This window comes from Mesorhizobium sp. BHbdii, from assembly GCF_053848045.1.
Genome location: NZ_JBSPKX010000001.1, coordinates 1,179,272 through 1,234,212 on the forward strand (window position 1 = coordinate 1,179,272; position 54,941 = coordinate 1,234,212).

Annotated in this window: 57 protein-coding genes, 1 tRNA gene and 1 riboswitch (1 of these 59 cut by a window edge); of the genes, 33 read left to right on the forward strand and 25 right to left on the reverse strand. The window is 63.2% G+C overall.

From position 1 onward, the window contains the following. The first annotated feature begins 79 nt into the window (after positions 1-79). Together ACWTU8_RS05755 and ilvC are read left to right on the forward strand one after the other, a co-directional pair. A complete protein-coding gene (locus ACWTU8_RS05755) occupies positions 80-745 on the forward strand; it encodes a TetR/AcrR family transcriptional regulator (RefSeq protein WP_455848395.1) in 666 nt (221 codons plus the stop codon). Positions 746-769: 24 nt separating this feature from the next. After that, positions 770-1,789, forward strand: a complete 1,020-nt coding sequence (gene ilvC, locus ACWTU8_RS05760; protein ID WP_065012330.1) for a ketol-acid reductoisomerase — start codon at positions 770-772, stop codon at positions 1,787-1,789. 186 nt (positions 1,790-1,975) lie between these two features. Here ilvC and ACWTU8_RS05765 read toward each other — a convergent pair whose 3' ends face one another. Together ACWTU8_RS05765 and ACWTU8_RS05770 are read right to left on the reverse strand one after the other, a co-directional pair. Further along, complete coding sequence (locus tag ACWTU8_RS05765; protein ID WP_029352109.1) at positions 1,976-2,260, reverse strand: PilZ domain-containing protein; 285 nt, start codon at positions 2,258-2,260, stop codon at positions 1,976-1,978. Between the two features lie 179 nt (positions 2,261-2,439). After that, positions 2,440-3,018, reverse strand: a complete 579-nt coding sequence (locus ACWTU8_RS05770) for a BA14K family protein (protein ID WP_455847366.1) — start codon at positions 3,016-3,018, stop codon at positions 2,440-2,442. 165 nt (positions 3,019-3,183) lie between these two features. Here ACWTU8_RS05770 and ACWTU8_RS05775 point away from each other — a divergent pair, with 165 nt between their 5' ends. Then, positions 3,184-4,296, forward strand: coding sequence for an endonuclease/exonuclease/phosphatase family protein (locus ACWTU8_RS05775; RefSeq protein WP_455847367.1), 1,113 nt, complete (start codon positions 3,184-3,186; stop codon positions 4,294-4,296). Between the two features lie 11 nt (positions 4,297-4,307). Next, a complete protein-coding gene (locus ACWTU8_RS05780; protein ID WP_455847368.1) occupies positions 4,308-5,024 on the forward strand; it encodes a hypothetical protein in 717 nt (238 codons plus the stop codon). Positions 5,025-5,109: 85 nt separating this feature from the next. On the opposite strand, the gene ACWTU8_RS05785 is transcribed toward ACWTU8_RS05780, so the two are convergent. The 4 genes from ACWTU8_RS05785 to ACWTU8_RS05800 form a co-directional block, all read right to left on the reverse strand. Then, complete coding sequence (locus ACWTU8_RS05785; RefSeq protein ID WP_455847369.1) at positions 5,110-5,352, reverse strand: hypothetical protein; 243 nt, start codon at positions 5,350-5,352, stop codon at positions 5,110-5,112. 123 nt (positions 5,353-5,475) lie between these two features. Continuing rightward, positions 5,476-6,693, reverse strand: coding sequence for an ABC transporter permease (locus tag ACWTU8_RS05790; RefSeq protein WP_455847370.1), 1,218 nt, complete (start codon positions 6,691-6,693; stop codon positions 5,476-5,478). Between the two features lie 2 nt (positions 6,694-6,695). Continuing rightward, positions 6,696-7,400, reverse strand: coding sequence for an ABC transporter ATP-binding protein (locus ACWTU8_RS05795; RefSeq protein ID WP_455847371.1), 705 nt, complete (start codon positions 7,398-7,400; stop codon positions 6,696-6,698). Between the two features lie 4 nt (positions 7,401-7,404). Further along, positions 7,405-8,697, reverse strand: coding sequence for an efflux RND transporter periplasmic adaptor subunit (locus tag ACWTU8_RS05800; RefSeq protein ID WP_455847372.1), 1,293 nt, complete (start codon positions 8,695-8,697; stop codon positions 7,405-7,407). A 112-nt stretch (positions 8,698-8,809) separates the two neighbouring features. On the opposite strand from ACWTU8_RS05800, the gene ACWTU8_RS05805 reads away from it, so the two are divergent. Together ACWTU8_RS05805 and ACWTU8_RS05810 are read left to right on the forward strand one after the other, a co-directional pair. Continuing rightward, a complete protein-coding gene (locus ACWTU8_RS05805; RefSeq protein ID WP_455847373.1) occupies positions 8,810-9,721 on the forward strand; it encodes a PhzF family phenazine biosynthesis protein in 912 nt (303 codons plus the stop codon). A 104-nt stretch (positions 9,722-9,825) separates the two neighbouring features. Next, positions 9,826-9,901 (forward strand) — tRNA-Lys (locus ACWTU8_RS05810). Position 9,902: 1 nt separating this feature from the next. Here the strand turns inward: ACWTU8_RS05810 and ACWTU8_RS05815 are convergent. Continuing rightward, complete coding sequence (locus tag ACWTU8_RS05815) at positions 9,903-11,369, reverse strand: hypothetical protein (RefSeq protein WP_455847374.1); 1,467 nt, start codon at positions 11,367-11,369, stop codon at positions 9,903-9,905. A gap of 129 nt (positions 11,370-11,498) precedes the next feature. Further along, positions 11,499-11,912, reverse strand: coding sequence for a hypothetical protein (locus ACWTU8_RS05820; protein WP_455847375.1), 414 nt, complete (start codon positions 11,910-11,912; stop codon positions 11,499-11,501). Positions 11,913-12,021: 109 nt separating this feature from the next. On the opposite strand from ACWTU8_RS05820, the gene ACWTU8_RS05825 reads away from it, so the two are divergent. Then, on the forward strand, positions 12,022-12,339 hold the full coding sequence (locus ACWTU8_RS05825) for a hypothetical protein (protein ID WP_455847376.1): 318 nt from the start codon (positions 12,022-12,024) through the stop codon (positions 12,337-12,339). A 33-nt stretch (positions 12,340-12,372) separates the two neighbouring features. Here the strand turns inward: ACWTU8_RS05825 and ACWTU8_RS05830 are convergent, their stop codons facing one another. Then, positions 12,373-12,516, reverse strand: a complete 144-nt coding sequence (locus ACWTU8_RS05830; RefSeq protein WP_455847377.1) for a hypothetical protein — start codon at positions 12,514-12,516, stop codon at positions 12,373-12,375. A gap of 157 nt (positions 12,517-12,673) precedes the next feature. After that, entirely contained in the window at positions 12,674-13,129 is a 456-nt protein-coding gene (locus tag ACWTU8_RS05835; protein WP_455847378.1) for a hypothetical protein, read from the reverse strand. A gap of 233 nt (positions 13,130-13,362) precedes the next feature. Between ACWTU8_RS05835 and ACWTU8_RS05840 the strand changes: the two genes are divergently transcribed. Genes ACWTU8_RS05840 through ACWTU8_RS05850 form a run of 3 tightly spaced genes read left to right on the forward strand, consistent with a single transcriptional unit; the run spans position 13,363 to position 14,720 of the window. Next, positions 13,363-13,941 (forward strand): hypothetical protein, encoded by a 579-nt coding sequence (locus tag ACWTU8_RS05840; protein ID WP_455847379.1) that lies wholly within the window; start codon positions 13,363-13,365, stop codon positions 13,939-13,941. A 36-nt stretch (positions 13,942-13,977) separates the two neighbouring features. Then, a complete protein-coding gene (locus ACWTU8_RS05845) occupies positions 13,978-14,403 on the forward strand; it encodes a DUF768 domain-containing protein (RefSeq protein WP_455847380.1) in 426 nt (141 codons plus the stop codon). Further along, a complete protein-coding gene (locus ACWTU8_RS05850) occupies positions 14,361-14,720 on the forward strand; it encodes a hypothetical protein (RefSeq protein WP_455847381.1) in 360 nt (119 codons plus the stop codon). Before ACWTU8_RS05845 ends, ACWTU8_RS05850 begins: the two co-directional genes overlap by 43 nt. Before the next feature lie 266 nt (positions 14,721-14,986). Here ACWTU8_RS05850 and cobT read toward each other — a convergent pair whose 3' ends face one another. The 7 genes from cobT to cbiE all read right to left on the reverse strand — a co-directional run bounded on the left by cobT (position 14,987) and on the right by cbiE (position 21,371). Further along, a complete protein-coding gene (gene cobT / locus ACWTU8_RS05855) occupies positions 14,987-15,997 on the reverse strand; it encodes a nicotinate-nucleotide--dimethylbenzimidazole phosphoribosyltransferase (RefSeq protein ID WP_455847382.1) in 1,011 nt (336 codons plus the stop codon). Positions 15,998-16,020: 23 nt separating this feature from the next. Beyond that, positions 16,021-16,800, reverse strand: coding sequence for an adenosylcobinamide-GDP ribazoletransferase (locus ACWTU8_RS05860; protein WP_455847383.1), 780 nt, complete (start codon positions 16,798-16,800; stop codon positions 16,021-16,023). Positions 16,801-16,863: 63 nt separating this feature from the next. Then, entirely contained in the window at positions 16,864-18,174 is a 1,311-nt protein-coding gene (locus ACWTU8_RS05865) for a cobyrinate a,c-diamide synthase (RefSeq protein WP_455847384.1), read from the reverse strand. Next, positions 18,171-18,989 (reverse strand): uroporphyrinogen-III C-methyltransferase, encoded by an 819-nt coding sequence (gene cobA, locus ACWTU8_RS05870; protein WP_455847385.1) that lies wholly within the window; start codon positions 18,987-18,989, stop codon positions 18,171-18,173. Before cobA ends, ACWTU8_RS05865 begins: the two co-directional genes overlap by 4 nt. After that, complete coding sequence (cobM, locus tag ACWTU8_RS05875) at positions 18,986-19,750, reverse strand: precorrin-4 C(11)-methyltransferase (RefSeq protein WP_455847386.1); 765 nt, start codon at positions 19,748-19,750, stop codon at positions 18,986-18,988. The genes cobA and cobM overlap by 4 nt, the downstream gene beginning before the upstream one ends. Continuing rightward, positions 19,747-20,133, reverse strand: a complete 387-nt coding sequence (locus tag ACWTU8_RS05880; protein ID WP_455847387.1) for a cobalamin biosynthesis protein — start codon at positions 20,131-20,133, stop codon at positions 19,747-19,749. Before ACWTU8_RS05880 ends, cobM begins: the two co-directional genes overlap by 4 nt. Continuing rightward, positions 20,130-21,371, reverse strand: a complete 1,242-nt coding sequence (cbiE, locus tag ACWTU8_RS05885; RefSeq protein WP_455847388.1) for a precorrin-6y C5,15-methyltransferase (decarboxylating) subunit CbiE — start codon at positions 21,369-21,371, stop codon at positions 20,130-20,132. The genes ACWTU8_RS05880 and cbiE overlap by 4 nt, the downstream gene beginning before the upstream one ends. A gap of 1 nt (position 21,372) precedes the next feature. Here cbiE and ACWTU8_RS05890 point away from each other — a divergent pair, with 1 nt between their 5' ends. Next, positions 21,373-22,155 (forward strand): cobalt-precorrin-6A reductase, encoded by a 783-nt coding sequence (locus tag ACWTU8_RS05890; RefSeq protein WP_455848396.1) that lies wholly within the window; start codon positions 21,373-21,375, stop codon positions 22,153-22,155. Here the strand turns inward: ACWTU8_RS05890 and ACWTU8_RS05895 are convergent. From ACWTU8_RS05895 to ACWTU8_RS05930, 8 genes are all read right to left on the reverse strand, one after another. Next, a complete protein-coding gene (locus ACWTU8_RS05895; RefSeq protein WP_029352074.1) occupies positions 22,119-22,883 on the reverse strand; it encodes a precorrin-3B C(17)-methyltransferase in 765 nt (254 codons plus the stop codon). The two genes, ACWTU8_RS05890 and ACWTU8_RS05895, sit on opposite strands and share 37 nt — an antisense overlap. After that, positions 22,880-23,638, reverse strand: a complete 759-nt coding sequence (locus ACWTU8_RS05900) for a precorrin-2 C(20)-methyltransferase (protein WP_455847389.1) — start codon at positions 23,636-23,638, stop codon at positions 22,880-22,882. The genes ACWTU8_RS05895 and ACWTU8_RS05900 overlap by 4 nt, the downstream gene beginning before the upstream one ends. Continuing rightward, positions 23,635-24,267 (reverse strand): precorrin-8X methylmutase, encoded by a 633-nt coding sequence (locus ACWTU8_RS05905; protein ID WP_029352070.1) that lies wholly within the window; start codon positions 24,265-24,267, stop codon positions 23,635-23,637. The genes ACWTU8_RS05900 and ACWTU8_RS05905 overlap by 4 nt, the downstream gene beginning before the upstream one ends. A gap of 2 nt (positions 24,268-24,269) precedes the next feature. Continuing rightward, positions 24,270-25,613, reverse strand: a complete 1,344-nt coding sequence (gene cobG / locus ACWTU8_RS05910) for a precorrin-3B synthase (protein ID WP_455847390.1) — start codon at positions 25,611-25,613, stop codon at positions 24,270-24,272. Next, on the reverse strand, positions 25,610-29,164 hold the full coding sequence (gene cobN, locus ACWTU8_RS05915) for a cobaltochelatase subunit CobN (RefSeq protein WP_455847391.1): 3,555 nt from the start codon (positions 29,162-29,164) through the stop codon (positions 25,610-25,612). Before cobN ends, cobG begins: the two co-directional genes overlap by 4 nt. 18 nt (positions 29,165-29,182) lie before the next feature. Beyond that, a complete protein-coding gene (cobW, locus tag ACWTU8_RS05920) occupies positions 29,183-30,220 on the reverse strand; it encodes a cobalamin biosynthesis protein CobW (RefSeq protein WP_455847392.1) in 1,038 nt (345 codons plus the stop codon). Next, positions 30,217-30,648: a DUF1636 family protein gene (locus ACWTU8_RS05925; protein WP_455847393.1), complete on the reverse strand. Its 432-nt coding sequence runs from the start codon at positions 30,646-30,648 to the stop codon at positions 30,217-30,219. Before ACWTU8_RS05925 ends, cobW begins: the two co-directional genes overlap by 4 nt. A gap of 38 nt (positions 30,649-30,686) precedes the next feature. Further along, a riboswitch (cobalamin riboswitch) is annotated at positions 30,687-30,890 on the reverse strand. Between the two features lie 29 nt (positions 30,891-30,919). Further along, a complete protein-coding gene (locus ACWTU8_RS05930; protein ID WP_455847394.1) occupies positions 30,920-32,119 on the reverse strand; it encodes a winged helix-turn-helix domain-containing protein in 1,200 nt (399 codons plus the stop codon). Positions 32,120-32,455: 336 nt separating this feature from the next. On the opposite strand from ACWTU8_RS05930, the gene ACWTU8_RS05935 reads away from it, so the two are divergent. From ACWTU8_RS05935 to ACWTU8_RS06040, 22 genes are all read left to right on the forward strand, one after another. Next, on the forward strand, positions 32,456-32,821 hold the full coding sequence (locus ACWTU8_RS05935; protein WP_029352062.1) for an NADH-quinone oxidoreductase subunit A: 366 nt from the start codon (positions 32,456-32,458) through the stop codon (positions 32,819-32,821). Further along, positions 32,812-33,393: a NuoB/complex I 20 kDa subunit family protein gene (locus ACWTU8_RS05940; RefSeq protein WP_027156092.1), complete on the forward strand. Its 582-nt coding sequence runs from the start codon at positions 32,812-32,814 to the stop codon at positions 33,391-33,393. Before ACWTU8_RS05935 ends, ACWTU8_RS05940 begins: the two co-directional genes overlap by 10 nt. Positions 33,394-33,398: 5 nt before the next feature. Next, the gene (locus ACWTU8_RS05945) at positions 33,399-34,001 is read left to right on the forward strand and encodes an NADH-quinone oxidoreductase subunit C (protein ID WP_455847395.1); all 603 of its coding nucleotides are present in this window, start codon (positions 33,399-33,401) and stop codon (positions 33,999-34,001) included. Continuing rightward, a complete protein-coding gene (locus tag ACWTU8_RS05950; protein ID WP_128342199.1) occupies positions 34,002-35,192 on the forward strand; it encodes an NADH-quinone oxidoreductase subunit D in 1,191 nt (396 codons plus the stop codon). It begins immediately after the preceding gene. Between the two features lie 2 nt (positions 35,193-35,194). Continuing rightward, complete coding sequence (locus tag ACWTU8_RS05955) at positions 35,195-35,566, forward strand: hypothetical protein (RefSeq protein WP_455847396.1); 372 nt, start codon at positions 35,195-35,197, stop codon at positions 35,564-35,566. Between the two features lie 21 nt (positions 35,567-35,587). After that, the gene (nuoE, locus tag ACWTU8_RS05960; protein WP_455847397.1) at positions 35,588-36,664 is read left to right on the forward strand and encodes an NADH-quinone oxidoreductase subunit NuoE; all 1,077 of its coding nucleotides are present in this window, start codon (positions 35,588-35,590) and stop codon (positions 36,662-36,664) included. 10 nt (positions 36,665-36,674) lie between these two features. Continuing rightward, positions 36,675-37,979, forward strand: a complete 1,305-nt coding sequence (gene nuoF, locus ACWTU8_RS05965) for an NADH-quinone oxidoreductase subunit NuoF (RefSeq protein WP_095518577.1) — start codon at positions 36,675-36,677, stop codon at positions 37,977-37,979. 169 nt (positions 37,980-38,148) lie between these two features. Then, positions 38,149-38,838, forward strand: coding sequence for an NADH-ubiquinone dehydrogenase (locus ACWTU8_RS05970; protein ID WP_455847398.1), 690 nt, complete (start codon positions 38,149-38,151; stop codon positions 38,836-38,838). 75 nt (positions 38,839-38,913) lie between these two features. After that, positions 38,914-40,995, forward strand: coding sequence for an NADH-quinone oxidoreductase subunit NuoG (gene nuoG / locus ACWTU8_RS05975; protein ID WP_455847399.1), 2,082 nt, complete (start codon positions 38,914-38,916; stop codon positions 40,993-40,995). A gap of 1 nt (position 40,996) precedes the next feature. Continuing rightward, the gene (gene nuoH, locus ACWTU8_RS05980) at positions 40,997-42,040 is read left to right on the forward strand and encodes an NADH-quinone oxidoreductase subunit NuoH (RefSeq protein ID WP_023798860.1); all 1,044 of its coding nucleotides are present in this window, start codon (positions 40,997-40,999) and stop codon (positions 42,038-42,040) included. Beyond that, positions 42,040-42,531: an NADH-quinone oxidoreductase subunit NuoI gene (gene nuoI, locus ACWTU8_RS05985; protein ID WP_023798861.1), complete on the forward strand. Its 492-nt coding sequence runs from the start codon at positions 42,040-42,042 to the stop codon at positions 42,529-42,531. Before nuoH ends, nuoI begins: the two co-directional genes overlap by 1 nt. Positions 42,532-42,767: 236 nt before the next feature. After that, positions 42,768-43,388 (forward strand): NADH-quinone oxidoreductase subunit J, encoded by a 621-nt coding sequence (locus ACWTU8_RS05990; protein ID WP_029352049.1) that lies wholly within the window; start codon positions 42,768-42,770, stop codon positions 43,386-43,388. 1 nt (position 43,389) lies between these two features. Then, a complete protein-coding gene (gene nuoK / locus ACWTU8_RS05995; protein WP_029352048.1) occupies positions 43,390-43,698 on the forward strand; it encodes an NADH-quinone oxidoreductase subunit NuoK in 309 nt (102 codons plus the stop codon). Positions 43,699-43,709: 11 nt separating this feature from the next. After that, positions 43,710-45,683 (forward strand): NADH-quinone oxidoreductase subunit L, encoded by a 1,974-nt coding sequence (gene nuoL / locus ACWTU8_RS06000; RefSeq protein WP_455847400.1) that lies wholly within the window; start codon positions 43,710-43,712, stop codon positions 45,681-45,683. Next, entirely contained in the window at positions 45,683-47,188 is a 1,506-nt protein-coding gene (locus tag ACWTU8_RS06005) for an NADH-quinone oxidoreductase subunit M (RefSeq protein WP_455847401.1), read from the forward strand. Before nuoL ends, ACWTU8_RS06005 begins: the two co-directional genes overlap by 1 nt. Before the next feature lie 18 nt (positions 47,189-47,206). Continuing rightward, on the forward strand, positions 47,207-48,643 hold the full coding sequence (gene nuoN, locus ACWTU8_RS06010) for an NADH-quinone oxidoreductase subunit NuoN (protein ID WP_455847402.1): 1,437 nt from the start codon (positions 47,207-47,209) through the stop codon (positions 48,641-48,643). 4 nt (positions 48,644-48,647) lie between these two features. Then, positions 48,648-49,469, forward strand: a complete 822-nt coding sequence (locus ACWTU8_RS06015) for a biotin--[acetyl-CoA-carboxylase] ligase (protein WP_455847403.1) — start codon at positions 48,648-48,650, stop codon at positions 49,467-49,469. A gap of 64 nt (positions 49,470-49,533) precedes the next feature. Continuing rightward, on the forward strand, positions 49,534-51,204 hold the full coding sequence (locus tag ACWTU8_RS06020) for a ribonuclease J (RefSeq protein ID WP_455847404.1): 1,671 nt from the start codon (positions 49,534-49,536) through the stop codon (positions 51,202-51,204). Between the two features lie 96 nt (positions 51,205-51,300). Then, positions 51,301-51,705 (forward strand): methylmalonyl-CoA epimerase, encoded by a 405-nt coding sequence (gene mce, locus ACWTU8_RS06025; RefSeq protein ID WP_455847405.1) that lies wholly within the window; start codon positions 51,301-51,303, stop codon positions 51,703-51,705. Beyond that, positions 51,702-51,986, forward strand: a complete 285-nt coding sequence (locus tag ACWTU8_RS06030) for a DUF1467 family protein (protein ID WP_455847406.1) — start codon at positions 51,702-51,704, stop codon at positions 51,984-51,986. The genes mce and ACWTU8_RS06030 overlap by 4 nt, the downstream gene beginning before the upstream one ends. Before the next feature lie 543 nt (positions 51,987-52,529). Beyond that, complete coding sequence (gene proS / locus ACWTU8_RS06035; protein WP_455847407.1) at positions 52,530-53,858, forward strand: proline--tRNA ligase; 1,329 nt, start codon at positions 52,530-52,532, stop codon at positions 53,856-53,858. Beyond that, positions 53,855-54,941, forward strand: the 5' portion of a protein-coding gene (locus tag ACWTU8_RS06040) for a lipoprotein-releasing ABC transporter permease subunit (RefSeq protein ID WP_455847408.1). The gene runs 200 nt beyond the window's last position; 1,087 of the gene's 1,287 nt are visible here — the first part of the coding sequence; it begins with the start codon at positions 53,855-53,857; its stop codon lies off the right edge, out of view. Before proS ends, ACWTU8_RS06040 begins: the two co-directional genes overlap by 4 nt.

The following is a 54,941-nucleotide window of genomic DNA, read 5'->3' on the forward strand; positions in this document are numbered from 1 at the left end:
GTCCGACAATACGGCATAGACATGCCGAACCGTAACGTACGGTACTGACCTGGCTGCCGCCGTCAAGGAAAAGAGTTTGTTGCAGGCAAGCGTCGACATCGACACCGGCGAAGCGCTGACGGCACGGCAGAAAGCCGTGCTCGACGCCGCACTTCGCCTTCTGGTCGAGGAGGGCGATCAGTTGACCATGACCGCCGTGGCGCGGCGGGCGAGCTGTTCCAAGGAAACGCTCTACAAATGGTTCGGCGATCGCAACGGGCTTTTGACGGCAACGGTGCAATGGCAAGCTTCCAAGGTGCGCGTAGCGCCGGTCGACCGCAAGGGGCTCGACCTTGCCTCGCTGACCGCGAGCCTAGAACGCTTCGCCTCGGATTGGCTGAAGGTGATTTCGAGCGACACCTCGGTCGCGCTCAACCGGGTGGCGGTCGGCCGTGCCGGTCCAATCCGGCGCAAAGGCGGCAAGGACAATCTTGGTGCCATCGTGCTGGAGAACGGCCGCTTCGCGCTGGCCAGGCGCCTGAAGCCGGTGCTGGAAGCCGGTCGGCAGGCGGGGCTTCTCGAGTTCTCGGATGCCGAAGCGGCATTCCGTACCTTTTTCGGGCTGGTCGCCCGTGACGTGCAGATCCGCCTGCTGCTCGGCGACCGGCTGGAATTGACTGATGCGGCGATCGGCGGCGATGCCGTCCGGGCGACGCAGCAGTTTCTGGCTCTTTACGGAGCAAAAACCGGGCCGCAAGGCCTCTGAATTCACAACGGGAAGGAAAGAAAAATGCGTGTCTATTACGATCGCGATGCCGATCTCAACCTGATCAAGGGCAAGAAGGTCGCCATCATCGGCTATGGCAGCCAGGGCAGGGCGCATGCGCTCAATCTCAAGGATTCCGGCGTTAAGGATATCGCAATCGGCCTGAAGGCCGGCTCGGCGACCGCCCAGAAGGTCGAGGCAGACGGGCTCAAGGTGATGAGCGTGGCGGAGGCCGCCAAATGGGCCGACCTGATGATGATGGCGACGCCCGACGAGCTGCAGGCCGACATCTATAAATCCGAGATCGCGCCGAACATCCGCGACGGCGCGGCGATCGCCTTCGCCCACGGCCTCAACGTGCACTTCGGCCTGATCGAGCCGAAGGCCTCGGTCGACGTCGTCATGATCGCGCCGAAGGGGCCCGGCCACACGGTGCGCGGCGAATACCAGAAGGGCGGCGGCGTGCCGTGCCTGGTCGCCGTTAACCAGGACGCTTCGGGCAATGCGCTCGATCTCGCTCTGTCCTATGCCTGCGGCGTCGGCGGCGGTCGTTCGGGCATCATCGAGACCAATTTCCGCGAGGAGTGCGAGACGGACCTGTTCGGCGAGCAGGTGGTGCTGTGCGGCGGTCTGGTCGAGCTGATCCGGGCCGGTTTCGAGACGCTGGTGGAAGCCGGCTACGCGCCGGAAATGGCCTATTTCGAGTGCCTGCACGAGGTCAAACTGATCGTCGACCTGATCTATGAGGGCGGCATCGCCAACATGAACTACTCGATCTCGAACACTGCCGAATGGGGCGAATATGTTTCGGGCCCGCGCATCATCACCGCCGAGACCAAGGCCGAGATGAAGCGCGTGCTGAAGGATATCCAGACCGGCAAGTTCACCTCGGAATGGATGCAGGAATACCGCGCCGGCATGTCGCGCTTCAAGGGCATCCGCCGCAACAACGACAGCCACCAGATCGAGGAAGTCGGCGCCAAGCTGCGCGCGATGATGCCGTGGATTTCGAAAAACAAGTTGGTCGACAAGGCCAAGAACTGATCCGCAATTTCATCTTTGCGTAAGAGCCGGCGGAGAGATCCGCCGGCCCAGGGTGCGAGGCCTTTGGGTCCTGTGGGCCTCCGCCTCTATCTTACTTGCCGGGGCTGCACTGCTCGTCGGGGTATTATAGGAGATTTTTCTCTCTCCTAACTTCGTCGACTGCTTAAAGGGCGCCGTGCAGAGGATTTAGCCGTAGTGCCAGTGGGGCTTTGGCTCGGTGCCGGTGAACATGATGCCGATGCGGTCCTCGCGGCGCCAGCGGACCACTGCCTTGTAGGCGATGCCGTCGGTCGGCACATAGAGCAGGAACTCGTCGGGCACGCGTGCGTCGATCGAGACCTTCAGTTCGGCGCCGCCGTCATGCATGTTGCGCACTGTGCACGTGACCTCGGAATTGGTCATGCCGGTCAGGATCGTCGCGCCCTTGAAGACGCGCTGCCTGCGTTTGTCCCTGTTTTCGTCTTCAGCCATCGCGCGCCCATTCCCCGGCGATCGTCGCATTTTATGTGGCGCGATCGGCAAGGCAATTAGGCCTGCCTGATAAACATAGCGTTATCATCGCTCAGAAAAGGGCGGCAAGAACTTCAGAGCCAGATAAAAAAACGGCGCCGCGCGGCGCGGCGCCGTCTGGAGTTCATCAGTCGCTCCGCTCAGCTGTAAGGCGACCAGCACTGCTGGCGCGGACCGCCATAGGGCTGGAATGTGTTGTCCCAGGCGCGATACGACCGGTAGCGGTCGTAGCACCAGCGGACATGGGCGCTGGAAAGCCTTTGTGTGCGATACTGACGCCGAGGGGGGTAATAGCCCGGCTCATAGTAGCTCGGCCCGCTATAATAGTTGTAGGCGGGCAACCCGAGGCCGAGGCCGAAAAAGATCGCGGAATCGTTGAAATGACGGCGATGATGACGACGGTGGCGCCAGCGCCAGCCATCGTCGCGATCACGCCATCTCCAGGCTTCGTCGCGACCGCGCCATCTCCGATGATCGCCGACGCCCCGCCATTCCCGGGTGCCGTGCCGATTGCGCCAGCGCCATTCGCTCAGCATCCGCCTGTCGTTGCCGCCGGCCCAACTCTCGCGGACCGGGACAATGTCGGGGGCGACGGCGTTGGCCGGCACCGGAAGGACAGGGTTGGCAATTGGGCCGGCAAGCGAGGGAGCCGTCAGGCCGGCCAGAAGACCCAGCGCCAGCAGCCCGGATCTGACAGAAAGAGAAAAGAGCGGTTTCATTGCACTCTCCAAGAAATTTCAGGCCCCACGCCCGAATACCCCGAGGAAGAATGTCATTCATGGAACTTCGCGCCTGAACGGAGGATGAACGGAAAGGTTTCGTCAACCATGACGGGCAGGGCAGGCCCTTGTTTTCGGGCGCGCTTGTGGGCAAAGGTCACCGCCATGTCGCTGCGCCTCGCCACCTTCAATGTCGAAAACCTGATGAACAGGTTCGATTTTTCCGGATACCGCAACCAGCTCAACGAAGATCGCACGCTGGCGCTCTTCGACATCCAGAGCGAGGCCGAATACAAGATGCTGGAGCAGGCGCGGGCGATTGCGCAATCCGACGATACGCGCCAGCTGACGGCATTGGCCATCGCTGCTACCCGCGCCGACATCATCTGCATGCAGGAGGTCGACAATATCGAGGCGCTGAAGGCTTTCGAATACGGTTATCTGTTCAAGATGGTCGGGCATGGCTACCGCCAGAAATACACTACCGCCGGCAACGATTCGCGCGGCATCGACGTCGCCGTGATGATGCGCAACGAGACCGCTCAGGGTCAGCCGATCGAATTCGTGCGCATGACAAGCCACGCCTATGTCACGTTCGAACAATTCGGCCTGCACACGCCGGAACTGGCAGCGTTTGGGCATCAGGCCAACCAGCGCATCTTCCGGCGCGACTGCCTGGAGATCGACCTGACCGTCGGTCGCGTGCCGCTGACGCTCTATCTGGTGCACTTCAAGTCCATGGGCTCGCCCCGCAACGGTCTCGACGGGCGCCAGGCGACAATGCCGCTGCGCATCGCCGAGGCGCAAGCGGTGCGCCGGATCATCGAGGAGCGTTTCGGTGGGGATCACGCCGCCGACAAGTACTGGGCGATCTGCGGCGACATGAACGATTATTGGCAGCGCGTTAAGATCTCCGGCGACGCCTTTGACGGCTACCGCTTCGAGGTGATCGATGAGAGCCAGTCCTGCCTCAACGTGCTCACCGCCGACGGCTTTTGCGAGAATGCGGTCGAGCGGCGCCCGGAGATGGATCGTTGGACCTTATACCATACGCGCGGACCGCAAGAGCGGCATCTGTGCCAGCTCGACTACATCCTGTTGTCGAAAGCACTGGCAGCCAAGAACGCGACGGCCGTTCCCGACATCATCCGCAACGGCCAGCCCTGGCGCACCATCTTTCCGGCGGGCCAGGAGGTGGACCGCTTTCCGCGTGCCGGCTGGGATCGGCCGAAAGCGTCGGATCATTGTCCGGTGGCGATCACCCTTGAAATGGCCTGAGGGTCGCTCCGTTGAGCTTCGACCTGCCGCGCAACATCATCCTGCCGGTCGACGCCGTCGACGTCAGGCTCGACCCCGGCCCGCATCCGTTCGAACGCGATAATGCGCAAGCGATCGCCGAGAATTGGCGGCGCGAGACCGCAGCCAATCCGGCGTTGTTCGACGGCACCGTGGTGCTGCTTTCGGCACTCAGCTATCGCGATAACAGCATCGTGGGCCGCTGCCATGCGGTGCGCTACTCGACCTTCATGCTTTGGCGCGGCAACCGGCAGGTGGCTGGGGCCGAGCACGCCTATGCCCATGCCATGCTGGTCGCCGGCGACAATGCGCTGGTAGCGATCCGCATGGCGTCGCACACGGTCAATGCCGGCCGCGTCTACTTCGCCGCCGGCTCGTTCGAGCCAACCGATTTCCGCGACGGCCTTGTCGATGTCGACTTCAACATGATCCGCGAGGTGCGGGAAGAAACCGGCCTCGACCTTGCCGGCGCGACACGCGGCAGGCGCTGCTATGCCCTGTCGACGGCAACCGGCACGGTGATCTTTCGCCGCTATCGCGAGACGGCATCCGCCGATGAGGTCGCGCAGCGCATCAGTGCCTTTGTCGCCGGCGAGGCAGAGCCGGAAATCGACGGGCCTGTTATCATCCGCAATGCCGATGACCTGCCGGACGGGCTGATGCCGCATATGAAGCCACTGATCGAGTGGCATTTTGCCGGCAAGGACTGACGCATCGGCCCGAAATCGGAAAGCACCATGCAACGATTCAAAGTGTTAGAGCGTACTTTGTGCGTCCAAGTGGACGCACGTCGCTCTAACGACGCATTTTGTTTTCGATGGCTTTGCGGTCGTTGCGGGCGGCGACGAAAAACACCATGACGCCGATACCCAGCAGCGCACCCATCGCCGTTCCCATCGTCCGACCGACAACCTGCTGGAAATCGGCGGTGACATGATCGGGGTTGGCCATGCCATAGCTGGCCAAGTACCACCAAAGGCCCGCCAATGCGGCCTCGATGATCACCGTCACCAAAATCACACGCTCTTTCTTGCTCATCCCACTATTCCCCCATATCCCCAAGGCGATTGCTATCACCGCGGATTGTTTCGCGACAGGGGGAGGGCGACGGCAGCGTCAAAATTTTGGGGGACATCTGAAGGCGGCGCGCGCTCCGCCGCGCTATTCATGCCTCAGCGCGTCGATCGGATCGAGCCGCGCGCCACGCAGCGCCGGGAAGAAACCGAACACCATGCCGATCAGCGCCGAAAAACCGACGGCGAGCAGGATTACCGCCGGGCTTGGCGCGAAGGGGATGGTCAGCGTCAGCGAGGCGAGGCCGGCCAGCGCCAGGCCGATCAGGATGCCGATGATGCCGCCGAGCAGCGACAGCACGGTCGCCTCGACCAGGAACTGGATGAGGATGTGTTTTTCATGCGCGCCGATGGCCAGCCGTATGCCGATCTCGCGGGTGCGTTCGGTGACCGACACCAGCATGATGTTCATGATACCGATGCCGCCGACCAATAGGCTGACGCCGGCGACCGCACCCAGCATGCCAGTCATCGTCGTGGTGGCGCTCGCCATGGCGTCGGCGATCTGGGTCATGTCGCGTATCGAGAAATCGTCTTCGCGGTCGGGCGTGATGCGGCGTGTGTCGCGTAAGATGTCCTCGACGCGCGGCAGCAGCTCGGTCGTCGGCGTCCGGTCGTCGGCGGCGACGTAAATCGAGTCGATGTCGCGGTTGCCGGCGATGCGGCGCTGATAGGAGGCGAGCGGCATCAATACGACATTGTCCTGGTCCTGGCCGAAGCCGGTATAGCCCTTCGGCTCGAGCAGGCCGATGATCTTGCAGGATGTGCGATTGACGCGAATGATCTCGCCTTCGGGGTCGCCTGCGCCGAAAAACTGCTGGCGCACCGTTTCGCCGATCAGGCAAACGCTGGTACCCGAGCGGGTCTCCGAATCGCTGAACGGGCGACCTGAAACCAGCTTCCAGTCGCGCGCATCGAGATAGGCGCTATCGGTGCCGGTGACACCCGATGTCAGGCTCTCGGTGCCGAAGATGACGCGGACCTGCTTTTGCGAGGCAGGTGAAATGGCGCGGGCGCCGCTCAGATGGGTGACGAGCGCGGCAAGGTCCTTTTGGGCAAGCGGACGGACCACCTGGTCGAGCCCTCCCGGTCCGCCGGGTCCGGCGGGGCGGCCGGAACGGACGACAAGCAGATTGCTGCCGAGCTTGGAGATATCGGCCTTTACCTTTTCGGTGGTGCCCGAGCCGATGGTGAGCATGGCGATGACGGCGGCGACGCCGATGACGATGCCGAGCAGCGTCAGGAACGAGCGCAGCACGTTGCGGCGGACTGACAGCAGCGAGAGGCGGACAGTTTCCCAGATCACGGTTACACCACCTCAAGGTTCATGGTGTCGGATGCGACATGTCCGTCGAGGAAGCGGATTGTGCGCTCGGCATACCCGGCGACATCGGCCTCGTGCGTGACCATGGCGATGGTGAGGCCAAGCTCGGTGTTCAGCCTGGTCAAGAGTTCCATGATCTCGTGGGTGCGGGCGGTGTCGAGATTGCCGGTCGGCTCGTCGGCCACGAGCAGGGTCGGTCTGGTGACAATGGCGCGCGCGATCGCCACGCGCTGCTGCTGGCCGCCGGAAAGCTCGGCCGGCGTGTGGTGCTCGCGGCCGATAAGGCCGACCTCGGCCAGCGCTTTCATTGCGAGGTCATGACGCTCGCGGGCGGCAACGCCGCGATAGATCAGCGGCAATTCGACATTCTCCACCGCCGTGGTGCGCGGCAGGAGATTGTAGCCCTGAAAGACGAAGCCGACATAGAGGTTGCGCAGCATGGCGCGGCGGTTGCGGTCGAGACGGCCAGCATCGATGCCCATGAAGCCGTAGGTTCCACCCGTCGGCGTGTCGAGGCAGCCGATGATGTTCATTGCCGTCGACTTGCCGGAGCCGGACGGTCCCATGATGGCGACGAATTCGCTGCTGCGGATAGCAAGGTCCACACCAGCCAGCGCATGGACCGTGGCCTCGCCCTGGCCATAGCTTTTCCAGACCTTGTGGAAGGTGATGAGCAGCGAGCCTGACATGATTTCAGCTCCGCTGCTGCGCTGCGATGATGACGTGCGCGCCTTTTTCGAGGCCGGAGGTGATCTCGGTCAGTTCGCCATCGGTGGAGCCGACCTTGACGCTGACCGGCCGAGGCCGGCCGTTCTCCAGCACGTAGAGCGTGCGCGAGCCGTCGGTAGGCTGCGACGTCGCCAGGCGCTGGCGGTTGCCGCCTGGACGGCCCATGCGGCCCGTGAACAGGTCGCTCAGGCTCCACGCGCGGGCGGCTGTTTGCGCCGGCCGATAGCGAAAGGCGATCGCCGGCACTGTGAGCACGCCCTTGGCCTGCTTGGTGACGACCGAAACGGTGGCAGTCATCCCAGGCCGCAACAGAAGCTCGTTGTTGTCGACCTCGAACCGTGCATCGTAGGTGACGACGCCGTCGGTGGTGACCGAAGCATACGAAATGTCGCGGATCTCGGCATCGAACCGCCGTTCCGGAAAGGCGTCGACGGTGAAGCGCGCATGCTGGCCGGGCTTAACCGCGCCGATGTCGGCCTCGTCGACCGCTGCCTTCAATTCCATATTTCTGAGATCGGCGGCGATGACGAACAACACCGGCGCCTGCAGCGAGGAGGCAACCGTCTGGCCGGGATCGACCGAGCGCGTCAGAACGATGCCGTCGATGGGCGCATAGATGGTGCTCTTGGCGAAGTCCGTCTGCTGCGCCTTGAGATCGGCATTGGCGATGGCAAGACTGGCTTTGGCGCTGTCGAGCGCTGCCTTGGAGCGGTCGCGCGTCGCGGTCGCCGCTTCAAGCGACTGGTCCGTCGCCATGCCGCGCTTGGTAAGTGCCGCCGCGCGCACAAGCGCCCTTTCGTTTTCGATGAGGGTTACGGTGGCGGTCTCGACATTGGCGGCCGCCGCCTTGGCGGAAGCCTCGGCGCGCTCGATCTGCACCTCCAGCTTGGCCGTATCGAGCGCAGCCAGCACATCGCCCTTCTTCACCTGCTGGTTCTCGTTGACCGCGACCGAGCGGACGACGCCGGACAGTTCGCTCGAAATGTCGACCTGGGTGAGGGGCTGCAGCGTGCCGGTCGCCGATACCTCGACCGTGAGATCGGCGACAGCGGCCGGCGCCGTGGTATAGTCGATCCTGGCGGGAGACGCGGCGTACCATTGGTAGCCGGCGAGGCTTGCGGCGATGACGACCAGCACAAGCAGGCCATAAAGCCAGCCGCGATGGCGTTTCTTCTTCAGACCCAGGTGGTCAAGCCCGAGTGCCGTCTCTATGTCGGAAGTGGATTCCGTCTTTGGCAGATTGACAATCTGGTCCACGCCGGACCCCTATGAACAGTGGTAATCCCATCAGTGCACAGATCAGGCCGAATGGTTCAAATATCAAATTAAATTTCGCCCATGTTGGGATTGAGGCAAAAGGCTTTCTACAATGCTGACCCGGAACTACTTATTGTACGACGTGTTCACGACCGAGCGGCTGGCCGGCAATCCGCTGGCCGTCGTGCTTGACAGCAAGTGGCTGGACACGACCGCGATGCAGGCCATCGCACGCGAGTTCAACCTGTCGGAAACCGTTTTCGTGCTGCCGCCTGACAATCCTAAGCACCGCGCCCGCATCCGCATCTTCACGCCCGATTATGAGATGCCGTTCGCTGGCCATCCGACTGTCGGTTCCGCGATCGCGCTTGCCGAAATAGCTGGCGATGGCGACACCGCCGGCATCTTCGTCCTGGAGGAGAATATCGGGCCGGTGCGCTGCGCCGTCAGCAAGCATGATGGCACCATCTTTGCCGAGTTCGACCTAGCCAAGCTGCCGGAACAACTGGAATTGTCCGCCGACCCGGTGGCGATCGGCGCCGCACTTGGGTTGGGTCCGCACGAAATCGGCTTCGAGAATCACCGCGTTTCGTTCTGGTCGGCCGGCGTGCCCTATGTGACCGTTCCGGTCGCCGATCTGGAGGCCGCCGCCCGGATAAGGCTGGATAACCAGGCGTGGTCGGAATTAGCACCCCGCAAGAGCGATTGGGCCTTCGCCAGCCCGTATGTCTACTGCCGCGAGACGGTGAACCACGACAGCGCCTTCCATGTCCGCATGATCGTGCCGGGCAGTCCCTCCTATGAAGATCCGGCGACCGGTTCGGCGGCGGCCGCCTTCGCTGGCGCTATCATGCATTTCGACGGCCCGCGAGACGGGGTCTCGCGACTGTGGATCGAGCAAGGGCTTGAGATGGGCCGACCTTCGCGCATTCGCCTCGAACTGAATGTCGAAGGCGGCAGGCTGGCAGCCGCCCGCATCGGCGGCCATGCGGTAAAAGTGGCGGAAGGCAAGCTGTTCGTCTGATCGCGACTGGCTCGAGGCGATTTGTCGGGAAATGAATCCGGCAGGGCTGGACATGGCGGATGGCGGCGGCTATATGCCCGCCGACGCTGGTTTTACCGGCGAGTGGGTGCGTAGCTCAGTTGGTAGAGCAGCTGACTCTTAATCAGCGGGTCACAGGTTCGATCCCTGTCGCACCCACCACTTAAGCCGCTGATATTATTCCTTTTTTCGCTGAGAAGCAAGGGTGTCGCGCTCCCAGCGGTTTCCAACTCTGACGTTTGGTTTCCAATTCGCGTTCTGTTCCTGTTCCAAAGCAGGCTGCCGGACCTCGGCATAACGCGACTCCAGAAGCTTCATTCCGTCCCTCGCCAGCACCCGCACGCGGACCTCTCGGCCGTAATGCCGCACCATTTCCTCGCTCATATTGCAGATCGCGCCGACCTGGGTCTCGGTGCACCCAACTTCCAGCGGAGTTTTTCCTGATGCCATGGAAGACGAGACGGTTTTCGCGGAACGGCTTGAATGGTTCGGTGTTCATCAGCCGTTGCCAATCTGCGCGAAAACCGTCGGTTGTTTCGTAGGGCAGGCCCCTCACTCCGACGTGCAGTTGCACGACATCGCCGCGCGGAGCCTTGTTGATCCATTGACGGTAAGCGCTGTGGACCGGTACCCACACAGTCGAGCCGGTCTTTTGCGCGCGGACCTCTATCGTGTCGTCCGTTTCGCGGGGCCGCTTCATCATCAGTACGTCGCCTTGGCGCTGGCCGGTGAACAGCGCCGACACCGCTGGTAGCAGCAGATTGAACGGCGCATGTTCGACCAGAATCTCCCAAGCCCATTCCGGCCACGGTGACCACGGCTCGCCACTGGGTATCTTCTCGGTGAACTGCACCGGGTTTGCCACACAGAAGCCACGAGGGACGCCCCAGGCCATCAGGCGGGACAGATAGGCCCGGAACTGGTTTGCACTCGCCGGCGTGTCACCTAGCGCGTCTATGGCCTGCTGTGCATCGACCGTGGTCATCTCGCCCGGGAGGTCGAAAGCCCATGCCGCCTTGACCAATTTGGAAGACGCCTCGTAGCCGCGCCGTGTTGACGCCGCCAGGGACTTGAACGCCTCGTGGTCATGAAAGCCATCAATCAGGGCAGTGAAGTCCTTGGCATCCTCATGCAGCCGGCGTTTAGCGGCATTGTGGATCTTGGTCGCGGCCGGCCAGAATTCCTTGGAGCGATGATCCGGCAGCTCGGCGCCCATGAGAAACCAGCGGTCGTCCGTCCGCTCCAGTAGCGCGCAAATCTCGACTGCCTGCGCGAATTCCTTGCTCAGAGGCTCGGGCAGTGCGACTGACGGCAGCGCGGCGGCTGTGTTCCGATTGCGCGTATAGAAGGTGTAGACGGTTTGGTTGCCGTCCTTGCGTCGCTTTGTAATGCAATGGACATGGCGAGGCAGTTCAACCATGCCGCTTTTGCCCGAGCGCGCCAACGAAACGATCTCCCATGCCGCTCGGCTTTTCGACAAGCCCGAGCGATTTATCCAGATCGCCACGATACCAGAATTTACGCTTGGTTTTTCGACCCAGCGGGGCTGTGGATAAATCGAGCCGACGCGCTGCTGAAAATCCTCGATATGCTTTTCGCAGCAATAGGCTGCGGCCGTCTCGACGTTCATCCGAGGAGGCCATGAATCGGCCCTGGGCTGATCGGCCGCGTCAAGCACCTGCGCGGCGAGGAAGACCTTCGGCATGCCTCGCTACAGGATTTTCGGGAGGAATGAGGACGGACAGACCACCCCCCGCTGCTAGGCCTTCAGCCACCGTCGGTGCTGGGGGGATCGATCTTCAACTAAGCGGTGTGCGGCCTCGATCAGACGCCGTTGCGCGCGGAGCCTGCTGCACAGCGCGATGTTCTCGGCCAGCATTTCTTCTGAGCGTTCAAGCGCGTGCTCGGTCCGGTTGATGCGTTCCGTGGCATTGGCCATCGCGCTTTCGTAGGGTTCCATGGTGTTCGTCATGATTACTAACTCAGGGCGGACCGGATCGTTCCCTCGAAGGTCAGCACTGGACTCGCCATCGGTGAGCATCCCGATTGGCAGTGCGGTGCTGTAACCTAGCAATGTGGCAACGGGGACCATCCTCTTTCGCGCCGCAAACTCAATGGCGTTTTCCTTTTGCGTCATGTTGTCGGCAGCGATCAGGCGGCGCAGCGAGCGCATCGGTAGTGGGTCAGTTTGAAATTCCGCCCTGATCACACGCGGACCTTACAAGAAGCGTTCGGATGTCTTAGAAGTGGGCAAATGATCCGCTATCGGCGGCAGGAGGCGCATGAAACAAACGCTATTTGTACTAATCTTCCTTTTGCCCTTCCACGCAGATGCGACCGAATTTAGCACCATTAAAGGTAGAGGCTTTGGTTGCCGATCGCTTCAAGATTTTGAGACAGCGGTGAGCTTTGCGAAGCAAGGAAATCAACCTGCGTTCCTGAAATTTTTGCTTGCCAAGATAAATTCCCACGCCTGCGTGACGCTCAAGCCGGCGATGCGGGTCATGCTTGAAAAGCATGGCGAATTAGGCCGAACCTGCGTAAGGCCCGATGGTCAGGTCGACTGCTACTGGACAAATAGCAATATACTGCCGAAGTGACCCGATTGGGGATCTAGAATTCAAAGTGGCCCACTACCAGCGCATCACCTCGCCGCGCGCCCATCCGGCATCGACCATGCAGTCGACAATGGCCTGAAATCCCGGCTCCATCGCCTTCTGGCAGTCTATCTCCCGGTCCACGTAATCGTGATGACGCCTTGGCTCTTTGATGATCATAGATAGCGCTCCCCTTCACTGCGGTGTCCGAAGCAGAACCAATGGGAACTCTCTGAGTAATACGGAATTCTAGACAGGCCAATTAGCGGCGGCACGTTAGCAGCAATACGAGCTATACGGATAGCTGGCATCCATCAAAACAACCGGCAGCGTTATTTCAATCATCTATCTCATAAGAGCCTATTGGGCCGAGCATTTCAGCAACCCTTTTAGTCACATCGTACATAAGACGATTGTATGCGTGGTAATATTTGTCAGGAACTTCCTTCAAAATGTCTCCCGATATGCGATTTGCATAATCGTGAAAAAAGGCAAGTGAGTCCGCCACTTGCCTCACCTCCCAACCGTTTCGTGAAATTTGTTGGTCGTTGTCACGATATGGGTGCTTCATTACGAAGTGCATTCTCGCAATAGCGTCTGGGTACTTCTCCAGGTAGGCATCCAAGAACGCGTCTATTTCCCTGTCGGTAAAATACTTACTCACGATATGCCCTACCCATCCCATGATCCGGTTGTCCGGTGACGTTCCAATTACAGTTAACCTCGACCCGAATGTGACTGCATGTTTTTTTAGCACAATCACCGAGCTCGACGCGGACCGCCAGGCGATCATGCACGGGCTTGCCTCTTGCCTCAGCCCGCGACGGCAACGAGGAAGGCTAGCACCGCCAACAATCCAATGGCTGCGATGGCAATCGTCCCGCGTTCCATTGTTGTCCAGACGCCAGGCTTAGGTCGTTGGCCCGTCACCGCCGCGGCGGCAAGATCCATTGGACCACCGAGCGGTTTCGGTGATAATCGACGTCGCCTACCAGCGAGTTTTCAGGCTTCCGATGAAAGTTTCTTATGGACGAAAACCACAATTACTCGAAATATAATGCTATCGATACCAGCGGTATTTTAACTTGCTCCGACGATCTCGACAAGATGAAAAACAGCGTTATGAAGATATTAGTGATTTCGATCTTTCTTTCTTTCCTATTTTTATTGTCAGACCAAAAATCTAGCGTGTTGTGTCAAGCGATATTCATATTCGTTATCACGATCTTATTGTTTGTTATGGGTCTTGCTATTTATCGAACCTATTTTAAACGCCGGTCCGTAGTGATATCTCCTGATGGCATTGAAGATTCAAATATCACAATCGAAACGGTACCCTGGTCCGCAATAAATGGCGTCGAACTAATGACTGTACCCCGCGCGTTAGTGGGGCAACAGTCCCTGGCCGTACTTTTGCGACTGAAGCCCCGCGCCGGCCACACGCTTAAGCTGACTCGACGTGGCAGAACTTTGTTTCTTAACAACGATACGCTCTGGATCCCGGTCGGAGGTGGCATGATAGTTGACGGAAATCCATCTAGTCCCGAAAACTTTTTGTCAACGATCGCGGCCTACGCCCGAACCTATGGCAAAGGCGTCAAGTAGATCGGTCCGAACTAGGCCGCGAAGGTGACGTGAGGGATGATGCACTCGACGTTGGCCGCAATGCGGTGGAGTTGGGCGGCGACCTCAGGCAGTGCGCATGCATCACTGCTGGGTTTCGGCGACGAGGAAGTTGAAGCTCGCAAGAACCTAACGCGTCGTCCCGTCTTATGGCGAGATGAGCACACGCGGCGTCAATTTCCTGGACCAATGATCCGAAGCAAAGTTCCCGAGACGGTTGGGACTGATGTCATCTCGGTTTCTGAACTGACCCAGAAACTATTTGCCGATGCAAAGGCGGTTGGCATCGGCAGCTCCGAGATCGAGGAAGACGTCGGCAGTGTCTACGAGGCGATCTTCGACGCAATCGTCCATTACGACGCCGGCTTGGCGGACCGATCGGCGCTGCCTATATCGGGCCGATGCCAGCCGATCGCCTCTATCAACGCGGCTGGCAAGTCGTAGACGGAAGCGCGATCCTGAGCACCTTCCAGAACAAGGAGGGAGCGTTTCAATTCCTTGTCGGCCACGGCGCCCGCGTCTGGTTGCAATGGGGCAGGACGGCAATTGGCGGGCAGGCGGCGCCCTATGACTTTGCCGCACAGTTCCAGCAGGACAGCGTCGGTCGCGTCATGAAGAGGCTGCACGGTTCTGAATCAGGCACCTGGTTCTGGACATGCCATGAAGGCGGCGCGCGTGGGACGGTCAAGACCAAGGAGGAGGCGGTTGTCGAGGTCGAACGCGCCTACACTCGCCGCATGGTTAAAGCGGACTGGCGATAGTGGTTTCCAATTCACCATATGTTCCGGTGTTTTCGAGGGTATTTTCTCGACGCATTGGAAACCTCACCCTTTGAAATTCCACGAGATTTTGACCTGCCCGGTTACTCTTAATCAGCGGGTCACAGGTTCGATGCCTGTCGCACCCACCAAAGATTTCAAAGACTTAGGTGACAAGACCCTGAGAAAGGGGCGAGAATGTGAGACTGAAAATCTCAGTCTCACGCCCCTATATCGAGCCGTGTCGCCTCTCATGAGTTTGCGAGCATTTACTTCTCCGACACCCCAGCCTCGGCGAAGCTTGCCATGCGGGCATGACATTCGAGCGCCGAGCGGACGATGTTGACGGCGACGCAGGCGCCGGAGCCTTCGCCGAGCCGCATGCCGAGATCGAGCAGCGGCGGCAGGCCGAGCGCCTCGAGCAGCCGGCGATGGCCGGATTCGGCCGAGACATGGGCGGCAAGCGTGTGGGCGAGGCCGGTGGGGTGCAATTTTGCCAGCGGTGCCGCGGCGGCAGTGCAGACGAAGCCGTCGAGCAGCACCGGCACGCCGAGATGACGCGCTGCCAGCGTAGACCCAAAGATGGCGGCGAGTTCGCGTCCGCCAAGCGCTGCTGCGATCTTCAGCGGGTCGGCAAGCGCCTCGGCGTGGCGCTTGAGGCCGGCCTCGATGGCGGTGATCTTGCGCACCAGGCCGGCATCGTCGACGCCGGTGCCGCGCCCGGTCCATTTTTCCGCGCCGCCGCCGAACAGGGCGGCCGAAATGGCTGCCGCCGGCGTGGTGTTGCCGATGCCCATTTCGCCGAAACAGACCAGGTCGAGGTCTTTCGTCACCGCGCCGTACCCGGCCGAGACGGCGGCGAGGAAGGCTTCGTCGCCCATTGCCGGCACTTGCGTGAAATCGCCGGTCGGATGATCGAGATCGAGCGGAATGACGTCGAGTTCGGCACCGGCGATGCGGGCGATCTGGTTGATGGCGGCACCGCCGCCGGCGAAATTCGCCACCATCTGCACGGTGACCTCCGACGGGAAGGCGGACACGCCCTGTGCGGTGACGCCGTGATTGCCGGCAAAGACGAAGACTTTGACGCGGCCGAGCTTCGGCATGTCGCGGCCCTGCCAGCGCGCAAGCCAGGCCGCTATGGTTTCCAGCCGGCCGAGACTGCCTTGCGGCTTGGTCAACGTGTCCTGGCGGCGGGCGACAGCATTTGCCGCGGCGTCGCTGCCGGCAGGCAGGTCGAGGCAGGCCGCGCGTAATTCATCAAGCGATTTGAAAGACATGGGGAAAAGTCTCCGAAACAGAGTCAGGAAAGGCAAACGGAAGCGACGAGCAGTATTGCGATCTCGCCAAACTGCTGCAGCGCGCCGACCGTATCGCCGGTCTGGCCGCCGATCTGGTTGAGGCACAGCATACGGAAGGCGGCAAACAACAGGCCGAGCAGGATGAGCGCGGCGACCGCGCCACCGAACCCTAGCGTCAGCACCGCCACAGCGCCGAGCACGGCGCCGGCAATGGCGGTTTCGGCCGACACGGTGCCTGCATCGGCCGAGAGACCGTCGCTGCGAGCCGGCGGCAACAGACGCATGAAAGCGCCGAGCAGGCCGCGCGAAGCGGCATGCGCAGCGATGAGAGCGACGAGAACCTGCGCCGGGCTGGCGAATTCCGAAAGCACGCTCCAGCGGATCAGCAGCGAGAGGCCGAGCGCACAAGCGCCATAGGCGCCGATGCGGCTGTCGCGCATGATCTCCAGTTTTTTCTCGCGTGTCTTGCCGCCGCCAAAACCGTCGGCGACATCCGAAAGTCCGTCTTCATGCATGCAGCCGGTGGCGAGCAAGGTTGCGGCCAGGGTCAGTGCTGCTGCCGGACCGTCGGCAAGCCCGAGCCAGGTCCCGATCGCGTAAACCAAGGCGCCAATCAGAGCGACGGCGAGGCCGGCGACCGGCGCTGCCCAGATCGCGGCAGCAAGGCTGCGGTCCCGGAAATCGACGACCGGCAGCGGCAGCCGGGTGAAGAAGACGAAGCAGAGCGCGATGTCATCGAGCGCTTGGCGGGGCGAAGGGGGCATGTCCTTGAGTTTGAGCATGATCTATTCCGAAAACCGGTTTCCACTTTTCGCTGACGCGGACCTCCGGTTCGGGATCATGCTCTAGCCTCTCGCAATGGCATGGAAGAACGTGCCGCTGACATGGCCGCGGCGGTAACCGGAGGCGCCGAGCGGATTGCCCTGGCCGTCAGCGAGGTCGGCCAATGGCTCGTCATTGCCAGTCGCGCTCATCTGCGCATAGTGGAATTCGTGGCCGCGTATCAGCGTGCCTTGGGCTCCCAGTGGGCAATCGGCGCGCAGCCGCGCCTCGCGGTAGCCAAGATTCATCTTTCGCTTGGCAAAACTGGTCGAGTGACCGAGCAGGCCGAGCATCCGGTGCGTCTCTGCCGATGCGTCCTCCAGCGCTTCGCCGAGCACCATGAAGCCGCCGCACTCACCATGCACCGGCCGTGTTGCCGAAAACGCCTCAATGCCGGCCCGGAAATTCGCAGCCGCCGCAAGGCGGCCGGCGTGAAGCTCGGGATAGCCGCCGGGCAGCCAGCAGACATCGCAATTGTCGCTGGGGGCTTCGTCGGCGAGCGGCGAAAAGGGGATGATTTCCGCCCCGGCCTTGCGCCAATGCGTCGCGACATGCGGATAGAGGAAGGTGAAGGCGGCGTCCTCGGCCAGTGCGATGCGCTGGCCGGGTGGCGGCAGCGCGCCGCTGAAGCTGCCCGGTGCGGGCGCAATTGGCGCCGCCAGCGCCATGATGGCCTCGAGGTCGAGCGATCTTTCGACCATGTCGGCCAGCCGGTCGAGATGGGCCATCAAATTCTCATATTCGCCGGCCTGGACGAGGCCGAGATGGCGCTCCGGCAGGTTAAGCGATGGATCTCGCAGGATCGCGCCGACAACAGGAAGGCCGATCGCCTCGATCGCGTCGCTGCAAAGCCGGCGGTGACGCTCGCTGCCCAACCGGTTGAGCACGACGCCGGCCATACGCACATCGGGATCATATGTAGCAAAACCCTTGGCGACGGCCGCCGCCGTGGCCGACTGCCCGGAAACGTCGAGCACCAGCAGCACCGGCAGGCCGTAAAACCGGGCAAGATCTGCGGCCGAGCCGGTGCGGCCTGGAGCAGCGGGAATCCCGTCGAACAAGCCCATCGCGCTTTCGAGGAAGATGAAATCGGCATCTTCAGTTGCGTCACCGGCTAGCGCGTTGAGCAAGGCGGGCGGCATTGCCCAACTGTCGAGATTGACGCCGGAAAGGCCTGTCGCGGCGGTGTGGAAGCCGGGGTCGATATAGTCCGGCCCGGATTTGGCGCCACGCACTTTCAGACCGCGCCGGGCGAGCGCGCGCAAGATGCCGATGGTGACGCTGGTCTTGCCCGAGCCCGAGCGCGGCGCGCCGATGATGATCGCGCGGGTCATGGCTCGCCCGCCAATGCCGCACGCATCGCGACGATGCCGCCGACGACGATCAGCGCCGGCGAGGTCAACCCGGCGGCGGCCGCCTCCTCGGCGATGGTGGCGAGCGTGGCGACGACGATGCGCTCCTGCGGCGTCGTCGCGGCGACGATCACTGCAGCAGGCGTGGAAGGCGACAGGCCGCCCTCGAGCAGCGAGGCTGATATCAGCGGCAGATTGGCCATTCCCATATAGACAACGACCGGCTGGCCGGTCCGGGCGATTGCCGCCCAGTCCAGATCATCATCGGTGCCGGCAGCGTGGCCGGTGGCCAGGATCACCGCCTTGTTGATGCCGCGCATGGTGGCCGGGATGCCGGCTCCAGCCAGCGCGCTGAGACCTGAAGTCAGGCCGGACAGGATGCGGAACGGGATGTTTTCGCGCGCCAGCGCCAGCGCCTCTTCGCCGCCGCGGCCAAAAACATAGGGGTCGCCGCCTTTCAGCCTGACGACGCGGCGGCCTTCTCGCGCCAGCCGCACAAGCAAGGCGGTGATGTCTTCCTGCTTCATCGACGGTTGGCGGCCGCGCTTGCCGGCATAGAACAGCTCGGCACTCGCCGCCACTGCCACGACATCGGGAGATACCAGCGCGTCGTAGACGAGGGCGTCGCACTGCCCAAGCGCGGCCAGCGCTTCCAGCGTCAGGCAGCCGGGATCGCCGGGGCCGGCGCCGGCCAGCCAGACATGGCCCGGCTCCAGCTGGCGCGGTTTGAAGTTCAGCCGGGCCAAAGCCTGTTCGACTGAGGCGTTTCGATGTCTGTTTCCGGTGCTGTCGTTCACGATCCGTCCCGTCCGCGAAAGCGCCGCTGGTAGTGGGCGTCGTAAAGTGAACTCTCGCCAAAGTCTTCCGCTGCCAGTGAGCGGCCGACGAAGATGATCGCCGTGCGCTCCATCGGATCGGCGGCCAATTGCGCCGCGATCGTCGCCAGCGTGCCGGTCAGCAGTCGCTCGTCCGGCCAGGAGGCGCGGAAGACAACCGCCACCGGGCAATCGGCGCCATAGAATGGCGTCAGCTCGGCGACGACACGGTCGATGGCGTGGATGGCAAGGTGAATGGCCAGCGTCGCGCCGGTGCGGCCGAAGCCGGCCAGGGTTTCGCCGGGCGGCATTTTCGAGGCACGACCGGAGATGCGGGTCAGCACCAGGCTTTGTGCGATTTCGGGAATGGTCAGTTCGCGGCGCAGCGCTGCCGCAGCGGCCGCGAATGACGGCACGCCCGGCGTCAGCGTATAGGCGATGCCGTGCTTCTCCAGCCGGCGGATCTGCTCGGCAACGGCGCTCCACACCGAGAGATCGCCGGAATGCAGGCGGGCGACGTCGTGGCCGGCCCGGTGGGCCGCCACATATTCCGCTTCGATCTCGTCGAGCGACATCGGCGCGGTGTCGATCAATTTCGTGCCGGGCGCGCAGTGCTGCAACAGTTCCGGGGCGACGATCGAGCCGGCATAGAGGCAGACCGGGCAGCTTGCCAGCAGTCTGCTGCCGCGCAAGGTGATGAGGTCGGCTGCGCCAGGTCCGGCGCCGATGAAGTGGACGGTCATGCCCCGTCTCCGCTGATGGCGATGGCGCAGGTGACCGGGCCGAGCACGATGCGGGACCCAAGCAATTTCGCGCCTTTTCCGGCGGCGGCAAGCGCGGAGGCTTCGGAAACCGACGGCGTGCCGGCATGTTCCTGCGACAGGCTCGAGCGGCTGATTGCGCGCGAAGACGCGGCCCTGAGCGCCTCGTCCTCGACCACGATCACCGGTAGGGCGAGCTCGCGCCCCGCGGAGAAGATTGCCTGCTCGTCCTGCTTCAGAGAAGCGGTGGCGAGCGCCGAAAGCGCCGTCATCGCCAACCCATGCGCTTCCAGCGCGGTTTCTATGGCCGCAAGAACGTCTTGCACACTCACGCCTTTGCGGCTGCCGATGCCCGCGATCATCATGGCTTGACCCAGCTCCATTGGGTGACCGGCATAGCCGGCCGCCATGCCTGCATCGAACCAACCGGTGAAGCACGGGAGATAGAGATGTGGGTGAGATCGCCGCCGACCGCGGCGTGACGGGCGAGAAGCAGCGCCTCCATCTCCAGCGTCACCGCGTTGGCGACCAGCCGGCCGCCAACACGCAGGGCCTTGATCGCCGCGCCCAGCACGCCGGTATCGCTGCCGCCGCCGCCGATGAAGATCGCGTCGGGCGTGCCTAGCCTGGCAAGCGCCTTCGGTGCCGAGCCTTCGACCACGACAAGGCCGGGCACGCCACAGTGTGAAGCGTTGCGGCGGATGCGGGCGGCGCGGGTTGGATCGGCCTCGATGGCAATGGCGCGCATGGAGGGATGGGCGAGCATCCATTCGATGCCAATTGAGCCTGAGCCGGCGCCGATGTCCCACAGCAATTCGCCGCGCCTGGGGGCGAGGGCGGACACGGTGATGGCGCGCACCTCGCGCTTGGTGATCTGGCCGTCATGCTCGAATAAATGATCGCCAAGGCCCGATGTCAGCGGCAGGGTGCGTGCTTCTGAAGTTGAGTCAACGTCGATTGCCAGCACGTTGAGCGGATTGATCTTTTCGAGGTCGAAGGCGTCCGCACGCGTCGAACGCAGCCTTTCGTCCGGGCCGCCCAGTGCCTCCAGAATCGTTAGACGCGACGCGCCGAAGTCGAGTTCGGTGAGCAGGCGCGCAATCGCGGCTGGTGCATCGCCGTCCGAGGTCAGCGCAAGGATGCGGGTGCCCGGATGCAGCAGTGGCCGGATCAGGTCGAGCGAGCGGCCGTGCAGCGAAATGGTCTCGATATCCTGCAGCGCCCAGCCGAGGCGGGCGGCGGCCAGCGATGTGGCCGAAGGGGCGGGAATCACCTCCATCTCTTGCGAAGGAATCTTGCGAGCAAGGGTGACGCCGACACCATGGAAGAACGGATCGCCGGAGGCCAGCACACAGACCTTTTTACCCGCAAGTGCCAGCACGTCGCGCATTTCTGCATCGAAAGGGGTCGGCCAGGCGCGTGTTTCGCCTTTGGTGAGCGATGCGACAAGGGCAAGGTGGCGCGTGCCGCCGAAGACGAATTCGGCCTCGGCGATCAGCCGCTTGGCCTCTTCGCCGAGACCCGCTACACCGTCCTCGCCGATGCCGACGATTGTTAGCCATCTTGAGTTGAGCTTGGCGCCGCGCGGACCGTCAGCAGGCATGATGACCCACCGTATTCTGATCCTCGGCGGAACCACCGAAGCCCGGCAACTGGCGGGAAAGCTGGTCGCGCGCACCGATGTGTCGCTCACGCTGTCGCTGGCCGGCCGCACCGAAAATCCTGTCGCGCAAGACGTGCCCACCCGTACGGGTGGTTTCGGTGGTGCCGCCGGGCTGGCGGCATATCTGCGCGAGACCCACATCGACCTGCTGATCGACGCCACGCATCCCTATGCGGCGCAAATCTCCGCCAATGCCACGGAAGCGGCGCATGAGGCCGGCGTGCCGATCATTGCGCTCAGGCGCCCGGGCTGGGAGCCTGCCGAAGGCGACCGGTGGACGCTGGTCGACAGTGTTGCCAGCGCGGTGACGGCGCTGGGGTCGGCTCCACGCCACGTTTTCCTGGCGCTCGGGCGGCAGGAGGTCGCCGCTTTTGAGGCCGCACCCCAACATCACTATCTTATCCGCAGCGTCGATCCGGTCGAGCCAAGGCTCGCTGTGCCCGATGCGACCTATCTCTTGGCGCGCGGGCCGTTCCCGGAAGCCGACGAACGTGCACTGCTTCTGGAACACCGCATCGACGTCGTCGTTTCCAAGAACAGCGGCGGCGAGGCGACCTACGGCAAGATCGCCGCAGCGCGGGCAATCGGCATCGAGGTGGTCATGATCCGTAGGTCGACGCTGCCGGATGTCCCGTCGGCGGAAACCGTCGAAGCGCTTGCCGCGATGGTCGATCATTTTCTGGTCAGTCATTTTCTTGGGCCCGCCGCCGAACGCGGCGTGTAGACCAGCGCCGGTTTTTCGCCGCGCTTGATGATCCTGGTTTCCGGCGAGCCGATGATGATGCAGGTCGCCATGTCGGCCTTTTCCGCATCGGCTTCCGCCAGCAAAAACACCTCGATGCGCTCGTCGGGACGGCCGGCGGCGCGGCCGAAGACGACCGGCGTGGTGCCGGGCAAGATCGCCGTGAGGCATTCGAAGGCGCGGCCAAGCTGCCAGGGGCGCGCCTTGCTGATCGGATTGTAGAGCGCGATGACGAAGCCGGCGCCCGCCGCCGCCAGCAGCCGCAGCTCGATCAGGTCCCAGGGTTTTAGGTTGTCGGACAACGAGATGGCGCAGAAATCATGGCCGAGCGGTGCACCGATGCGGGCAGCGACCGCGAGCATTGCGGTGATACCCGGCAGCATCGCGACGTCAACGGCACGCCATTCGGCCGGGCCGGCCTCGATCGCCTCGCAGACGGCCGCTGCCATGGCAAAGACGCCGGGGTCGCCGCCCGAGACGACGGCGACAGCGTGGCCCTGCGCAGCCTTTACCAGCGCGTCCCTGGCGCGGGACAGCTCCTCGCGATTGTCCGAGGCGACGCGGGTCTGGTCGGGGCGCAGATCGAGCCGGTCGAGATAGGGCTTGTAGCCGTAGAAGAATTTTGCCTCGGCGACGGCGCGGCTTGCCTCCGGCGTGACCTGGTCGGCATTGCCTGGTCCGAGGCCGATGACGGTCAGGCGGCCGCTCATGTTTCGGCTCCCAATGCGGCGGGCCGGCCTGACCAGCCGGCCACCAGCACGATGGCGAAGTAGGGCGCCTTGTCGTCCTGCTTGTCGGCCAGCGGCATCGAAACGCCGCCCCGCATGGTGCCGCGCTCGACATAGACGGCACGCGCCAGCTTGTCGGTCGCTTCCAGTGCACGCCTGATCTTGGGCAGGTTACGGCCGACCTTCATGATGACGGCGGCATCGGTGTCGGCGAGGCGGCGGGTCAGCTCGAATTCGCTCATCGTGCCCGGCAGCACGGTCAATACATCGTCGCCCTGGACGATCGGCGTTCCGGTCGCCGACCAGCAGCCGGACATGGCGGTGACGCCGGGAATGACCTCGGTCGGGAAGCGGTGCGCCAGCCTGACATGCAGATGCATGTAGGAGCCGTAGAACAGCGGGTCGCCTTCCGAAAGCACCGCGACCGTCCTGCCGGCGCTGAGGTGCTCGGCGATTTTTTCGGCCGACTCTTCGTAGAAATCCGCTATCTGCGACCGGTAGTCGCTGTGATCCTTGTCGATTTCGGTGGTGACGGGATAGAGCAGCGGCAATTCAATCAAATCAGGACGAAAATGCGCGCCGACGATGGCACGCGCATTGCTGTTGTTGCCGCGCTTGGCGAAATGCGCGACCACGTCGGCTTCGGCCAGCGCGCGCACGGCCTTGAGCGTCAGCAGTTCGGGGTCGCCGGGACCGGTGCCGACGCCGACAAGCCTGCCTTTTGCAATCGTGTTCACAGACCCGGCCTCGCCAGTGCGTTGAGTGCGGCGGCCGTCATGGCGCTGCCGCCAAGCCTGCCGCGCACGATCGCGTAGGGCACGCCATAGGAATTCTCGGCCAGCGCATCTTTCGATTCGGCAGCACCGACGAAACCGACCGGCATGCCGATGATAACGGCCGGTTTCGGCGCGCCGTCGCGCAATCTTTCCAGCAGGTAGAAAAGTGCTGTCGGCGCATTGCCGATGGCGACGACCGAACCGGCCATGCGTTCGCCCCACAGGTCTATGGCTGCAGCGGAGCGGGTGTTGCCGATCTTTTTCGCGACGTCAGACGTTTGCGGGTCGCGCAGCGTGCAGATCACCTCGTTACCGGCCGGCAACCGGGCGCGGGTGACACCGTGCGAGACCATCTCCGCGTCGCAGAAGATCGGCGCGCCACCCGCCAAAGCCGTGCGTGCGGCGGCGACGAAATCGCTGGAAAAAACAAAGTGCCTGCTGGCCTCCACCTGGCCGCAGGCATGGATCATGCGGATGGCAACATCGGCCTCGGCATCGGAAAAGCGCGACAGGTCGGCCTCGGCGCGAATGATGGCGAAGGAGCGCTCATAGATGGCCGTGCCGTCATGGATATAGTCGTAGGCGGCCATGTTTATTCCTGTCGATAGAGTTCGGCGACACCGGCCGCGCCAAGCCTTGTCAGGCAGGCGGCGGTGGTATCGCCTCGAAGTCGTGCCTCGCGGACCGCTGCCGCAATCCGGCCAACGCCGCGCGCGGCGTCATAGCCTGGCCAGTATCCGGCAGGAAGGGCCTTTGCCGTCCCGTCCACGACAAGACCGGCTCCGTTTTCGCCACCGATCAGCGTCAGCGCCGCCGGGCCGGGATGCGCGCAGCCCTTGGCGCAGCCGGAAATATGAAGCGTGAGCGAGGAATCGAGGATGTCGCGGTTTTCCGCAGCGATGGTCTCGGCGATGTCGCGCGTCGCGATCCGGCCGGAGGCGCAGGCTGGCGCACCAGGGCAAGCGGCGATCCTGGTGCGCGGATCAGCAGCGTCGGTGACGAAGCCGAGGGTGGCGGCGGCATCTCTCAGGGAAGAGCAGCCGGACAACTGAAGACCAAGGAATAGCAGCGCGCGGCCCGGCGCCAGGCGAACTTCGATGGCGCCAAGGGCGAGGGCCTGTTGTATGAGGTCGATGAGTTTTTGCGCCGGCATGCTGCCGAAGGGCAGGCCGATGCCGAGGGCGGTTGCATCACCGCCGAGAGGGAATAGGCCGATTGGCGAAGGAGCTGGCGCGGCCGTGAGAGGAAGGCATTCCTTCGCGAGCGCGAAGGAATGCCAACTGGCGAGAGATGTTAGCTGCCTCTCCGACAAATCCCTTGCATGGGCTTCACGGCCTTTTTCGGCAACCATTCTCAGAATCGCGACGGCGATATCACGGGCCGCATTTTCCTCGACCATGACGAGCGGCGTCGCATTCTGCCTGTCGCCGGCAACGGCTACCAGCCACTGGACACCCGCATCAATCCGCATCGCAGCCAGCCTGACATCGGCCGAAACCGCATCCATGGTCAGCCGCCCGCCGCCATCGACAATGACCGAAACCTTCGGCCCGAGGCGCTGTCCCAGCCCGGCGTCCTCGATTGCCGCCCGAATCCGCTCCGCCAGCGGGCGCGGATCGGCGATCTCTTCGGGATCGAGCCCCGCAAGCGGCCCGGTCTCGACCGGCACGCCGGTGCGTACGGCGATACCCGTTGCATCGACCTCCACCGCCAGCAGCCGGGCGCTTGCCGGCGTCAGGCCGCGTATCTGCAGGCTACCACGTGCGGTCACTTCCATGATGCCGTTGCCATGCCGCAAGGCGGATTCACCGAGTCCGAGCAAGGACTTCGGCGAGAGTCCTCCGGCGACCGGATTGAGCCGCACCAGACGCCCGTCGCCGGTCTGCATCGGCGCGGACAAAGCGGGGCAGGCACCGCGACGTGAGAAGGCGTTCATGCGGCCACCCCCAGCGCCTGGGCCTCGGCGATCAGTGCGGCGAGATCGTCATCGATGGAATTGCGTAGCGGATGCCAGAGACCGCGCCGCCGCGCCGACAGAAACCGCTCGGCGATCACCTTCGCGGCGGAAGGGTTCTCGCGCAAGATGAAGGCGCGAACCACGGGATCGCCGAGATAGGCGTCGTGCACGACCTCGATCAGCGTGCCCGATATGGCATGGGTGGTCTCAGCGAAGCCGACCAGCCGGTCGACCGTCTCGGCGAATTCCGAAGCACCACGCGGCCCGTGCCGCATCTGGCCTGATATGAAGCGCGGGTTGACCGCGCGGGCGCGAACTACCCGAGATACGGCTTCTCCAACCGAACGCGGCTTCGGCTTTTGCGGATCCGTGGTGTCGAGGACGATCACGTCGGCATTCTTGCCGAGTGCCGCAAGCGCCGCCGAAAAACCGCCGATGAAGGCGACGTCGGCCGAGCCTTCCAAAATATCGCGGCCGGGATCATCTCCCGTATGGACGAGAAGGTTGGCCTCGGCGACACGATCCTCGAACGCGCCGGGCGCCGAGATACCTTCGCCGTCGGCGCCGCCATATGCATGCGAGGTGGCGTCGAGATACGCGCGACCGATCTCTTCGCGCGCGGCCCAGTCGCCGCTCGACAGCAAATCCTCGCCGCCGGCGCCGTAGGTGCCGGGCGAGGTGCCGAAAATGCGCGGGCTGATCTTCCCCTCGGCGCGGGTCTTGGCCGCGAGCGGGTTTTCCGAAGCGTCCTCGTCGCGGGCGGCCACGGCGCTGGCGGCAGCATCGATCAGCGCGATCTGGGTCGGGAACATATCACGAAACAGGCCTGATATGCGCCAGGTGACATCGACGCGCGGGCGGCCAAGCGTTGCCGGCGGCAGCACCTCGATGCCGGTGACGCGGCCGGTGGCAGAGTCCCATTGCGGCCGGCAGCCCATCAGCGCCAGGCCTTGCGCGATCTCCTCGCCGCCGGTGCGCAGCGAGGCCGAGCCCCAGAGGTCGATGACCAGCGAGCGCGGCCAGTCGCCATGCGATTGCATGTAGCTGCGCAAGACCTCGTCGGACGCCACCCTGCCGAGATCGAAGGATGTCGGCGTCGGCATGTTGCGTGGATCTGATGTGAACAGATTGCGGCCGGTCGGCAGCACATCGCGCCGGCCACGCGCCGGTGCCCCGGCCGGACCGGCAGCGACATGGCGGCCGTCGAGCACTGCGATGACTGCCGTCTTCTCGGCCGCCGCACTTTGCTCGCGCAGCGGATCGGTCTCACCCTCGGCTGAGCGGCCATAGATGTGAAGGCCGTCCTTGATGGCAAAATCCTTGAGGTCGCAGAGCCAGGCGTCGATGCGGCGCAGCGCCTCGTCGGGCGCGTCGGTTCCGGCGACGCCGGCTTCGGAGGCGAGGCCGCTCTTTTGTGCGGTTTCGACGATCAGTTTCGCCAGGCGATCGCGGCGGCGGCGGTCGAGCCCGTCGGCCTGGGCGTATTCGTCGACCAGCCGTTCAAGCTGGTGCTGGTTCTCATCGAGCCCGGCGCCGGTCAGCGGCGGCGGTAAATGGCCGAGGGTGACGGCGGCAATGCGCCGCTTGGCCTGTGCTGCCTCTCCCGGGTTGGAGACGATGAACGGATAGATGACGGGCAGGGGGCCAGTGACGATCTCAGGAAAACAGTTTTCGCTAAGCGCAACGGTCTTGCCGGGCAGCCATTCCAGCGTGCCGTGGGCGCCGACATGGACGAGAGCATGGACGCCGACCGATTTGCGCAGCCACAGACCGAAGGCGATCAGCGCATGCCGCGGCGGCAATGTCGGGTCGTGATAGTCGGCGCGGCGGTCGGCCGATCGCCCGCGATCGGGGGCGAGCGCCACGGTGATGTTGCCGAAAGTCGCGGCGCGGAAGGGGAAATTTGCGGTGGTGGGCGCTTGAACACCCCCCTCTGTCGTGCCGGACACGTCCGGCAGGACAGAGGGGGGTGCGTCGCACAAACCTGTCTCATCTGCCGCATTCCCCCACGCGGCCGTCACGGCAGCTATTGCCTCAGCCGGCAATTCCGTCGAAAGGTCGAGATAGTCCCCTAGTCCCAATCCACCTTCGCTGCGCTCCAGCATCTTCAGCAACGCGCGCGGCGTTTGCGGAATCCCTTCAACGGCGTAGCCCTGTTCGCTCAGGTCGTGCAGCATTGCCAGCACGCTGGACGGCACATCGAGGCCGACGGCGTAGCCGGTGCGGCCGGGTGCGCTCGGATAGTCGGGGATCAGGATGGCGAGCTTGCGTTCCGCGCGCGGCGTGCGCTGCAGGCGGATGAAGGCTTGGACACGGTTCGCCACCTGCGCGACGCGGTCCGGCTCCGGCCGGTTGGCGAAGGCGCGGAAGGCCAGTGCCGGGTCGGTTTCGCTCTCGCCTTTGAAGGAAATGGCGCCGGCCAGAATGCGGCCGTCGAGCTCCGGCAATACGACATGCATGGCGAGGTCGGCGGGCGCCAGCCCGCGCTGATTGTTTTGCCAGATGTCACGACGAGTCGTCGCGACGATGACCTGGAAGACCGGCACGCCGGCGCGGTCGAACAGGGTTTCGACGCCGGGCTCGGCGCCGGAAGCGAAAGCCGTCGCGGTGATGATCGCGGCAGGGTTCAGCGCTGCGAGCGCGGTCTCGACGAAGGCGAGCGATGCTGGGTCCTTGAGGCTGGAGACGAAGATGGGGACGGGGGCCATTCCGCGCGCGCTCAGCGCCTCAAAAAGAGCGTCGATGGGCGCGACATCGGCGGCGAGCAGCATCGAGCGATAGAACAGGATGGGAATGACAGGCGCGGCGTATCCCTTCCCCTCGAGGGGAGGGTGGCCCGCAGGGGCGGGTGGGGTCGTTGCGGCAGTGCGCGACGTTTCTTTCTGTCGAAGCGCTTCAGGGTGTCGGCGCACTTCAGAGAGGACCCCACCCCCGGCCTGCGGCCGGACCCTCCCCTCGAGGGGGAGGGGGACGACACCGCGTCCCGGCTCATAATAGCCCGCCTTCGGCACGCTGACCGGCTCCGCGACCGCCATGTCCGATCCCGCCAGCCGGGCCAGCCGATGCACCAGCGCTGTCATGTTGGCCGGGCCGCCCTCGCGAAAATAATTGAGCAGACCGTCGAGCTCTTCGCGGGGCAGCGTCGAGCATTCGATCAGCCGCAAATCCTCGTCGTGGCTCTCGCCGGGCAGCAGCGCCAGTTTTATGCCGCGTGCGCGGGCGGTCGAGGCAAGCTGGTCGCAGCCATAGCGCCACCAGTCATAGCCGCCGAGAATGCGAACCAAAATAACCCTGGCGTGGCGGGCGACGCTGTCGATCCAGAGGTCGACGGACATGGGATGGCGCAGATCACGCAAAGGCGCCAGCCGCATCGACGGCAGGCGATCCGCACCTGCCTTCCACGCCGCCGCCAGCCCGGCCAGATCGCTGTCGGTGAAGGACAGCGCCACGACATCCGCAGGCGTCTGCCTGAGATCAACGGGCTCGGCGAGATCGTCGAGCGAGGCGGATGTTGTGGTGAGGATGTGCATCGCGGCTCGTGCCTGGGGTCAGCCGGCGAGGATACGCTCGATGGCCGGGCGGTTCAGCCCTTTCAGACCGATGACGACGAGACGCGAACGGCGGTCGTCCTCAGTGGTCCAGGCGCGGTCGTAATAGTGATTGACGCGCGGACCGACAGCCTGCAGCAACAGCCGCATCGGCTTGCCGCCGACGTCGACGAAACCCTTGACGCGCAGCACGTTCTCTTCCTCCGCCGCCGTGGCGACACGCAAAGCCAGCTCATCGGGATTGGCGATCGACGGAATGTCGATGACGAAGGAATCGAAGTCGTCGTGCTCGTGGTCGAGTTCGTCGTCGTGGTGGGTCTTGCGGTTCTCGATGTCGTCCTCGACGGCAAGGCCGAGGCCGAGCAGCACAGACGGATCGACCTTACCTTGCGAGGTCGGCATGATCTTGACGGCGCGCGCGGTGTGCTCGCCGATGATGGCATTGGCGCGGGCCGAACCGGCGGCGTCCATCAAGTCGCTCTTCGACAATATGATCAGGTCGGCGCAAGCGAGTTGGTCCTCGAACACCTCCTCGACCGGGTCGTCGTGGTCGAGCGTCTCGTCCTGCGCGCGCTGCGCCTGCAGGGCGTCCATGTCGTTGGCGACGCGGCCTTCGGCCAGCGCCGGTCCGTCGACCACGGCGACGACGCCGTCCACGGTCACCCGGCTCTTCACCGACGGCCACTGGAAGGCCTGGACCAGCGGCTTGGGCAGAGCCAGCCCAGAGGTTTCGATCAGGATATGGTCGACCTTCGGCGTCAGCGACAGGATCTGGTCGAGCGCCGGGACAAAGTCGTCGGCGACGGTGCAGCAGATGCAACCATTGGCCAGCTCGACGATATTGTCCTCGGGGCAGGTGTCGATGCCGCATCCCTTGAGGATCTCGCCGTCGATGCCGATGTCGCCGAACTCGTTGACGATGATGGCCAGCCGCTTGCCCCCGGCGTTTTCGAGCAGATGGCGGATCAGCGTTGTCTTGCCGGCGCCGAGGAAGCCGGTGACGACGGTGCAGGGCACGCGGGAGACGGAAGCGGTCATGTCAGGTCCTTCAAAAGGTCGAGGGGAGGGATGCGGGCGACGAGGCCGCGCTTCAGACTATCGGGGCGGCCGCGCCATGGAATGAGACCGTCCGTCGAGGTGGCGAAGAGCTTTGCGCCAGTGACGAGATCGGCGCCGCTTGTCGTGGTCAGGTCGCCGAAGACGTAGCTCCAGCAGCCGTCGCGCAGGATCGCGGCGCTCAGCCGGCGCTTGCAGTTGCCGAGGCATTCGACGCTGCGGATACGGATATTTTCGCCGGAAGCGGCGCGGCGCGTGTCTTCGGCCAACAATTCGCCGGCGCGGGGATGGCCATCGGAGCCGGTCTCGTCACGGCAGGAGGCGCAGACGATCACCGTGACGCCGGCCAAGGGATCACTATCGGGCAATACGTCCGCTGTCTCAGCCGAAAAACTGCTGTCGCGTTCCAAATCAGGCTCCATGCCCGGAAAACCCGCCAGGCGATCGGATTCTTTTGTCCTAGACGGCAGGTCTCCTGGCTCGCGGGTCATCGCCTTGGTGCCGCCTTCCCGGGACCGTCCCAGTGGTTTTCGGCCTTGGCTCGTCGCTTACAGTTGCGGGGACAGCCGCGGATTTGAAATCGGAATTTCGCACCGCATTCCCTCTTGGCTCCTCCCTTTGCCGAGAGGAGACCGTCTGGATTGGATTTAGGCCTGTGCAGGCAGTCGTGTCAACGCACGTCTACGATGCGGCAATGTTGGCGAGAGCCGAACCCAGGTCGCCGGCCGGAGTCACTTCGATGCGTTCCAGCCCGAGCCAACCCTGCATCAGCTTCAACTCCTCGAAGAGTTCGGCGGCGGTTTTCGGCGGGGCGCCGGGCTCGGCATAGGCGGCATGGACGCGCAGCACGCCGGCGGGGCGGTCGGCCTTGAGATCGATGCGAGCCACGATCCTTTCGCCGAGCAGGAACGGCAGCACATAATAGCCGTACTGGCGCTTTTCGACGGGGGTGTAGATCTCGATGCGATAGCGGAAGTCGAACAGTCTTTCCGTGCGCGACCGCTCGAAGACGACCGGATCGAACGGAGCGAGCAGCGCGCGTGCCTCGATCTTGCGCGGAAAACGGGCGTCCTTGTAAAGATAGGCAGGCTTGTCCCAGCCTTCGACGCGTACGGGCAAAAGATCGCCGGCCTCGACCAGTTCCTCAATCCGGCCCTTGATGTCGGCTGGAGAGAGGCGGAAATAATCGCGCAGGTCGCCCGCCGTCGCGACCCCGTGGGCGCGGGCGGAAATGCGCAGCAATTCGCGGTGCGCATCCTCAGGGGAGGGCACTGGCAGGGCAAGTATCGCAGGCGGCAGCACTCGCTCCGGCAGATCGTAGCGCCGCTCGAAGCCACGACGCGACGCCGTGGTGATGCGGCCAGCCCAGAACAGCCATTCGAAAGCGTGCTTGGCATCGCTCCAGCCCCACCAGCCGCCCGAGCCTTTCTGGCCCTCCAGGGCGGAAGCGGCGATCGGGCCGCGTTGAACGACCTCGCGATAGATGTCTTCAATGTAGGCGGCGCGTTCGCGGCCCCACTTGGCCAGCCCGTTATACATTTCCTCGCCGCGCTCGGCCCGCTCCATGCGCCAGCGCATCAGTGGATAGGTCTCGACCGGCAGAAAGGAGGCCTCATGCGCCCAATATTCGAAGACTTTGCGCTTGCGCGTCACGGCGGCGTTGTCGAGCAGCGCAAGCGGGTAGGGGCCAAGCCGCGAATAGAGCGGCATATAGTGAGCACGCACCACCGCACTGACGGAATCGATCTGCAGCAGGCCGGTGCGGGCAAGGACGCGGGCCAGATGGCGGCGATCAGGCGTGCTGTTAGGGCGAGGATCGGCAAACCCCTGTGCGGCAAGCGCGATGCGCCGGGCCATGGCGAGCGAGATTTTTTCCTTCATGCAGACGGCACTCTGTTGGCATTCGACCCAAGGTTTGGACGATGATTCCGCGCCATGCTAGCAGGGTTTTGGCGGCATCTATGTCAGGAGAGGAAACTGGAGTAAAAGATGAAAGAAATCAAACAGGAGCGGATCGGACCAGTTTATCCGGATATGCCGTCCAGGCACCGTGTTTTGAACAAGGTTTGACTTGCTTCGCCGAAAGCGCTGCGCTAACCCTCGCCGCGTTGCAGCATAGAGCCTCCTAAAACGGTTCAGTGGTTAAACTGTCACGCTTCCGCAAGTGGGTCCGGTGCTGTAATCAGAGTGGATTGGCCGCCAACGGAAAGCTGCAGCATGAACGCATTGTTGAGTTCGTACCTGCCCATCGTCCTGTTCATCGGCGTGGCGCTGGTCGTCGGCCTGGCGCTGCTTGCCGCCCCCTTCCTGGTGGCCTTCCGCAACCCAGATCCGGAAAAGCTTTCCGCCTATGAGTGCGGCTTCAATTCGTTCGACGACGCCCGCATGAAGTTCGACATCCGCTTCTACCTGGTGTCGATCCTGTTCATCATCTTCGATCTGGAAGTGGCCTTCCTGTTCCCGTGGGCCGTGTCTTTCAGCCAGATCGGCATGCTCGGTTTCTGGTCGATGATGGTGTTTTTGGCGGTGCTGACCATCGGCTTTGCCTATGAATGGAAGAAAGGAGCGCTGGAATGGGATTGAGCGACAATTCCGGCACGCTCGTCGCGCCGAAGCCGAAGGGCATTCTCGACCCCAGCACCGGGAAGCCGGTGGGGGCGAATGATCCATTCTTCCTCGAGATCAACAACGAACTGGCCGACAAGGGTTTTCTGGTCACCTCCACCGAGGCGCTGATCACCTGGGCGCGCAGCGGCTCGCTGATGTTCATGACCTTCGGTCTTGCCTGCTGCGCGGTCGAGATGATCCACACCTCGATGCCGCGCTATGACTCGGAGAGGTTCGGTGTCGCTCCTCGCGCGTCTCCGCGCCAGTCCGACATCATGATCGTCGCCGGCACGCTGACCAACAAGATGGCGCCGGCGCTGCGCAAGGTCTACGACCAGATGCCGGAGCCGCGCTACGTCATCTCGATGGGCTCCTGCGCCAATGGCGGCGGCTATTACCACTATTCCTATTCGGTGGTGCGAGGCTGCGATCGCGTCGTGCCGGTCGACATCTACGTGCCCGGCTGCCCGCCGAGTGCGGAAGCGCTGCTTTACGGCATTCTTCTCCTGCAGAAGAAGATCCGCCGCACCGGCACGATCGAACGGTGAGCGGCATGATCCAGTCCTTGAATGAACTCTCGACCCATCTCGGAGAGAAGCTGAACGGCCGGATCGGCGAGGCGGTGTTTGCCTATGGCGAACTCACCATCTCTGTCGAGCCGCACGATCTGATCGAAGTGGTGACCTTCCTGCGCGACGATCCAAAATGCCAGTTCATCTCGATCATCGACGTGTGCGGCGCCGATTATCCGTCGCGGGCCAAGCGCTTCGACGTCGTCTATCATCTCTTGTCGCCGAAGCAGAATATTCGGATTCGCATCAAGGTCCAGGCCGACGAGGAAACCGTGGTGCCGTCGATCACCGGCGTCTATCCCGGCGCCGACTGGTTCGAACGCGAAACCTACGATCTCTATGGCGTTCTGTTCTCGGGCCATCCCGATTTGCGGCGGATTCTGACCGATTACGGCTTCGAGGGTCATCCGCTGCGCAAGGATTTTCCGCTGACCGGTTTCGTCGAGGTGCGCTACGACGACGAGGCCAAGCGGGTCATCTACGAGCCGGTGGAATTGAAGCAGGAATTCCGCAATTTCGATTTTCTGTCTCCGTGGGAAGGTACGGATTACGTGCTCCCGGGGGATGAGAAGGCAAAGCAGTAAATGGCTGAAACCTCCGTTCGCAACTTCAACATCAATTTCGGCCCGCAACATCCGGCGGCGCATGGCGTTTTGCGCCTCGTGCTGGAGCTCGATGGCGAAGTCGTCGATCGCGTCGATCCGCATATCGGGCTGTTGCATCGCGGCACTGAAAAGCTGATCGAAGCCAAAACCTATCTGCAGGCGGTGCCATATCTCGACCGGCTCGACTATTGCGCGCCGATGAACCAGGAGCATGCCTTCGCGCTTGCCGCCGAGCGACTGCTCGGCATCGAAGTGCCGAAGCGCGGCCAGCTGATCCGCGTGCTTTATTGCGAGATCGGCCGCATCATGTCGCACATCCTCAATGTGACGACGCAGGCGATGGATGTCGGCGCGCTGACGCCGCCCTTGTGGGGCTTCGTCGAACGTGAAAAACTCATGGTATTCTATGAGCGGGCCAGCGGTTCGCGCATGCATGCGGCCTATTTCCGGCCCGGCGGCGTCCACCAGGACCTGCCGCAGAAGCTGGTCGAGGATATCGGCAACTGGATCGACCCGTTCCTGAAATCGCTCGACGATCTTGACGCACTGCTGACCGGCAACCGCATCTTCAAGCAGCGCAATGTCGATATCGGCACGGTGTCGCTGGCCGATGCCTGGGCCTGGGGTTTTTCCGGCGTGATGGTGCGCGGCTCGGGTGTGGCCTGGGACCTGCGCAAGTCGCAGCCCTACGAATGTTATTCGGAGATGGATTTCGACATCCCGATCGGCAAGAACGGCGACTGCTTCGACCGTTACCTCGTGCGCATGGAAGAGATGCGCCAGTCGGCGAAAATCATGCGCCAGTGCGTCGACCTGCTGCTCGGCAAGGAAGGTGCGGGGCCGGTGTCGAATCTCGACGGCAAGGTGGTGCCGCCGAAGCGTGCGGCGATGAAGCGTTCGATGGAAGCGCTGATCCATCACTTCAAGCTCTACACCGAAGGCTACCGCGTGCCAGCGGGCGAGGTCTATGCGGCGGTCGAAGCGCCGAAAGGCGAGTTCGGCGTTTACCTGGTCTCGGACGGCACCAACAAACCCTATCGCTGCAAGCTGCGCGCGCCAGGCTTTGCCCATCTGCAGGCCATGGATTTCCTGTGCCGCGGCCACATGCTGGCCGACGTCACCGCCGTGTTGGGTTCACTCGATATCGTCTTCGGGGAGGTTGACCGCTAGCAATGAACGCGCTTGTCACCGCAGCGGTCCTGACGATGGCGGCCCAAGTCCCTGCTTGGGGCCCCGATGGTCGGCTATTGTCGAGAGATCTGCTCAAGATTGGGTTTGAGCTGGTTGCGGAAGGTGACTTATTGATGGGGCGCACGTTCGAGAGACATGCACCGATGGATGAGGGGATTGTTCTTCATTCCTTCCCGCAGTGCCAGTTGGACTCGTTCGTTGCCCAGGTGCCCAGCCGGCCACGGCCTTACTGTGTCTCTTGGGTTGACGATCGTTATGACGAATACATCCGCCTGAAGCGCGGGAAAGAAGAGTTTGTGTGCGTGTTAGGGCAATCTGAGAACTGCTATCGCGTCTCTGGCTCGGTTCAGTAAGAAGTAAACAAAGCGAAAATCATGTCAGTCCGCCGTCTCGCAGAAGCCAGCCTCCAGCCAGCCTCGTTCGCCTTCAGCCGGGCGAATGCGGCAGCGGCGAAGCAATGGATCAAGAAATACCCGAAGGGCCGCGAGCAATCGGCGATCATCCCCTTGCTGATGCTGGCGCAGGAGCAGGAAGGCTGGGTGACCAAGGCGGCGATCGAGGCGATCTCCGACATGCTCGGCATGCCCTACATCAGGGGGTTGGAGGTCGCCACCTTCTACACGCAATACCAGCTCAATCCGGTCGGCACCCGCGCGCATATCCAGGTCTGCGGCACCACGCCCTGCATGCTGCGCGGCTCGGAAGCGCTGATGGACGTGTGCCGCTCGAAGATCCATCACGACCAGTTCCACACCAACGACAAGGGTACGCTGTCGTGGGAGGAGGTCGAATGCCTTGGCGCCTGCGTCAACGCGCCGATGGTGATGATTTTCAAGGACACGTTCGAGGACCTGACGCCGGAGCGGCTTGCCGAGATCATCGATCTCTACGACGCCGGCAAGGGCGCCTCGGTGACGCCGGGCCCGCAGAATGGCCGCATCACCTCCGAGCCGATCACCGGCCTGACGACGCTGAAGAGCGAAAAGGCGATCCTGAAGACGACCCGCGACAGGGAAGCCAAGGCAGCCGCCAAGGCCGCCAGGGAGGCCGCGCCAGCGGCAATTGTCGCAACGCCGGGGGCTCCGGCCGCACAGGTACCGGCTCCCCCTGTCGCGCCATCGAAAGCCAGCAAGCCGAAGACCGATGCGCCCGAAACCAGCCCGGCGCTGAGATCACCTTCGCCGTCGAAGGTCGCACCAGAGACGGAAAAGGCGGCGAGCGTCGCCGCACCGCGGCATTCGGCGGCCAACGCCAACAAGGCCGCGCCGGAGGTCGAAAACGTTTCGAAACAGCGCAGCGGTCCCAAGACCAAGGCTGAGCCAGCGGCTGCTTTCAAGGCGCCGGAATTGAAGAATGCGCCGTTGGGCGCTGGCGGCAAGAAGGTAGCCGCCAAGCCGGCCAAGCCGTCGCTCATGGACAAGAATCGGCCCACCGGCAAGAAACCGGTCTGAGGAACGAACAATGCTTCAGGACAGAGACCGCATCTTCAACAACATCTACGGCCGCTTCGACAAGTCGCTGGCCGGCGCGATGGCGCGCGGCGCCTGGGACAACACGCCTGGCATCATCGCCAAGGGGCGCGACTGGATCGTCAACGAGATGAAGGCATCCGGCTTGCGCGGCCGCGGCGGCGCCGGCTTCCCGACCGGGCTGAAATGGTCGTTCATGCCCAAGCAGAGCGACGGGAGGCCGAGCTATCTCGTCGTCAATGCCGACGAATCCGAACCCGGCACCTGCAAGGACCGTGACATATTGCGCCACGACCCGCACACGCTGGTCGAGGGCTGCCTGATCGCCGGCTTCGCCATGGGCGCGGTCGCCGCCTACATCTATGTGCGCGGCGAGTTCATCCGCGAGCGCGAGGCGCTGCAGCGCGCCATCGACGAGGCCTATGAGGCCAAGCTGATCGGCAAGAACAACACGTCCGGCTACGACTTCGACATCTACATGCACCATGGCGCCGGCGCCTATATCTGTGGCGAGGAAACGGCGCTGCTCGAAAGCCTCGAAGGCAAGAAGGGCCAGCCGCGGCTGAAGCCGCCATTTCCAGCCAATGTCGGCCTCTATGGCTGCCCGACGACGGTCAACAATGTCGAGTCGATCGCGGTGGCGCCGACCATTTTGCGCCGCGGCGCTGCCTGGTTCTCGTCCTTCGGCCGGCCCAACAATGTCGGCACTAAGCTGTTCTGCATCTCCGGCCACGTCAACAATCCGTGCACAGTCGAAGAGGCGATGTCGATCCCGTTCCGCGAGCTGATCGAGACGCATTGCGGCGGTATTCGCGGCGGCTGGGACAATCTGCTGGCGGTCATTCCGGGCGGCGCTTCGGTGCCGCTGGTGCCGGCGGAGCAGATCATCGACGCGCCGATGGATTTCGATGCGCTGCGCGACCTGAAATCGGGCCTCGGCACGGCGGCTGTCATCGTCATGGACAAGTCGACCGATATCGTGAAGGCGATCGCGCGGCTTTCCTACTTCTACAAGCACGAGAGCTGCGGCCAATGCACGCCTTGCCGCGAAGGCACTGGCTGGATGTGGCGGGTGATGGAGCGGCTGGTGCGCGGCGAGGCGCAGAAGCGTGAGATCGATATGCTGCTCGACGTGACCAAACAGGTCGAAGGCCACACGATCTGCGCCCTGGGCGACGCGGCGGCGTGGCCGATCCAAGGCCTGATGCGGCATTTCCGCGGCGAGGTGGAGCGGCGCATCGACGAGTTTTCGCGCAACGCGCACCGGGCAGAGCCGGTGATGGTTGCGGCGGAATAAACAAGAAAATACGGGCAAACGCCCAAATGAATACGGGCGAACGCCCAAATGAAATACGGGCAAACGCCCGATTTGAGATACGGGCAAGTGCCCGATTTGAGATACGGGCAAGTGCCCGATTTGAGGAAACAGGCCGGGGCATACGGAAGAAACGACCAGGAGACCACCTATGTCGCTGAATTCGAGACCCGATCATTTGATGCCAGATTTGGACCCGTTCGAGAAGATGAACCAGGACCTGACCAGGATGATGCCGAAGGAGATGGCCAGCGCCGTCAATCTCCTGGCGCACCCTGTTGCGGGTGCGGCGGCGCTGTCGGCGCTCGGCTTCGGGCTTGCCAATCATGCCTTTGGGGTGTGGATGGGCGTGCTCTCGGGCGCCGCCGAGGCCTCGCAGCGGCTTTTCCAGCCGATCGTCGACGATTTCGATGCCAGGGTCGAACGCTTTTCCGGGACAGGGACAAGCTCCTCGACCAAGGCGCGCGCGGCGACGAAAACCCTGATCGCCGATGCGCAGTCCTTCGCCAGGAACGTGAATGACATAGCGGCGAGCGGCGTGGATAATACACGGAGCGTGGTGGATGCGGCTGCCGCGCCGACCGGGTTGATGCCCGAGGACTTCAAGCAGCCCAAGGCCATGGATCGTCCGGCAAATCCGGCCGACCTCAAGGCGATATCGGGGATCGGGCCGAAGCTGGAAGAGGTGCTGAACGGCTTGGGGATCTGGACCTACGGCCAGATTGCGGCATGGACGCCGGAAGAGATCGCCTGGGTCGACGATTATCTGTCGTTCAAGGGCCGCATCGAGCGCGACGACTGGCTTGGCCAGGCGGCGGTGCTGGCCGCGGCCAAATATTGAATTCAATGCCGGGCGCGGTTTCGGTTGCGCCCCGGAAAGAAAGATTGCGGAATGTCCGCAGGGGTTTGAGACGACATGGCAAAGCTCAAGGTCGACGGGAAAGAGATTACTGTACCCGACCACTACACGCTGCTGCAGGCAGCCGAGGACGCCGGCGCGGAAGTGCCGCGCTTCTGCTTCCATGAGCGGCTGTCGATCGCCGGCAACTGCCGCATGTGCCTGATCGAGGTGAAGGGCGGTCCGCCCAAGCCGCAGGCGTCCTGCGCCATGGGCGTGCGCGACCTGCGCCCCGGTCCGAATGGCGAAACGCCGGAAATTTTTACCAACACGCCGATGGTCAAGAAGGCCAGGGAAGGCGTGATGGAATTCCTGCTGATCAACCATCCGCTGGATTGCCCGATCTGCGACCAGGGCGGCGAGTGCGACCTGCAGGACCAGGCGATGGCGTTCGGCGTCGATTCCTCGCGCTATCACGAGAACAAGCGGGCGGTCGAAGACAAATATATCGGGCCGCTGGTCAAAACGATCATGAACCGCTGCATCCATTGCACGCGCTGCGTTCGCTTCACCACCGAAATTGCCGGTATTTCCGAGCTCGGCCTGATCGGCCGCGGCGAGGACGCCGAGATCACCACCTATCTCGAAAGCGCGATGACCTCGGAACTGCAGGGCAACGTCATCGACCTTTGCCCGGTCGGCGCGCTGACCTCCAAACCCTACGCCTTCCAGGCACGGCCGTGGGAGCTGACCAAGACCGAATCCATCGACGTGATGGATGCTGTCGGCTCGGCGATCCGCGTCGATTCCAGAGGCCGCGAAGTGATGCGCATCCTGCCGCGCACCAACGAGGCGGTGAACGAGGAGTGGATTTCCGACAAGACCCGCTTCATCTGGGACGGCTTGCGCACCCAGCGCCTCGACCGGCCATACGTCCGCAAGAACGGCAAGCTGGCTCCGGCAAGCTGGGCCGAGGCTTTCTCCGCGATCAAGGAATCGGTGTCGAGCACTGCACCCGACAAGATCGGCGCCATTGCAGGTGATCTCGCCGCCGTCGAGGAGATCTATGCGCTGAAGCTGCTGATGGCCTCGCTCGGCTCGAAGAACACCGACTGCCGCCAAGACGGTGCCGCGCTCGATCCGTCGCTCGGCCGGGCAAGCTATATCTTCAACCCGACCATCGAGGGCATCGAGCAAGCCGACGCGGTGCTGATCATCGGCGCCAATCCGCGCTTCGAGGCATCCTTGCTCAACGCCCGCATCCGCAAGCGCTGGCGGGTCGGCGACCTGCCGGTCGGCGTTATCGGCGATGTCGGCGACACGCGCTACGACTATGAGCAGCTCGGCGCCGGAACGGAATCGCTGAAGGATCTGGCCGACAGCAACGGCAAGTTCTTCCAGGTGCTGAAGAAAGCGACGCATCCGCTTGTTATCGTCGGCCAGGGTGCGCTGGCACGCTCGGATGGCGCGGCCGTGCTCGGCCAGGCGGCGAAGCTCGCCACCGCCGTCAATGCCGCGAGAGCCGACTGGAACGGGTTTGCCGTGATGCACACTGCGGCGGCGCGTGTCGGCGGGCTCGATGTCGGCTTCGTGCCGGGTGAGGGCGGCAAAAACGTCGCCGGAATGCTGGGCGATATGGACGTGCTGTTCCTGCTCGGCGCCGACGAGATCGACATGGCCAAGACCGGCGGCGCCTTCGTCGTTTATATCGGCACGCATGGCGATCAGGGCGCGCACCGCGCCAACGTTATCCTGCCGGGCGCCGCCTATACCGAAAAATCGGGCACCTACGTCAACACCGAGGGCCGCGTGCAGCAGACCAACCGTGCCGGCTTCGCGCCGGGCGATGCGCGCGAGGACTGGGCGATCCTGCGGGCGCTGTCGGATGTGCTGGGCAAGAAGCTGCCGTTCGATTCGCTGCCGCAGCTTCGCGCGAAACTCTATTCGGAATACCCGCATCTTGCCCGCATCGACCAGGTGGCGGCCGGCAACGTTGACGATGTCGCCGAGGTGGCGAAGCTCGGCGGGCGGCTGAACAAGGGCGCCTTTACCTCGCCGGTCAAGGATTTCTACCTGACCAACCCGATCGCGCGGGCTTCAGCCGTGATGGCGGAATGCTCGGCGCTGGCGAAGAACGGCTTCAGGCAGGCGGCGGAATAGCATGGACACCTTCTTCTCCTTCTACGTGCTGCCGGCGCTGCTCATCCTGTTGAAGTCGGTCGTGCTGATCGTCGTGCTGTTGATCTTCGTCGCCTACATCCTGTACGCGGACCGCAAGATCTGGGCGGCGGTGCAGCTGCGCCGCGGCCCGAACGTCGTCGGCCCATGGGGCACGCTGCAGGCTTTCGCCGACCTTCTGAAGTTCGTGTTCAAGGAGCCGGTGATTCCGTCCGGCGCCAACAAGGGCGTTTTTCTCCTAGCGCCTTTGGTTTCGGCGGTGCTGGCGATCTCGGCCTGGGCGGTGATCCCGGTCAACGAGGGCTGGGCGATTGCCAACGTCAATGTCGGCATCCTCTATGTCTTCGCCATCTCCTCGCTCGAGGTCTATGGCGTGATCATGGGCGGCTGGGCGTCCAACTCGAAATATCCGTTCCTTGGCGCGCTGCGCTCGGCGGCGCAGATGGTGTCCTACGAGGTCTCGATCGGTTTCGTCATCGTTACCGTGCTGCTCTGCGTCGGCTCGCTCAACCTGTCCGACATCGTGCTGTCGCAGCAGGACGGGCTGGGCACGCGGGTTGGCCTGCCCAACACCTTCCTCGACTGGCATTGGCTGTCGCTGTTCCCGATGTTCGTCATCTTCTTCATCTCGGCGCTGGCCGAAACGAACCGCCCGCCCTTTGACCTGGTGGAAGCCGAATCGGAACTCGTTGCCGGCCATATGGTCGAGTATTCGTCGACGCCGTTCCTGCTGTTCTTTCTCGGCGAATATGTCGCCATCGTGCTGATGTGCGCGCTGGCCACCATCCTGTTCCTCGGCGGCTGGCTGCCGCCCTTCGACTTCGCTCCCTTCACCTGGGTGCCGGGTCTGATCTGGTTCGTGCTCAAGGTCTGCCTGGTGTTCTTCATGATCTCCATGGTGAAGGCCTTCGTGCCGCGCTACCGCTACGACCAGCTGATGCGGCTCGGCTGGAAGGTCTTCCTGCCGATCTCGCTGGCGATGGTGGTGATCGTCGCCGCGTTCCTCAAGATCACGGGGTTTGCGTGATGTCCGCTCTAGCCCAAGCCGCCAAGTCTCTGCTCTTGCAGGACTTCGTCAGCGCTTTCTTCCTGTCGATGCGCCAGTTCTTTGCGCCGAAGGAGACGATCAACTATCCGCACGAGAAGGGGCCGACCAGCCCGCGCTTCCGCGGCGAGCATGCGCTGCGCCGCTATCCGAACGGCGAGGAACGCTGCATCGCCTGCAAATTGTGCGAGGCGATCTGCCCGGCGCAGGCCATCACCATCGAGGCCGGCCCGCGCCGCAACGACGGCACGCGCCGCACGGTGCGTTACGATATCGATATGGTGAAGTGCATCTATTGCGGCTTCTGCCAGGAGGCCTGCCCAGTCGACGCCATCGTCGAGGGGCCGAATTTCGAATTCGCCACCGAGACGCGCGAGGAACTTTATTACGACAAGGACAAGCTGCTGGCCAATGGCGACCGCTGGGAGCGCGAACTGGCGCGCAACATCTCGCTGGATGCGCCGTATCGCTGACATTTGACGCATGGACGGGGCGAGAGGCCTCGTTCAGAGGATGATCCCGAAAAGTTGCAGACTTTTCGGACAAAGATCATCCTCCGAAGTAAGAGAGTGGCGCATGTTTCTTTCGATCGGGTCTTTCAACCCGATCGGAACATGCGCTAGGAACACGCGGCTTCGGCACCGGAGGCGGAACGAAGCACACAACGGACAGGGCGAAAGCCGGTCCGACAGGAACCCCGGGGGAACCCATGCTAAATGGACTAGAGGCGGCCTTTTTCTACCTCTTCGCCTTTGTCGCGGTGGCGTCGGCGTTCATGGTCATTTCGGCGCGCAATCCCGTGCATTCGGTGCTGTTCCTGATCCTGACCTTCTTCAACGCTGCGGGCCTGTTCATGCTGACCGGCGCCGAGTTCCTGGCGATGATCCTGCTCGTCGTCTATGTCGGCGCGGTCATGGTGCTGTTCCTGTTCGTCGTCATGATGCTCGACGTCGATTTCGCCGAAATGAAGGAAGGCGCCCTGCAATATGCGCCGATCGGCGCGCTGGTCGGGCTGATCCTGGCGGCTGAGCTGATCGTGGTGCTCGGCGGCTATACGTTCGCGCCGCAACTGGCCGCGACGGTTTCGAAGCCCATTCCGGACCTTGCCGCGCGCTCGAACACGGCAGCGCTCGGCGACATCCTCTACACGGACTACCTCTACTATTTCCAGATTGCAGGCCTTGTGCTGCTGGTCGCCATGATCGGCGCGATCGTGCTGACGCTACGCCACAAGCCGGGGATCAAGCGGCAGTCGATCTCAGCCCAGGTTGGCCGCACGCCGGCAACGGGAATGGAAATCCGCAAGGTCAAGACGGGCGAGGGAATCTGAGATGATCGTCGGCATCGCGCACTATCTGACCGTATCGGCGATCCTGTTCACGCTCGGCGTGTTCGGCATTTTTCTCAACCGCAGGAACATCATCGTCATCCTGATGTCGATCGAGCTGATCCTGCTCGCGGTCAACATCAATTTCGTCGCCTTCTCGGCAGCACTCGGCGATCTCGTCGGACAGGTGTTTGCGCTGTTCGTGCTGACGGTCGCAGCGGCTGAAGCGGCGATCGGCCTCGCCATTCTCGTCGTCTTCTTCCGCAACCGCGGTTCGATCGCGGTCGAAGACGTGAACATGATGAAGGGTTGACGGAAACCACCATGTATCAGGCCATCGTCTTCCTTCCTCTGCTCGGCTTCCTGATTGTCGGCCTATTCGGCACGTCGCTCGGCGCCAAGGCGTCCGAATACATCACCTCCGGCTTCCTGGTGACATCAGCCGGGCTGTCGTGGGTCGCCTTCTTCGCCGTCGGTTTCGGCGAGGGCGAGGTGTTCACCGTGCCGGTGCTGCGCTGGATCCAGTCGGGCGGGTTAGAGGCCGCATGGGCGCTGCGGATCGATACGCTGACGGTGGTGATGCTGGTCGTGGTCAACACGGTGTCGGCGCTGGTCCACATCTACTCGATCGGCTACATGCATCACGACCCGAACCGGCCGCGCTTCTTCGCCTATCTGTCGCTGTTCACCTTCGCCATGCTGATGCTGGTGACCGCCGACAACCTCGTGCAGATGTTCTTCGGCTGGGAAGGGGTCGGTCTCGCCTCCTACCTGCTGATCGGCTTCTGGTACAAAAAGCCGTCGGCCAATGCCGCCGCGATCAAGGCCTTCGTCGTAAACCGCGTCGGCGATTTCGGCTTTGCGCTCGGCATCTTCGGTGTGTTCGTGCTGTTCGGCTCGGTCAATCTCGGCACCATATTCGCCAATGCCGCGACATTCATTCCGGCCGAAGGCGCCCCCGAGGGCGCTGCAGCATTGACCTTCCTCGGCTATGCGCTCGACAAGCAGGCCGCGATGACCGTCGTCTGCCTGCTTTTGTTCATGGGCGCCATGGGCAAGTCGGCCCAGGTGCCGCTGCACACCTGGCTGCCGGACGCCATGGAAGGCCCGACGCCGGTCTCTGCGCTTATCCATGCCGCCACCATGGTGACCGCCGGCGTGTTCATGCTGGCGCGGCTGTCGCCGCTGTTCGAACTGTCGCATTCGGCGCTGATCGTGGTCACCTTCATCGGCGCCTTCACCGCCTTCTTCGCGGCGACCGTCGGCCTCGTCCAGAACGACATCAAACGCGTCATCGCCTATTCGACCTGCTCGCAGCTCGGCTATATGTTCGTAGCGCTCGGCGTCGGGGCCTATGGCGCGGCGATCTTCCATCTGTTCACGCATGCCTTCTTCAAGGCGCTGTTGTTCCTCGGCTCCGGCTCGGTGATCCACGCTGTCTCCGACGAACAGGACATGCGCAGGATGGGCGGCCTCAGGACGCTCATTCCGAAGACCTACTGGATGATGGTGATCGGCACGCTGGCGCTGACCGGCGTCGGCATTCCCGTGACGGTCATCGGCACCGCCGGCTTCTTCTCCAAGGACGCGATCATCGAAAGCGCCTTTGCCGCGCACAATCCGGTTGCCGGCCTCGCCTTCGTGCTGCTGGTCGTCGCCGCCTGCTTCACCAGCTTCTATTCCTGGCGGCTGATCTTCATGACCTTCCACGGCCAGCCGCGGGCGAGCCACGAGGTCATGCACCATGTCCATGAATCACCGCCGGTCATGCTGGTGCCGCTGTACATCCTGGCGGCGGGCGCGCTGTTCGCCGGCGTGATCTTCCATGGCGCGTTCATCGGCGAGGGATATGCCGAGTTCTGGAAGGCGTCGCTGTTTACGCTCCCGGAAAACCACATCCTGCACGACATGCACGAAGTGCCGTTATGGGTGAAGCTGGCGCCGTTTGTCGCCATGCTGGTCGGCTTTGCGATTGCCTGGCAATTCTACATCCGCGCGCCGGAAATGCCGAAAAATTTGGCGGCGCAGCATCGCGGGCTCTACGCCTTCCTGCTCAACAAGTGGTATTTCGACGAAGTTTACGACCTCCTGTTCGTGCGGCCGGCAAAACGCCTCGGCCACTTTCTGTGGAAGACCGGTGACGGCACTGTCATCGACGGGCTCGGTCCGGACGGCGTTTCGGCGCGCGTCGTCGATGTCACCAACCGGGTCGTCAAGCTGCAGACCGGCTACCTCTATCACTACGCCTTCGCCATGCTGATCGGCGTTGCCGCACTCGTCACCTGGATGATGCTCTGATGACCGCCTGGCCGATCCTCTCGCTGGTCACCTTCCTGCCGCTGGTTGGTGTGCTGTTCATTCTGCTGATCAATGACGACAGCGAGAATGCCCGCCGCAACATCCGCGCCATCGCATTGTGGACGACGAGCATCACCTTCATCATCTCGCTGTTCATCTGGACCGGGTTCGACAATTCGGAGCCTGGCTTCCAGTTCGTCGAGAAGTTTGCCTGGCTGGATTCCGGCATCTCCTACCATATGGGCGTCGACGGCATCTCCATGCTGTTCGTCATCCTGACCACCTTCCTGATGCCGCTTTGCATCCTGGCTTCGTGGGAATCGATCGAGAAACGCGTCAAGGCCTACATGATCGCCTTCCTGCTGCTCGAGACGCTCATGATCGGTGTGTTCTGCGCGCTCGACATCGTTTTGTTCTATGTCTTCTTCGAAGCCGGCCTGATCCCGATGTTCATAATCATCGGCGTGTGGGGCGGCAAGCGGCGCGTCTACGCCTCGTTCAAGTTCTTCCTCTATACGCTGGCCGGCTCTGTGCTGATGCTGCTCGCTATCATGGCGATGTTCTTCCAGTCCGGCACCACCGACATCCCGACGCTCCTGACGCACAACTTCCCGGCCAACATGCAGACCTGGCTATGGCTCGCCTTCTTCGCCTCCTTCGCCGTGAAGATGCCGATGTGGCCGGTGCACACTTGGCTGCCGGACGCCCATGTCGAGGCGCCGACGGCCGGCTCGGTGATCCTGGCCGCCATCCTGCTGAAGATGGGCGGATACGGCTTCCTGCGCTTTTCGCTGCCGATGTTTCCGATCGCCTCTGAGATGTTCGCGCCGCTGGTCTTCGCGCTGTCCGTCGTCGCCATCATCTACACCTCGCTGGTGGCGCTGATGCAGGAGGACATGAAGAAGCTGATCGCCTATTCGTCAGTCGCCCATATGGGCTTCGTCACCATGGGCATCTTCGCGATGAACCAGGAAGGCGTCCAGGGGGCAATCTTCCAGATGCTGTCGCACGGCCTCGTCTCCGGCGCGCTGTTCCTCTGTGTCGGCGTCATCTATGACCGCATGCATACGCGCGACATCGACGCTTATGGCGGGCTGGTCAACAACATGCCGAAATACGCCACCGTGTTCATGATCTTCACCATGGCCAATGTCGGCCTGCCAGGCACCAGCGGCTTCGTCGGCGAGTTCCTGACCATGCTCGGCGTGTTCCGGGTCAACACCTGGGTGGCGTTCTTCGCCGCCACCGGCGTCATCCTGTCGGCGGCCTATGCGCTCTGGCTCTATCGCCGGGTGATCTTCGGCGCGCTGACCAAGGACAGCCTGAAAGGCCTGCTCGACCTGTCGGCGCGCGAGAAGGTGATCATCTATCCGCTGGTGGTGCTGGTCATCTTCTTCGGCGTCTACCCGGCGCCGGTCTTCGATGCGACGGCCGAATCGGTCAAGGCGCTCGTCACCAATGTCACCGCATCCATCGACACCGCGCAGACCGCGGCGGCGAACTGACTGGGAGGTTTGCGAACCATGACGCCGGACCTTCTCTCCAGCCTGTCGCTCTCGACACCAGAGCTGATCCTCGCCATTGGCGCCCTGGCGCTCCTGATGCTCGGCGCCTATTCGCGCGCAAACACCACCACCACGGTGAGCGGCCTTGCCGTCGCCGTCCTGGTGATTGCCGGCGTCTGGACGATCTTTTCCACCGGGCAGGGCAATGCCTATGGCGAGGCCTTTGTCCAGGATCCCTTCGCCCGCTTCACGAAGGTGCTGGCGCTGATCGGGTCGGCGGTGACGCTGGTCATGTCGATGCGCTTCGCCAAAGCGGAGCATTTCGACAAGTTCGAATATCCGGTGCTGATCCTGCTGTGCACGCTCGGCATGATGCTGATGATCTCGGCTAACGGCATGATCGGGCTTTATCTCGGCCTCGAATTGCAGTCGCTGGCGATTTATGTGCTGGCGGCGATCAACCGGGACAATCTGCGCTCGACCGAGGCGGGGTTGAAATATTTCGTCCTCGGCGCGCTGTCGTCAGGCATGCTGCTTTACGGCATCAGCCTCGTCTACGGCTACACCGGCAACACCGGGTTCCAGGAGATCGCCACGGCATTGGGCGGCGGCGGGCGGCAGCTTGGCCTCGTCTTTGGCCTGGTCTTCGTGCTGGCCGGCCTCGCCTTCAAGATATCGGCGGTGCCGTTCCACATGTGGACGCCCGACGTCTATGAGGGCGCGCCGACGCCGGTGACGGCCTTCCTCGCGGCGGCGCCGAAGATGGCGGCGATGGCGCTGATCGTGCGCGTCACAATGGGCGCGTTCAAGCCGATCGCCGCCGACTGGCAGCAGATCATCGTCTTCATCTCGATCGCCTCGATGGCGCTCGGCGCCTTCGCGGCCATCGGCCAGACCAACATCAAGCGGCTGATGGCCTATTCCTCGATCGGCCATATGGGCTACGCGCTGGTCGGTCTCGCCGCCAACAGCCAAGCCGGCGTGCGCGGCGTCGCCATCTACATGCTGATCTATCTGGTGATGACGCTCGGCACCTTCGCCTTCATCCTCGCCATGCGGCGCAAGGAAGGCAATGTCGAACAGATCAGCGATCTCGCCGGCCTGTCGTCGACCAATCCGATCATGGCGACGATCCTCACCATCCTGATGTTCTCGCTGGCCGGCATCCCGCCGCTCGCCGGCTTCTGGGGGAAGTGGTACGTGTTCCTCGCCGCCATCAACGCCAACCTCTACGCGCTGGCGATCATCGGCGTGCTGGCCTCGGTGGTGGGCGCCTATTATTATCTGCGCATCATCAAGATCATGTGGTTCGACGAACCGGTCGGCGGCTTCGTGCCGATGGCGACCGAACTTCGCGTCGTGCTCGGCGTCTGCGGCGCCTTCGTGCTGTTTTATGTGCTGATCGGCGGGCCGATCGGCACCTATGCCGAAGTCGCCGCCAAGACATTTTTCTGACGGGATGGCATTTCGACTGGCTCCAACCGCGGCCTCGGAAGGGTTCCGGCTCGAGGCACATGACACGGTCGGCTCCACCAATGCGCTGGCGCTGAACCATGCGCGGGCGGGGGATCCGGGCAAGCTCTGGGTCGTTTCAAAAAAACAGGAAAGCGGGCGTGGCCGGCGAGGCCGGGTCTGGGCGACGCCCGAGGGCAATCTGGCGGCGACGCTGCTGGTGGTCACCAATGCCGAACTTCGCTTGGCCGCGACGCTCGGCTTCGTCGCCGGCCTGGCGCTGGCCGATGCGCTCGACGCCGTCGTGCCGAAGGGCCGGATCGCAATCGGCCTGGACGGCGGCAGCGATGGAAGAAACCGTTTCGAGCTGAAATGGCCAAACGATGTGCTCGCCTCCGGCGCCAAGCTTGCCGGCATCCTGCTGGAATCGGCGATACTCGAAGGCGATCGCTTCGCGGTGGCTGTGGGCATCGGTGTCAATGTTGTGGCTTATCCCAAAGATTTGCCTTATCCGGCGACATCGCTCAGCGCGCTGGGCGCTGCTTGTGATGCCGAGACGTTGTTTCTGGCGCTGTCGGATGCCTGGAGCGAGAATGCGCGGCTGTGGAATGATGGGCGCGGGCTTTCCGCCGTCAGGCGGCGCTGGCTGGCGCGCGCGGCAGGGCTTGGCGGGCAGGTTGCTGTCAGAATTGACGGTAATGTGGTGCGCGGCACGTTCGAGACCATTGACGAGGACTGCCGTTTCGTGATCCGCGACGATGAGGGTTCGGTTCTGACGATTGCCGCCGGCGATGTGCATTTCGGTGCAGTCGCGTCGGCCCAGTTTTGACGGGTCAGGTTTGACGGGCCCCGTTTGGAAGGGCTTGGCTTGACCGGCCAGGAAAGGAAAGATCATGGCGGCAGCGGAAAACGCCGAACTCGTCTTCGTGCCGCTCGGAGGCGTCGGCGAGATCGGCATGAACTTCGCCCTTTATGGCTACGGCCCGGCCAATGCGCGCGAATGGATCGTCGTCGATGTCGGCGTGACCTTCCCCGATGCCAGCCTGCCCGGCGTCGACCTGGTGCTGCCCGACACGCGCTTCATCGAGGAGAACATCGCGAACCTGCGCGGCATCGTCATCACGCACGCGCATGAGGACCATTACGGCGCGCTGCTCGATACATGGCCGAAGCTCAAGGCGCCGGTCTGGATGACGCCGTTCGGCGCCGGATTGCTGGAAGCCAAGCGGCAGGGCGAGCAAGGCGCACCGAAAATCCCGGTGACGATCTACCGCGCCGGCGAAACATTCAGCGTCGGCCCGTTCGAGATCGAGGCCATCCCGGTCGCGCATTCGATCCCCGAACCGATGTCGCTGGCGATCACCTCGCCGGCCGGCACCGTCATCCACACCGGCGACTGGAAGATCGATCCGGCGCCGACGATCGGGCCGATGACCGACGAGGCCCGCTTCCGCGCCTATGGCGACAACGGCGTGCTGGCGCTGATCTGCGATTCCACCAATGCGCTGCGGGAAGGGGAGTCGCCATCGGAAGTGGCGGTGGGCGAGGGCCTCAAGGGCGTCATCCAGAGCGCCAAGGGCCGTGTCGCGGTCACCACTTTTTCCTCCAATGTCGGGCGCATCGTCTCCATTGCCAAGGCGGCACGCGACGCCGGCCGCCAGTGCCTGGTGCTCGGCCGCTCGCTGAAGCGCGTCATCGATGTTGCCGGCGAGCTCGGCTATATGGACGGGCTGCCCGAATTCATCGCCGAGGAGGATTTTGGGTTCATCCCGCGCGAAAACCTCGTCATCATCTGCACCGGCAGCCAGGGCGAGCCGCTTGCGGCATTGGCAAAACTGTCGCGCGAGGAGATGAAATCGGTGTCGCTGACAGCAGGCGACACGGTGGTGTTTTCCTCGCGCACTATTCCCGGCAACGAGAAGGGTATCCTCGAGATCAAGAACCGGCTGATCGATCTCGGCATCAAGATCATCGAGGACGGCGATGCGCTGGTGCACGTCTCCGGGCATCCGCGCCGCAGCGAATTGCGCAAGATGTATCAATGGGTGCGCCCGCAGATCGGCGTGCCGGTGCATGGCGAGGCGGCGCATCTTGTAGCGCAGGGGTCGCTGATGTCGGTGTCGGGCATCGGCCAGGTGGCGCAGGTCCGCGACGGCGACATGCTGCGGCTCTATCCCGGTGCGGCGACGATCATCGACCAGGTGCCGTTCGGCCGTATCTACAAGGACGGCAGGCTGATCGGCACCGACCAGGCGATGGGCATTCGCGACCGGCGCAAGCTGTCCTTTGCCGGCCATGTCGCGGTCAATGTCGTGCTCGACGACAAGTATGAGCTCGCCGGCGATCCCGATCTGGTCGCCATCGGCGTCGCCGAGGCCGACGCCCGCGGCGAGAGCCTGGAAGACCTGATGATCGATGCGGCAATCGGCGCCGTGGACTCCATCCCCCGTCAGCGCCGAAGAGATCTCGACCTCGTGCAGGAGGCAGTGCGCCGCGCCGTCCGTGGCGCCGCCAATGAAGCGTGGGGCAAGAAGCCGCTGGTGACGGTGTTCGTCACAAGGTAAGGGAATAGGGGGGTAGGGCAGTACGGCAGTAGGGGGAGAAAGTAGTTTTTCCCTACTCCCATACTGCCCTATTGCCTTACTGCCTGAGGAAAACCTATGCTCGGACGCCTGAACCATGTCGCGCTTGCTGTGCCGGATCTGGCCGCGGCGACAGCGGCCTATCGCGATACGCTCGGCGCTCAGGTGAGCCCGCCGCAGGCGTTGCCGGAGCATGGCGTGACGGTGGTGTTCGTCGATGTCGGCAACACCAAGATCGAATTGCTGGAGCCGCTCGGCGAGGATTCGCCCATCGCGGCATTCCTCGAGAAGAACCCGTCGGGCGGCATGCATCATGTCTGCTACGAGGTCGACGACATTCTTGCCGCGCGTGATCACCTCAAGGCCAGCGGCGCCCGCGTCCTTGGCGACGCCGACCCGAAGATCGGCGCGCATGGCAAGTCGGTGCTGTTCCTGCATCCCAAGGATTTCTTCGGCACGCTGGTCGAACTGGAGCAAGCATGAGCTGGGTTTCGTTTCTCGCCCTGTTCTTCATCACATGGTGGGTAGTGCTGTTCGCCATTCTGCCGTTCAGTCTGAGGACGCAGGACGAGGATGAGGACGTGACGCTGGGCACGGTACCCAGCGCGCCGCGCGGACCGCATATGCTGCGCGCCGTGCTGCGGACGACGATCGTCACGATGGTTCTTCTTGGTATCTTCTATGGCATTACGAGGGGGCTCGGACTCGGCATCGACGACATCCCGCACATCGCGCCGGATTTCAGCCAGAGCCCCGAGAATTAGATCGTCGGGCACGGTGGCCACATCTTGCATGCGAGCCCCAATCCGCGCTGGAAGCCGATGCAGGTTCCGAACCCGCTGGGCTGGCACTAGGTAAAGTGGTCTAGCAATTTGTCGTGCTAACAAAATGATTGCACAAAAAAAATGCAAGGCACGAGGCCTTGCAATTTAAACGCGTCCGATCCGTTTCCGGTGTCCGGCGGCAGCGAGTAACCGCGCCTAGATCGCATCCTCCCAAGACTTTGACCGCGTAGGAGGGCAGATTTCTTTCCGCCCTCTCGGTTATTGCGGCACATTAGACCAAGGCAGGTGAAAATGTCACGCAGAATTTTGCCTGGAAATAAGCAATCTCGTGCTGCAGTGCACAATAGTATGGCAGGCGTTGCTTGCGAAACGACCAGCAAGGCGGATGAGGCACTGCGGACCCTTTGCGGCGTCCAGAGGGGCGGGTTTCCATTCCGTCTTGAAATGGCTATGAAGCCGGGGCAAGCAAGCCTGCGCTGCGCCGATTCCGGTGCGGCAATCCTCTCTCTCACGGACCAGTCCATGCGTTTGTCGCGCTATTTCCTGCCTATCCTCAAAGAAAATCCGCGCGAGGCCGAAATCGTCTCGCACCGGCTGATGCTACGCGCCGGCATGATCCGCCAGCAGGGGCAAGGCAGTTTTTCCTGGCTGCCGCTCGGCAAAAGGGTGCTGGACAAGGTCTGCCGCATCATTCGCGAGGAGCAGGACCGGGCTGGCGCGCTCGAGATCCTGATGCCGACCATCCAGTCCGCCGAGCTGTGGCGCGAAAGCGGCCGCTATGACGACTACGGCAAGGAGATGCTGCGCATCAAGGACCGGCAGGACCGGGACATGCTCTATGGGCCGACCAACGAGGAGGTGGTCACCGAGATTTTCCGCGCCTATGTGAAATCCTATAAGGATCTGCCGCTCAATCTCTATCACATCCAGTGGAAATTCCGCGACGAGGTGCGGCCGCGCTTCGGCGTCATGCGTTCGCGCGAGTTCCTGATGAAGGACGCCTATTCCTTCGATCTCGATTTCGAAGGCGCCAAGGCGGCCTATAACAGGATGTTCGTGTCCTATCTCAGGACGTTCACGCGCATGGGGCTGCAGGCAATCCCGATGCGTGCCGACACCGGGCCGATCGGCGGCGACCTCAGCCACGAATTCATCATCCTGGCCGACACCGGCGAGAGCCAGGTCTATTGCCATCGCGATTACCTCGCGCTTGATGTGCCGGGGGCGGACACCGACTTCTCCAACGATGCCGAGATCGGCGACATCGTCAAGCAATGGACGACGCCCTATGCCGCGACCGACGAGATGCACGACGACGCGGCGTGGGAGAAGGTTGCGACGAGCGACCGGGTCTCGGCCCGCGGCATCGAGGTCGGCCACATCTTCCATTTCGGCGACAAATATTCGAAACCGATGGGCGCCAAGGTGACCGGGCCCGACGGCAAGGATCATTTTGTTTCCGGCGGTTCCTACGGCATCGGCCCGACGCGGCTGGTCGCGGCGATCATCGAGGCCAGCCATGACGACAACGGCATCATCTGGCCGGAGGCGGTGGCGCCTTTCGACATCGGCCTGATCAACATGAAAGCCGGCGACGCCGACTGCGACCGCGTCTGCGACGAACTCCATGCGGCGTTTGTAGCCGTCGGCAAGGACGTGCTCTACGACGACACCGACCAGCGGCCAGGCGGCAAGTTCGCCACCGCCGACCTGATCGGCCTGCCGTGGCAGGTGATCGTCGGGCCGCGCGGCGTGGCGGCCGGCGAGGTCGAGATCAAGAATCGCAGGACCGGCGAGCGTGAGACGCTGCCGGTCGAGGATGTGAAGAAACGCTTTGGTTTTGCCGCATGAGCGAAGCGGCAGTAGCGAAACCCCCGGCCGCCGGACCTTTTTCCGTGTTCGAACGCATGGTCGCGTGGCGATATCTGCGCTCGCGCCGCAAGGAGACGGTGATCTCCGTTATCGCGTCGATCTCCTTCCTTGGCATCATGCTGGGCGTCGCCACGCTGATCGTCGTGATGGCTGTCATGAACGGGTTTCGCGCCGAGCTCCTGACGCGCATCCTCGGCGTCAACGGCCATCTGATCGTGCAGCCGCTCGACATGCCGCTGGAGGACTATGCGCAGGTTGCCGGCCGCATCAACGGCGTGCCCGGCGTCCAATATGCCATTCCGCTGATCGACGGGCAGGTCCTGGCGCAAGGCAATATCGGCGGCGGATCAGGGGCGCTGGTGCGCGGCATACGCGGCGAGGATCTAGGCAAGATTTCAATCGTCGCCAGCAATATCAAGCAGGGCTCGATCGCCGGCTTCGACACAAGCGAGGGCGTCGCCATCGGCAGCCGCATGGCCGACAATCTCGGTCTTGTGCTCGGCGACACCATCACGCTTATCGCGCCCGACGGCGATGTGACGCCGCTCGGCACGACACCGCGCATGAAAGGCTATCCGGTCACGGCGATCTTCGAGGTCGGCATGTCAGAATATGACAGCTCCATCGTCTACATGCCGTTTTCGGAAGCACAGCTCTATTTCAACATGGATGGCCGAGCTCAGGCGATCGAGATCTATGTCGACAATCCCGACAATGTCGACGCGCTGAAACCGAAGATCGAAGAGGCGTCGCAGCGGCCGATCACCATGGTCGATTGGCGAGAACGCAACAGGACATTCTTCGATGCGCTGCAAGTGGAGCGCAACGTCATGTTCATGATCTTGACGCTGATCGTGCTGGTGGCAGCGCTCAACATCATCTCGGGCCTGATCATGCTGGTAAAGGACAAGGGCCACGACATCGCCATCCTGCGCACCATGGGCGCCACCCGCGGCGCGATCCTGCGCATATTCCTGATGACGGGCGCGGCGATCGGCGTGGTGGGCACCATCGCCGGCGTGCTGCTCGGCGTTGTAATCTGCCTGAACGTCGAGCGAATCC

What these genes read in the sequence shown, in the direction of transcription:
- ACWTU8_RS05830 (WP_455847377.1), bottom strand. Translation starts at nt 12,516, where the DNA reads ATGATCATCAAAGAGCCAAGGCGTCATCACGATTACGTGGACCGGGAG.
- ACWTU8_RS05970 (WP_455847398.1), top strand. Translation starts at nt 38,149, where the DNA reads ATGTCGCTGAATTCGAGACCCGATCATTTGATGCCAGATTTGGACCCG.
- nuoK (WP_029352048.1), top strand. Translation starts at nt 43,390, where the DNA reads ATGATCGTCGGCATCGCGCACTATCTGACCGTATCGGCGATCCTGTTC.
- proS (WP_455847407.1), top strand. Translation starts at nt 52,530, where the DNA reads ATGCGTTTGTCGCGCTATTTCCTGCCTATCCTCAAAGAAAATCCGCGC.
- ACWTU8_RS05860 (WP_455847383.1), bottom strand. Translation starts at nt 16,800, where the DNA reads ATGCTCAAACTCAAGGACATGCCCCCTTCGCCCCGCCAAGCGCTCGAT.
- ACWTU8_RS05930 (WP_455847394.1), bottom strand. Translation starts at nt 32,119, where the DNA reads ATGAAGGAAAAAATCTCGCTCGCCATGGCCCGGCGCATCGCGCTTGCC.
- ilvC (WP_065012330.1), top strand. Translation starts at nt 770, where the DNA reads ATGCGTGTCTATTACGATCGCGATGCCGATCTCAACCTGATCAAGGGC.
- ACWTU8_RS05770 (WP_455847366.1), bottom strand. Translation starts at nt 3,018, where the DNA reads ATGAAACCGCTCTTTTCTCTTTCTGTCAGATCCGGGCTGCTGGCGCTG.
- ACWTU8_RS05765 (WP_029352109.1), bottom strand. Translation starts at nt 2,260, where the DNA reads ATGGCTGAAGACGAAAACAGGGACAAACGCAGGCAGCGCGTCTTCAAG.
- cbiE (WP_455847388.1), bottom strand. Translation starts at nt 21,371, where the DNA reads ATGCCTGCTGACGGTCCGCGCGGCGCCAAGCTCAACTCAAGATGGCTA.
- cobW (WP_455847392.1), bottom strand. Translation starts at nt 30,220, where the DNA reads ATGACCGCTTCCGTCTCCCGCGTGCCCTGCACCGTCGTCACCGGCTTC.
- ACWTU8_RS05775 (WP_455847367.1), top strand. Translation starts at nt 3,184, where the DNA reads ATGTCGCTGCGCCTCGCCACCTTCAATGTCGAAAACCTGATGAACAGG.
- ACWTU8_RS05865 (WP_455847384.1), bottom strand. Translation starts at nt 18,174, where the DNA reads ATGACCCGCGCGATCATCATCGGCGCGCCGCGCTCGGGCTCGGGCAAG.
- cobT (WP_455847382.1), bottom strand. Translation starts at nt 15,997, where the DNA reads ATGTCTTTCAAATCGCTTGATGAATTACGCGCGGCCTGCCTCGACCTG.
- cobN (WP_455847391.1), bottom strand. Translation starts at nt 29,164, where the DNA reads ATGCACATCCTCACCACAACATCCGCCTCGCTCGACGATCTCGCCGAG.
- nuoI (WP_023798861.1), top strand. Translation starts at nt 42,040, where the DNA reads ATGTCCGCTCTAGCCCAAGCCGCCAAGTCTCTGCTCTTGCAGGACTTC.
- nuoH (WP_023798860.1), top strand. Translation starts at nt 40,997, where the DNA reads ATGGACACCTTCTTCTCCTTCTACGTGCTGCCGGCGCTGCTCATCCTG.
- ACWTU8_RS05905 (WP_029352070.1), bottom strand. Translation starts at nt 24,267, where the DNA reads ATGGCCGCCTACGACTATATCCATGACGGCACGGCCATCTATGAGCGC.
- nuoN (WP_455847402.1), top strand. Translation starts at nt 47,207, where the DNA reads ATGACGCCGGACCTTCTCTCCAGCCTGTCGCTCTCGACACCAGAGCTG.
- cobG (WP_455847390.1), bottom strand. Translation starts at nt 25,613, where the DNA reads ATGAACGCCTTCTCACGTCGCGGTGCCTGCCCCGCTTTGTCCGCGCCG.
- ACWTU8_RS05850 (WP_455847381.1), top strand. Translation starts at nt 14,361, where the DNA reads ATGCCAGCCGATCGCCTCTATCAACGCGGCTGGCAAGTCGTAGACGGA.
- ACWTU8_RS05935 (WP_029352062.1), top strand. Translation starts at nt 32,456, where the DNA reads ATGAACGCATTGTTGAGTTCGTACCTGCCCATCGTCCTGTTCATCGGC.
- ACWTU8_RS06020 (WP_455847404.1), top strand. Translation starts at nt 49,534, where the DNA reads ATGGCGGCAGCGGAAAACGCCGAACTCGTCTTCGTGCCGCTCGGAGGC.
- mce (WP_455847405.1), top strand. Translation starts at nt 51,301, where the DNA reads ATGCTCGGACGCCTGAACCATGTCGCGCTTGCTGTGCCGGATCTGGCC.
- ACWTU8_RS05895 (WP_029352074.1), bottom strand. Translation starts at nt 22,883, where the DNA reads ATGAGCGGCCGCCTGACCGTCATCGGCCTCGGACCAGGCAATGCCGAC.
- ACWTU8_RS05835 (WP_455847378.1), bottom strand. Translation starts at nt 13,129, where the DNA reads ATGATCGCCTGGCGGTCCGCGTCGAGCTCGGTGATTGTGCTAAAAAAA.
- ACWTU8_RS05955 (WP_455847396.1), top strand. Translation starts at nt 35,195, where the DNA reads ATGAACGCGCTTGTCACCGCAGCGGTCCTGACGATGGCGGCCCAAGTC.
- ACWTU8_RS05990 (WP_029352049.1), top strand. Translation starts at nt 42,768, where the DNA reads ATGCTAAATGGACTAGAGGCGGCCTTTTTCTACCTCTTCGCCTTTGTC.
- nuoE (WP_455847397.1), top strand. Translation starts at nt 35,588, where the DNA reads ATGTCAGTCCGCCGTCTCGCAGAAGCCAGCCTCCAGCCAGCCTCGTTC.
- ACWTU8_RS05950 (WP_128342199.1), top strand. Translation starts at nt 34,002, where the DNA reads ATGGCTGAAACCTCCGTTCGCAACTTCAACATCAATTTCGGCCCGCAA.
- ACWTU8_RS06005 (WP_455847401.1), top strand. Translation starts at nt 45,683, where the DNA reads ATGACCGCCTGGCCGATCCTCTCGCTGGTCACCTTCCTGCCGCTGGTT.
- ACWTU8_RS05785 (WP_455847369.1), bottom strand. Translation starts at nt 5,352, where the DNA reads ATGAGCAAGAAAGAGCGTGTGATTTTGGTGACGGTGATCATCGAGGCC.
- ACWTU8_RS05945 (WP_455847395.1), top strand. Translation starts at nt 33,399, where the DNA reads ATGATCCAGTCCTTGAATGAACTCTCGACCCATCTCGGAGAGAAGCTG.
- nuoG (WP_455847399.1), top strand. Translation starts at nt 38,914, where the DNA reads ATGGCAAAGCTCAAGGTCGACGGGAAAGAGATTACTGTACCCGACCAC.
- ACWTU8_RS05825 (WP_455847376.1), top strand. Translation starts at nt 12,022, where the DNA reads ATGAAACAAACGCTATTTGTACTAATCTTCCTTTTGCCCTTCCACGCA.
- ACWTU8_RS06030 (WP_455847406.1), top strand. Translation starts at nt 51,702, where the DNA reads ATGAGCTGGGTTTCGTTTCTCGCCCTGTTCTTCATCACATGGTGGGTA.
- ACWTU8_RS05840 (WP_455847379.1), top strand. Translation starts at nt 13,363, where the DNA reads ATGGACGAAAACCACAATTACTCGAAATATAATGCTATCGATACCAGC.
- ACWTU8_RS05890 (WP_455848396.1), top strand. Translation starts at nt 21,373, where the DNA reads ATGACCCACCGTATTCTGATCCTCGGCGGAACCACCGAAGCCCGGCAA.
- cobM (WP_455847386.1), bottom strand. Translation starts at nt 19,750, where the DNA reads ATGACCGTCCACTTCATCGGCGCCGGACCTGGCGCAGCCGACCTCATC.
- ACWTU8_RS05805 (WP_455847373.1), top strand. Translation starts at nt 8,810, where the DNA reads ATGCTGACCCGGAACTACTTATTGTACGACGTGTTCACGACCGAGCGG.
- ACWTU8_RS05940 (WP_027156092.1), top strand. Translation starts at nt 32,812, where the DNA reads ATGGGATTGAGCGACAATTCCGGCACGCTCGTCGCGCCGAAGCCGAAG.
- ACWTU8_RS05845 (WP_455847380.1), top strand. Translation starts at nt 13,978, where the DNA reads ATGATGCACTCGACGTTGGCCGCAATGCGGTGGAGTTGGGCGGCGACC.
- ACWTU8_RS05820 (WP_455847375.1), bottom strand. Translation starts at nt 11,912, where the DNA reads ATGCGCTCGCTGCGCCGCCTGATCGCTGCCGACAACATGACGCAAAAG.
- ACWTU8_RS05815 (WP_455847374.1), bottom strand. Translation starts at nt 11,369, where the DNA reads ATGAACGTCGAGACGGCCGCAGCCTATTGCTGCGAAAAGCATATCGAG.
- ACWTU8_RS05795 (WP_455847371.1), bottom strand. Translation starts at nt 7,400, where the DNA reads ATGTCAGGCTCGCTGCTCATCACCTTCCACAAGGTCTGGAAAAGCTAT.
- ACWTU8_RS06015 (WP_455847403.1), top strand. Translation starts at nt 48,648, where the DNA reads ATGGCATTTCGACTGGCTCCAACCGCGGCCTCGGAAGGGTTCCGGCTC.
- ACWTU8_RS05880 (WP_455847387.1), bottom strand. Translation starts at nt 20,133, where the DNA reads ATGATGATCGCGGGCATCGGCAGCCGCAAAGGCGTGAGTGTGCAAGAC.
- nuoL (WP_455847400.1), top strand. Translation starts at nt 43,710, where the DNA reads ATGTATCAGGCCATCGTCTTCCTTCCTCTGCTCGGCTTCCTGATTGTC.
- nuoF (WP_095518577.1), top strand. Translation starts at nt 36,675, where the DNA reads ATGCTTCAGGACAGAGACCGCATCTTCAACAACATCTACGGCCGCTTC.